This window comes from Yersinia massiliensis (genome assembly GCF_003048255.1).
In the GTDB taxonomy this organism is placed as follows: Bacteria; Pseudomonadota; Gammaproteobacteria; order Enterobacterales; family Enterobacteriaceae; genus Yersinia; species Yersinia massiliensis_A.
The window spans coordinates 2,824,892-2,879,915 of sequence record NZ_CP028487.1 but is presented as its reverse complement, the minus strand read 5'-3'; the positions used below and the strand labels follow the sequence as shown (position 1 = coordinate 2,879,915).

The window sequence follows — 55,024 nt, the reverse complement described above, 5'->3', positions numbered from 1 at the left end:
AACCGGGCTAAAGTGGGCGGGATCATGATCTCCGCAGCGCTGACCTCGTTCCTGACAGGTATCACCGAGCCAATCGAATTCTCCTTCATGTTCGTGGCGCCGATTTTGTATGTTATTCATGCCATTCTGGCGGGTCTGGCTTTCCCAATCTGTATCCTGCTTGGGATGCGTGATGGGACCAGTTTCTCCCACGGTTTGATTGACTTCGTGGTATTGAGTGGCAACAGCAGCCGTATCTGGTTGTTCCCTCTGGTCGGTATTTGCTACGGTCTGGTGTACTACACCATCTTCCGTGTGCTGATTGCCAAACTGGATCTGAAAACACCGGGTCGTGAAGACTCTTCTACTGAACAAACGGTACAGGGCGGCACAGAAATGTCAGCGGCACTGGTGACTGCGTTTGGCGGTAAAGAAAACATCACTAACTTGGACGCTTGCATTACCCGTCTGCGTGTCAGCGTGGCGGATATTTCCAAGGTTGACCAAGCAGGTCTGAAGAAACTGGGTGCTGCGGGCGTTGTCGTCGCCGGCTCAGGCGTTCAGGCTATCTTTGGGACCAAATCTGATAACCTGAAAACTGATATGGACGAATATATTCGTAACCATTAATTCAGGTTTGGGGAGTGCAAAGGGGAGGCGAAAGCCTCCCTTTTTTTATGGTTTTCGCAAAGCTGCTTTTACTCCGGCTCTAACCACGTGGTTTGGAAATCGAACCAGCCGAGGTTATTCAGATGCGCTCCTTGTGCGTGTTCAGGGGCTTTTAGCCGCATCCAGTGATGAAATAGAGGCTGTAACCAACCGCTGTTTGTTACCGCTCTAACTAACTGCTCGCTACTGAGCGTTCGGTTACGCCATTCATTTTGGTATGTCTGTAGACATCCCTTATCGCCACCGGTAATAGATTGGCGCAGCAGTGGGGTGCCCAATAACCATGCGCCGACACTCCACTCTTCCGGTATCGCAAAGTTAACTGTTCCAAGCCACAAATCTGCATCGGCTTCTCCTTTGGCCCAAGCGGCATAATCCAAGGCTAATAAGGACAAGCGAATACCCTGTGTCGCCAAAATTTTTGCCATTTCGGCCGTTAACATTGAGAACTCAGGGTGTTCAGTATGGTAAGCCAGTGTCAAAACCGGCCCATCCTCAGAGCCGACACCCTCAAATGCTGAATTCGGATAAAAGGGCGAGTATGCCTCCCCTGTATCAATCCCATGGAACCATGTCGGTAACACGCTACTAGCAGGAACCCAGAAAGGGCGAATCGGGGCGATTAGCCCTTGGATCAAATGATAAGGATTGAGTATTTCTCGCAGCCAACGTCGTTGTTCAATACTGCGCCAATGTGGTGAGCGGCTATCACAAAGCAAAAAGTAGCCACCACGTTCAAGGAACATCTCTTGAGTCGCATCCGAAGGGCTACCGGTTAGGCTGGCAGCAAACCCCGAGACATAATCAATGTCACTGATGCTGGAGCTTAGCCAAGTTGCGCTTTGTACATGGGAAATATTCAGTTGTTCGCAAGGGACCACCGGTGTGTCAACTGGTGGGCGTTCTTGAGTCCGTGCCAGATCAGGGAAAATCAGCACTTCAACCTCATCCAACAGTCCACGAAAACCAAAATAATGGTCAAAGGATTTCATGAGCAAATGCCAGTTATCATTTTCAGCTACCCGATAAGGGCCAGTGCCAATAGGATGAGAGGCAAAATTAGGCTGTGTAGCATGGTCTTGCGGCAAGATTAGTGCAGAGTGATGGGCTAAAAGCAAGGGAAGACGTGGGTCCGGTTGGTTCAATTCGATAACTACACTCAATGGCCCTCGCGCACTAATTTGCTGAATATGTGAAAACAGCGGCAACTGAGCGCAGCGGGTTAACGAGCTAACGACATCATGACTAGACAGTTCCCGGCCATCATGAAACTGCACGGCTGGGCGTAAATAGAAGCGCCAATGTAAAGGATCAAGCATTCGCCATTGATGGGCTAAATCAGACGCGACGTTGCCGCTCTCTTCATTTATCCGTGTTAACCCATTAAATATTTGCCGCACCAAATGCAGTTCAGATCGGCGTAATGGCGTACCGGGATATAGATTGGGCATGGTGCGGTAATAAGGAATGCGCAGCGCTTGATAGTCATCGCGGATCCGATACCCCAGTTTGGTCCGTAATAAGGGGGTAATGAGTTGTTTATCTTCCCCCAACAAGGCAATGGCTTCATTGAAATCGCCTGAGTCTAGCAACTGTTCCGCTTTTTCAATTAATAACTGATGTGTGTTCCGCAATAGTTGTAAATATGAGCGTCGACCACGACCAGCCTCAGCCTGCCATATTAACCAGCCCGCTTGTTGCATCTGGACCAGTAATGTCCGCATGTGGCGCTTAGTACAACAGAGTTTATCCGCTAATTCTTGTAGCGTAATCGATACTGACTGTGCGCCGAGCAAATTCAGTAATCGCAAATATTGTTGCTCAAGGCGTCGGCTGGTCATAAAAGAGGAACCTTTTTGATGGGAATTGAGCTGTTTTTAATCTCATCTTTTTAGCCGATAATTTTTATCACAGCAAGGCTTTGTTGCCCATCATGAGAGACATTCAGGGCAAAACGAAGATGACGATAATATTTGAGGTGGAATGATGACGCGATACTTAAACAAAGATACCAAAGTCTGTATTTCTCTGGCCGCCAGACCCAGTAACTTTGGCACCCGTTTTCATAATTTTTTGTATGACGCGCTCGATCTCGATTATCTCTATAAAGCGTTTACGACGACCGATCTCGCGGCGGCTATTGGTGGTGTCCGAGCATTAGGGTTTCGTGGTTGCGCCATTTCAATGCCATTTAAGGAAGCTGTTATTCCCATGGTCGATGAGATGGACCCATCAGCCGCAGCAATTAACTCAGTTAATACCTTGGTGAACACGAATGGCTATCTGAAAGCGTATAACACTGACTATATCGCTATCGCGAAATTGCTACAGGCTTATCAGGTGCCTAGCGACAAGGTTTTTGCGCTGCGTGGCAGCGGTGGAATGGCGAAGGCGGTGGCGTTCGCACTTAAGAATGCAGGTTTCAAACAGGGATTCATTATTGCCACAAATGAAAAAACGGGCAAACAATTAGCTGAGCAATCAGGTTATCACTACCAGCCTGATATGCAGGGAGTGCAGGCAGATATGCTGATTAATGCCACCCCAGTAGGGATGGCTGGAGGTAAAGACGCGGACAGCATGGCTTTTACTGAGCATGAAGTAAATCACGCTGAGATAGTTTTTGATGTCGTGGCGCTACCGGTCGTCACACCGCTGATCAGTTATGCTAAAACGCAAGGGAAAACTGTTATCACGGGGGCGGAAGTTTTTGCTATTCAAGCGGTTGAACAATTTGTGCTGTATACCGGCATTCGCCCTGATCAAGCTTTGTTTGAAAAAGCGGCGGCTTACGCCCGAGGGTGATGATTGAGGTTGAAATCAATAGAATTTGTCGCTCATACTACGCATTCCTCATTTTTATCATGATCAAGGAAATGTGTTATGGCCGAAGAAACGATTTTCAGCAAAATTATCCGCCGTGAAATCCCTGCCGACGTGGTCTACCAAGATGAACTGGTGACCGCGTTTCGCGATATCGCCCCACAGGCACCAACCCATATCTTAATCATTCCCAACATTCTTATTCCGACTGTGAATGATGTCACCACTGAGCATGAAGCAACATTGGGCCGCATGATCACTGTAGCTGCTAAACTTGCAGAGCAGGAAGGCATCGCTGAAGATGGTTATCGTCTGATTATCAATTGCAACCGCCATGCGGGGCAGGTGGTCTACCATATCCACATGCATTTGGTGGGCGGCCGTGATTTGGGCTCCTTGTTATCACATAAGTAAAGTTGTCACATAAGTAAAGCTGCCGCACCTGTAAAACTGTTGTGTAAGTAGCGTTATCGCATTAGTTAATTACCAGATAAGTCAGTTGCCAGATAAATAGCGATAATCATGTTGAGACTAACTGAGGTAAGCCTATGCGCCGTGTGAGGGCGTTTTTGTTACCAGCGATGGTATTTGCGAGTGTAGCGGTATTGCTGGGGTGCAGCAGTCCGAAAGGGATTGCGGTCAATAAACAGCAAACTGTGGTCATGGATTCGTCAGTACTGACGGCGGGTATTTTGGCTTCTCAACCCTCAATCTCAACCTCTTCTGGCAACAATGTCGCGCGTTCAGTCATCACCAATAGCCAGAATAAGTCAGTAAAAATCAACTATCGTTTTTATTGGTATGATGAGCAAGGCTTAGAAGTTGCACCGGTTGAAGCGCCACGCATGATACTGATTGCTCCGGACGATGATGTAGACGTTCAATCCATCAATAATAATTTTAATGCGCGCAGTGCGCGGCTTCATTTATTTTTATAACTGACTGATTTATAGAATTCAGTCACTATTGGAGTGGGACAATGAAAAGGTATTTATCTGTAGCACTCACAGCGCTCGTGTTGACGGGGTGTATTAATCCGCAACCGACTGAACAAACACCGACACCGCCAGTCACAATAGAACCCGTCACTCCGCCAGTCATCGAAACACCCCCACCGGTAGATACCGTACCGCAGCCGCCGAAAGTGCAGCAGTCGATTGATTGGGCACCCAGCGTCGAGCCGTTAGTGGCGCAAATGGTGAACAGTAACGAGGTGGCTAATGGCAGTATTTTGCTAGTCGATAGCGTAAAAAATAATACTAATGGTACGTTGCAGATGGCAAAAGCGACTGCGGCATTGCATCAGGTACTGACATCAAATAAGAAATTTGTGCTGATCTCTCCACAGCAATTAGCTGTTGCGAAACAAACGCTGGGATTATCGGAAGAGGATAGTTTAGGCTCACGAAGCAAAGCGATTGGTCTGGCCCGTTATGTCGGTGCGCAATATGTGTTGTACAGCGATGTGAGCGGTGATGTGAAATCGCCGACCATTGAAATGCAGCTGATGCAGGCTCAAACGGGTGAAATTATCTGGTCAGGTAATGGTCCAATCCAACGCTGATACTGCCCTGCAAGCGCTAATTGAAAGCATCAACCCGGCGATGAAAGTCGCCGATTATCAGATAAGCGCTGTTTCTGGCCTGACCGGTGAAAGCTGGCGAATCACAGCCCCCAATATCGATTGGCTAGCGCGGGAACAGTCGGCGCATAAAATGCAACTGGGTGTTGATCGTCGGCGAGAACGAAAACTGTTGCGGCATGTCGCTGGCCGTCAGATATCACCGTCGATTATTGGCGCGGATCAGCACTGGTTACTTGTCAAATGGCTTGATGGTGACGTTGTCACAAGTAAGCAATTCATTGAATTTGCAGATAATGGTGATCTGGCGAAAGTATTAACGCGTCTACATGGGTTAACACCCAGTGGTTATCGTCTTGATTTGCGTGCTCAGTTAATCCGTTACGGTCGTTTGTGCGATCCCACGCGTTGCTCACCCGGTTGGTTAAGGCGTCATCATGATTTTCTGCACAGGCCACAGCCACAGCCGCTAAAATTAGCCCCCTTGCATATGGATATTCATCCCGGCAATCTTTTGAGTACTTCGACTGGGTTGAAGCTAATTGATTGGGAATATGCCGCTGATGGTGATATTGCACTGGATATTGCGGCATTATTTCGTGGCAACCAGTGGTCGCAGGAACAGCAAACAAATTTTTTACAGCACTATTGCCGTGGTGAGCAGGGCTATCATGATATTGCACGCCTCTCTTGCCAGATACAGCAATGGCTGCCGTGGGTTGATTACTTGATGCTCATGTGGTTTGAAGTGCGCTGGCAGCAGACTCGGGATGCGGTATTTCTACAATGGGCTGCGCCATTGCGTCAGCGTTTTAATCTGCCTTTTTAAGGCTTAATCTAAATTGATGAGGTTGTCGTGGGTCCAGTGATGTTAGACGTTGCCAGCTATGAGCTGGACGCAGAAGAACGTGAGATTTTAAAACACCCGCTGGTGGGCGGGCTGATTTTGTTCAGCCGCAATTACCATGATGCCGAACAGTTGCGTGAGCTAGTCCGCCAAATTCGGGCGGCATCCCATGACCGGTTGGTAGTGGCGGTTGATCAGGAAGGTGGTCGGGTGCAGCGTTTTCGTGAAGGTTTTACTCGCTTACCTGCAGCCCAATCTTTTGCGGCCATCAACGATGCGGCAACCGCTGCTCAATTGGCACAAGAAGCGGGTTGGCTGATGGCAGCAGAAATGATCTCAATGGATATCGATATCAGCTTCGCGCCAGTACTGGATATTGGGCATGTCAGTGCCGCGATTGGTGAACGCTCGTTCCACAGTGACCCGCAGCAAGCATTGAAGATGGCCGAGTGCTTTATTCGCGGGATGCATAGCGCAGGGATGAAAACGACGGGTAAACATTTCCCCGGTCATGGCGCAGTCACAGCAGACTCCCACAAAGAAACACCGCGTGATAATCGAACACTGGCAGAAATCCGCACTCATGATATGGTTATATTTCGTGAACTGATTGAGCGTGGGTTATTGGACGCCATTATGCCTGCCCACGTCATTTATACTGAAGCAGATGCGCGTCCGGCAAGCGGTTCCGCTTATTGGCTTCAACAGATATTGCGGCAAGAGTTAGGCTTCGATGGCATCATCTTTTCCGATGATTTATCGATGGAAGGTGCTGCGATAATGGGCAGTTATGCCGAACGTGGTCAAGCATCGCTGGATGCGGGTTGCGATATGATTCTGGTGTGCAATAACCGTCAGGGGGCCGTCAGTGTGCTCGATAACCTGTCCCCGGTCAAAGCAGATCAACTGACGCGCTTGTATCATTCTGGGCAGTTCAGTCGTCAAGCGTTGAGGGCATCATCGCGCTGGCAGCAGGCAAATAAGGCATTAACTGAGCTCAGCGAACGTTGGGATGCACATAAGAATTCATTGGGATAGGTTTTAAGTCGCGAGGATAAATATGATCGTCTACTTACATGGTTTTGATTCCAACAGCCCCGGTAATCATGAAAAAGTTCTGCAGTTGCAGTTCATCGATCCGGATGTGCGTTTTATCAGCTATAGCACCTTGCATCCTCGCCATGATATGCAGCATTTATTGAAAGAAGTGGATAAAGCCATTCAGCAAGGTGGTGATACTCGATCATTGATTTGTGGTGTCGGGCTGGGTGGATTTTGGGCTGAGCGTATTGGTTTCCTGTGTGGGATCCGTCAAGTCGCTTTCAACCCCAATCTCTATCCGCAAGATAATATGGGTGGAAAAATAGACCGTCCTGAAGAGTATGTGGATATCGCCAGCAAATGTATCAATAACTTTCGCGAGAAGAACCGTGATCGTTGCCTCGTGGTGCTGTCTCGCCATGATGAAATGCTTGATAGTCAGCGAACCGCGGGTGATTTACATCCTTTCTATGAAATTGTTTGGGATGAGAAACAAAGCCACAAATTTAAAGATCTTTCGCCTCATCTACAGCGTATTAAGGCATTTAAAACGCTGGGCTAAGCTGGTTTATGTTAATGATGGGTTAATCGTGCCGCCCATCGCATATCGTCACTTGGCTTGAAAAGGGGTCGTCGAGCCCTTTTTTCAGGCTATTTCTATCGCAGAAAATGTCAAACTTCTTCCCCCTTGAACAACACATAGAAAATATCCAAAACGTGACGTGCACCTAACTATTTGAATCCTATTCGAGAAAAATCTCTTTGTTGCCACTTTAATCAAAAAAAGTTGATATATATCAATTTTGGTATGACCAAATGACCCTGCATGATATTCTGACTACAGATTATCGACTTAATATCAGCAAACCCTATGTTATCTAAGGATATTATTTGTTTACCCTTAGCTAACAATTGGTTCACATTCAGGGGGTCATTTTGACAACGCCGAAGAAAAAAATCGTTATTATTGGTGGTGGAGCTGGCGGTCTTGAGCTGGCAACAAGTTTGGGCCATAAGCTGGGCCGCAGCAAAAAAGCAGAGATAGTTCTGGTCGATCGCAACCACAGCCATTTGTGGAAACCGTTGTTGCATGAAGTGGCAACGGGTTCCTTGGATGATGGTGTCGATGCGCTGAGCTATTTGGCTCATGCCCGTAACCACTTTTTTAATTTCCAGTTGGGTTCTTTAACGAACATCAACCGTGAGACGAAAACGTTGAGCTTGGCTGAGATTTGCGATGAACACGGTGATATTTTGGTCACCGAGCGTGAATTAAGCTATGACATACTCGTCATGGCGCTGGGCAGTACCTCGAATGATTTCGGTACGCCGGGCGTTAAAGAGAACTGCATCTTCTTGGACAATCCACATCAAGCACATCGTTTCCATAACGAGATGCTTAACCTGTTCCTGAAATACTCAGCTCAACCGGGTGAAAAGGGCAAAGTTAACATTGCCATTGTCGGTGGTGGCGCAACGGGTGTAGAACTCTCTGCTGAATTACATAATGCGGTAAAACAGCTACACAGCTACGGTTTCGTTGGTTTGGATAACCAAGCACTGAATGTGACACTGGTCGAAGCGGGTGAGCGTATTCTGCCAGCACTTCCGCCGCGCATTTCAACGGCTGCGCATCAGGAACTGACTAAGTTGGGCGTCCGTGTATTAACCAAAACGATGGTCACTAGCGCTGATGAGAACGGCCTGAATACCAAAGACGGTGAATTTATTAATGCGGATCTCATGGTTTGGGCCGCGGGGATCAAAGCGCCGGACTTTATGAAAGATATCGCTGGGCTGGAAACCAACCGCATTAACCAGCTAGTCGTCGAGCCGACACTGCAAACGACCCGTGATCCAAATATTTTTGCTATTGGCGACTGCGCCTCTTGCCCTCAACCGAGTGGCGGTTTTGTACCACCACGTGCACAATCAGCGCATCAGATGGCCAACCGTTGCTACCGCAATATTTTAGCCTTGCTCAACGACCAACCGCTGAAGCCATACATTTATAAAGACCACGGTTCACTGGTATCCCTGTCTAAATTCAGCACCGTAGGTAGCCTGATGGGCAACCTTATGCGTGGCTCCATGATGGTTGAAGGGCGGGTAGCGCGAGTTGTTTATATCTCGTTGTATCGTATGCATCAAGTCGCATTGCATGGTTATACCAAGACTGGCTTGATGATGCTGGTGGGTGGGATTAATCGGGTTATTCGGCCACGTCTTAAGCTTCACTAATTTCCCCTTCGTCCTGAACGCCGCAGCGTTGTTAGCGGCGTTCACTTACCCGAGTCACTGACTTATGTCAGCTCATCGGGATGCGTTCCTTGCTGCCTAGCTGCAACGTCCATGACTTTGGGGAACCGGTTTTTCCTGAGCGCCGCAGCGTTGTTAGCGGCGTTCACTTACCCGAATCACTGACTTATGTCAGCTCATCGGGATGCGTTCCTTGCTGCCTAGCTGCAACGTCCATGACTTTGGGGAACCGGTTTTTTCCTGAACACCGCAGCGTTGTTAGCGGCGTTCATTTACCCGAATCACTGACTTATGTCAGCTCATCGGGATGCGCTCCTTGCTGCCTAGCTGCAACGTCCATGACTTTGGTGAACCGGTTTTTTCCTGAGCGCCGCAGCGTTTTAGCGGCGTTTATTCTCCTCAATGCAGCGCACTTATCGCTAAAATATTCCGCACATAAAGTTAAATTATCAGCATTTAATTCCACACTAACGATCATCGCCAGTCGGAATCCTCCTAAACACATTCATTCACACCTATTATCTGGACGTTTAGTCCATTTGTCTTATTGCTAGGTCAAAGCACATTGTGCAGACTCCATCTGTCTACTGAGTCAAGACGGCGAGTCACGCACGCCGTACTCCAGTAATAAGAGGGGCAATCCTCAGTACTGGACGCTGCCAGATTTCCATTTTTTACATTGGAATACTGGGGCAGAAGATGCGTGGTCACACTTTAGGAGGTTTTCCTGTGAACAAATCAATGTTAGCAGGTGTAGGTATCGGTATTGCAGCCGCTCTGGGAATTGCCGCTGTCGCCAGTATGAATGTATTTTCCGGTGCTCCGCAATATGCACAAGTTCTGACCGCGACACCGATTAAAGAGACGATTAAAACGCCTCGTAAAGAATGTCGCAATGTGACCGTCACTCACCGTAAACCCGTGCAAGACGAGAACCAAATCGCCGGTTCAGTACTTGGGGCAGTCGCGGGTGGGGTGCTCGGTCATCAGGTAGGTGGTGGACGTGGTAAAGACATTGCAACAGTCGCAGGTGCGTTGGCTGGAGGCTATGCCGGCAACCGTGTACAAAGTAATATGCAGGAAAATGATACCTATACGACCACCCAACAACGTTGCCAAACTGTTTACGATAAGTCACAGAAATTGTTGGGATATGACGTAACCTACAAAATTGGCGATCAGCAGGGAAAAATTCGTATGGATCGTGATCCAGGTACGCAGATCCCAATCGATAAAAATGGTCAACTGATGCTGAACAACCAAGCATAATACAAAATCCGTTGTCCAAGACCTTGTTCCAAGAACCCGCGATTTAGTGTTAATTCTGATCGCTTAACATCATGTGTACTCAAAAAAATGAGTACAGCGGTTAAGCGAGTGGCACTAACATTAACGCGGGTTTCTCATTGCTGAAAAACCCGCGTTAGTTTTGCTGAAAATACGAATGAATTGATTAGGCTATGCGATGCTGTTCAAACGCGGCCAGCAATTCACTGATAAATTTCAGCCGCTGTGCTCGGTCAGTCAAATCCTGCATAAACTTCAGCTTGGTTGGCCCTTCCAGGCGATATATCTTCGGTTGGCGCTGTAGCAAACCAATCAGATAAACGGGGTCGACCTTGTTCTTATCGCTAAACTCGATAAAACCACCGCGCTCATTGCCCTCAATTCGCTTAATGCCCAATTTCAGCGCTTGCTGACGCAGTTCGGCGGTTTGTAGCAGATAGCGGGCTGCGTCTGGTAACTTACCAAAGCGATCGATAAGTTCCACTTTTAACTCATCGAGTTCTGTTTCATTGCGTGCACTAGCAATGCGTTTATAGAATGAAAGCCGAACATTTACATCAGGAATGAAATCATCCGGCAGCAACACAGGCATGCGCATTTCGATTTCCGTCTGGTTGCTGGTGAGATCTTCCAGAGACGGTTCTCTGCCTTCTTTCAGCGCATCAACAGCGTTCTCCAGCAGCTCCATGTATAACGAGAAACCAATAGTGGTCAACTGGCCGCTCTGGTCTTCGCCTAGCAACTCGCCCGCACCTCGAATCTCAAGGTCATGGGTAGCTAACGCAAAGCCAGCACCAAGATCTTCCAGTGAGGCAATCGCCTCCAACCGTTTTTTGGCATCGGTTGTCATGGCTTTCGGATTCGGCGTTAACAGGTAAGCATAAGCTTGGTGATGTGAACGCCCAACGCGGCCTCGCAATTGGTGAAGTTGCGCCAGACCAAAATGATCGGCACGTTCAATGATAATGGTATTGGCACTCGGTATGTCGATACCGGTTTCTATAATCGTGGTGCAGACCAGAACGTTAAAGCGCTGATGATGGAAATCATTCATCACGCGCTCCAAATCCCTTTCACGCATCTGACCATGGCCAATTGCAATACGGGCCTCTGGCACCAACTCAGCCAGTCGCTGGGTGGCTTTCTCGATGTTTTCCACGTCGTTGTACAGGTAATAAACCTGACCGCCGCGGAGGATTTCACGCAAAATGGCTTCTCGTATCACCAGACTATCGTACTCGCGTACAAAGGTTTTCACTGCCAGACGGCGCGCCGGTGGCGTGGCAATAATTGACAAGTCGCGCATGCCACTCATGGCCATATTTAATGTGCGTGGGATTGGCGTTGCGGTTAGCGTCAAAATATCCACATCGGCACGCATCGCTTTAATACGTTCTTTATGGCGGACCCCAAAGCGATGTTCTTCATCGACAATCAATAGGCCGAGGTCATGCCAGCGCAGGTCGCTTTGCAACAACTTGTGAGTCCCGATAATGATATCGACTTTCCCTTCGGCAGCTTGCTCCAATACCAGCTGTTGCTCTTTAGCACTACGAAAGCGCGACATCATCTCAATGCGCACCGGCCAAGTAGCGAAACGGTCACGGAAATTATCGAAGTGCTGTTGAGCGAGCAGGGTGGTCGGCACCAAGACGGCAACCTGCTTATTATTGGCCACCGCAAGGAAGGCGGCCCGCATTGCCACTTCGGTTTTACCGAAACCAACATCACCACACACTAATCTATCCATGGCTAATGGTTGGCACATATCGCTGATAACGGCGTGAATAGCCTGCTCTTGATCGGGCGTGGTTTCAAAGGGGAAGCTTTGACAGAACAGCTGATATTGTTCTCGGTCGAGTTTGAATTTAAAACCTGATTTGGCTGCGCGTTGTGCATAAATATCCAGCAATTCAGCCGCGACATCGCGCACTTTTTCGGCCGCTTTTTGCCGTGCGCGGCTCCACGCATCCCCACCTAGCTTATGCAGAGGGGCATTTTCATCTGCGCCGCCAGAATAACGGCTGATCAGGTGCAAGGAGGAGACAGGCACATAGAGCTTATCTTCGCCAGCGTAGGTCAAAATCAGGTATTCGGCTTTGATGCCGCCTGCTTCAAGGGTTGTTAAGCCCAGATAGCGCCCTACACCGTGTTCCAAATGGACCACTGGCTGACCCGGACGCAACTCTGCCAGATTGCGGATCAGCGTATCGGTATTAATCGTACGGCGGTTATCTTGCCGTCGGCGGCTAACGCGTTCCCCGAGTAAATCGCTTTCACAAATCAGCGCTAACTTTTTATCTGTATCAAGGAAGCCGCGTTCAGCAGCCCCGATCATCAAATAATGCCCCGGTGCACTGGCTTGCGATAATTCAGTGATTAAGGTTGGGCTGATTTTTATCCGCGCAAGGAGGTCTTGCAACGTTTCTCGCCGCCCCTCACTTTCTACGGAGAACACAATGCTGCCGCTGAATGCTTCGATAAAGCGGCGCAGGTTATCCAACGGGGCCTTTTGCTGCGCTTGAACTGACAAATCAGGCAGTGCTTGATAATGCAGATTGGTATTGGCTGTTTTGGCAGGGACTTCATCGGTTTTAAACTGGACCCGAGGCCACTCTTTGAGCTCGCTGAACAGCGAATCCACTCGCAACCAGAGCGTTTCGGGAGCGAGCAACGGGCGCATTGGGTCAATGCGGCGGCTTTCAAATCGCTGATTCACATCCAGCCAAAAACGCTCGGCTGAACTTTCTAGCGAGCCGGTATTCACTAATAACGTATTTGCCGGTAGGTAGCTGAAAAGTGAAGGCAATGGCTGGCTAAAAAACAACGGTTGCCAATATTCAATACCAGCGGGCCAAATGCCTTTACTGACTTGCTGATAAACATGTTCTGCATCACGGCGGACATCGAACTGCTCACGCCATTGACTGCGAAACAGCTCAATAGCAGCTTTATCAATGGGGAATTCATGAGCGGGCAGTAAGTTGATTTGCTCAACTTCGGTCAATGTGCGCTGGGTATCAACATCAAATATACGCAGGCTATCAATATCATCATCAAAAAAATCAATTCGATAGGGCTCTTCGCTGCCCATCGGATAAAGATCCAATAACGCGCCTCGGGTAGCGAATTCACCGTGTTCCATGACCTGATCCACACTGCGATAACCGGCCTGCTCAAGCTGCGCACGTAATTTATCCCGCGACAGATGTTGGCCTTTTTTCATCACCAATGCGTGACCATGCAGGAACTCATGGGGGCATACCCGTTGCATCAAGGTATTAATCGGGAGAATAATAACCCCACGTTCCATGGCGGGAAGATGGTAAAGGCAGGACAGGCGGGCCGAAATAATATCCTGATGCGGTGAAAAACTGTCGTAAGGCAGTGTTTCCCAATCGGAGAGGGTATTCACCGGCCAAGACGAGAATTGTTGGATCTCATCGCGTAGCCGCAGCGCCGTTTGCATATCGGGAGTAATTAACATTACTGGGCCGTTATGGCGCTCAATGATTTCCGCACATTCGACCGCGCAGGCAGAGCCGGTCAACTGACCTAACTGACGGGTATCGCCACGTCGTTCAGGTAATGAATAACGATATTGTTGGGACATAAGCAGTTAAACAGTCTCTTTATCAGGACAAATTATCTCGGCGGCTATCCTAGCACGTGAATGCGCATAGCCACAGATTGGTGCTCTTTTTTGGAATAAAAGCCGGAGATATAGGCGGTTAATGGTTCCATAAAGCGGTAGTACCCTTTATTATCCTCGATCACTTTGCTTTAGCAACAGGATCTAAACAGATTTCATGTATCAACCTGTCGCACTATTTATCGGCCTGCGTTATATGCGCGGGCGTGCATCTGACCGATTCGGTCGGTTCGTTTCGTGGCTTTCAACCATTGGCATCACTTTGGGGGTGATGGCATTGATTACAGTATTATCTGTGATGAATGGTTTTGAGCGTGATTTGCAAAATAATATTTTGGGGCTGATGCCACAGGCGCTCATCACCACACCGCAAGGCTCACTGGATCCAAACAAAATACCGGCGTCCTCCCTGAAATCACTGACAGGGGTCACCGATATTGTACCGCTGACCACCGCTGATGTGGTGCTGCAGAGTGCGCGTAATTTGGCTGCAGGGGTGATGTTGGGTGTTGACCCCTCACAGCGCGAACCCTTAGCCGATTATTTGGTGAACGTGCACCTGAAGGATTTGCAACCCGGTAGCTACAATATGATCTTGGGTGAAAAGCTAGCGGGCCAGTTAGGGATTAAGCGAGGCGAGACTCTGCGTTTGATGGTGCCGAGTGCCAGCCAATTTACCCCAATGGGGCGTATCCCTAGCCAGCGGCTATTTAATGTCATCGGCACATTTGCCGCTGATAGTGAGGTCGATGGCTACCAAATACTGGTTAATCAGCAGGATGCATCACGTCTAATGCGCTATCCTGCCGGCAATATTACCGGGTGGCGCTTATTCCTTTCACAGCCGCTGTCGGTTGATAGCCTGAGCCAACAAACCCTGCCGGAAGGCACGGTGTGGAAAGATTGGCGTGAGCGTAAAGGTGAGCTGTTCCAAGCCGTACGGATGGAAAAAAACATGATGGGGTTGCTGCTTAGCCTGATTATCGCCGTTGCGGCCTTTAATATCATCACCTCGCTAGGCCTGCTGGTCATGGAAAAACAGGGAGAAGTGGCGATTTTGCAGACACAAGGATTAAGTCGTCGCCAAATTATGCTGATATTTATGGTGCAGGGGGCGACGGCGGGTGTCATTGGTGCTTTGCTGGGCGCAGGGCTGGGTATCTTACTGGCTAGCCAATTGAATACCATCATTCCCGTGCTCGGATTATTGATTGATGGGGCCACGTTGCCGGTGGAAATTAACCCTCTTCAAGTCACCATCATTGCCCTGTCGGCGATGGCGATTGCATTACTGTCCACGCTTTATCCTTCTTGGCGCGCTGCCGCCGCACAACCTGCTGAGGCTTTACGCTATGAGTAATCATCCTTTATTACAGTGTTTAAACTTGTGCAAACGCTATCAGGAAGGGCAACTGCATACTGACGTTCTCAGCAATGTGTCATTTACTATCGAGTCGGGCGAACTGATGGCGATTGTCGGGAGTTCCGGTTCGGGGAAAAGTACCTTGCTGCATTTGTTGGGCGGTTTGGATACCCCAACCTCTGGCGAAGTAATTTATCAGGGGCGCTCTCTAAATCAGCTATCTTCTACGGCAAAAGCAGAACTGCGTAACCGTGAATTAGGGTTTATCTATCAATTCCACCATTTATTGCCTGATTTTACTGCGCTCGAAAATGTGGCGATGCCACTGCTCATTGGCGGCGCTAAACCGGCAGAAGCGCAGGATAAAGCCCGTGAAATGTTAGTGGCCGTAGGGCTGGAAAAACGCAGCAAGCATCGCCCATCTGAATTATCTGGCGGTGAACGTCAACGTGTGGCGATTGCCCGTTCATTGGTCAATAATCCGTCGCTAGTGCTGGCGGATGAACCGACAGGGAATCTGGACCAACGTAATGCGGATAGCATCTTTAATCTGCTGGGTGAATTGAATGTTCGTCAGGGGACCGCATTTTTGGTGGTCACCCACGACCTACAGTTGGCAAAACGCATGAGCCGTCAGCTAGAAATGCGTGATGGTCAGTTACAGCAGCACTTAACGCTGGTGGGGGCTTAGTGATGGGCGCTTTGCCACTTTCACTCTTAATTGGTTTACGTTTTAGCCGTGGCCGCCGCCGTGGCGGCATGGTGTCGTTAATCTCGGTTATCTCGACGCTGGGTATCGCTTTAGGGGTTGCGGTATTGATCGTCGGCTTAAGTGCCATGAACGGCTTCGAACGTGAACTGAAAAACCGTATTTTGGCCGTCGTTCCCCACGGTGAAATTGCTTCCGTCAATCAACCCTTTGCCGAGTGGCCGCAAGCTCTCCAGCGTATTGAAAAAGTCCCCGGTATCGTGGCTGCCGCCCCATATATCAATTTCACTGGGTTGATTGAAAATGCCACGCAACTGCGCGCGGTACAGGTCAAAGGGGTTGATCCAGAAGCCGAAAAGCGTCTTAGCGCATTACCCAGCTTCGTTGCTGGTCACGCTTGGGATAATTTCAAGGCTGGGCAGCAGCAGATTATTTTGGGCAAGGGCTTAGCAGATGCTTTGGGCGTGAAACAAGGCTCTTGGCTAACAGTGATGATCCCCAATAGCGATCCTGAGTTGAAATTACTGCAACCTAAGCGGATTCGTTTACAAGTCGCTGGAGTTTTCCAACTCAGTGGCCAACTTGATCACAGCTTGGCACTGGTGCCTTTGGCTGATGCGCAGCAATATCTTGATATGGGCGACAGTGTGACAGGCATCGCCATCAAGGTTAATGATGTTTACAACGCCAATAAGCTGGTGCGCGATGCCGGTGAGGTGAGCAATGCCTATGTCTATATCAGCAGTTGGATTGGGACTTATGGCTATATGTATCGAGACATCCAGATGATCCGTACTATCATGTACTTGGCGATGGTATTGGTGATTGGTGTCGCCAGTTTCAATATCGTGTCCACGCTGGTCATGGCGGTGAAAGATAAAAGTAGCGATATCGCGGTATTACGGACATTAGGCGCTAAAGACCGCCTGATCCGTGCCATCTTTATCTGGTATGGCTTACTGGCTGGGCTTATTGGCAGTATTAGCGGGGTTGTGGCAGGCGTCATTATTTCGCTGCAATTAACCTCTATTATTCGTGGGCTAGAAACACTGATTGGGCATCAATTTTTATCGGGTGATATCTATTTCATCGATTTTCTACCATCAGAGCTCCACTGGTTTGATGTGGCCTGCGTGTTGGCAACGGCGTTGGTGCTGAGTTTGATTGCCAGTTGGTATCCGGCTCGTCGTGCCAGCCGTATTGATCCCGCGCGAGTATTGAGTGGGCAATAATACTGCCCATTATGGGACATGCCACTGTTGTGTGAGCTCAGCCTGTGGTTGACAAGTCGGTCACTAAAAAATAGCACTCGCGCCGTTGCCGCCTGCCTGCAACGTAATGATTTAGGGTATATAAGGACAACTTTATGTATTACGGTTTTGATATGGGCGGCACTAAGATTGAGTTGGGCGTTTTTGATGCCAACTTGCAACGAATCTGGCATAAGCGAGTCCCTACACCGCGTGAAGACTATCAACAACTACTCCAAGCATTGCAGAGTTTAACGCTAGAAGCAGATGCTTATTGCGGTGCTACCGGCAGTGTCGGTATTGGCATCCCTGGGTTACCCAATGCAGATGATGGCACGGTTTTTACTGCCAATGTCCCCGCAGCGATGGGGCAGTTGCTGCAAGGTGATCTGTCTAAATTGATTGGGCGCGAAGTTCGAATTGATAACGATGCCAACTGTTTTGCTTTGTCCGAAGCTTGGGATCCTGAATTTCGTGCTTACCCAACCGTTCTGGGGCTGATTCTTGGCACAGGCGTAGGGGGTGGTTTGATAGTCAATGGCAGTATCGTTAGCGGGCGCAACCATATCACCGGTGAGTTCGGTCACTTCCGTTTACCTGTCGACGCACTGGATATCTTGGGTGCGGATATTCCACGCGTGCCTTGTGGTTGCGGCCATCATGGTTGCATCGAAAACTATATTTCGGGTCGTGGTTTTGAATGGATGTATCAGCACTTTAACCAACAATCCTTGCCAGCGACTGAAATTATCATCAATTATAATGCTGGTGAACCTAAGGCTGTGGCACATGTAGAGCGTTTTATGGATGTGCTAGCCGTGTGTTTGGGTAATTTATTGACTATGCTAGACCCCCATTTGGTGGTGATCGGTGGTGGGCTGTCTAATTTTGGCAAGATATACGAGGAGTTGCCCAAGCGGTTACCACAGCACTTATTGCGAGTGGCACGGTTGCCACGTATTGAAAAAGCACGTTATGGCGATGCTGGTGGTGTGCGCGGGGCAGCTTTTTTGCATTTGAATGACCACTAGTATTTAGCTTTAGCTGGGTAATCGTCGTTTCAAACTATAACAATATCCAAACCAATTGATGTTGCAGGTCAGTGAATACGCTCCGAACGACTGACATAAATCAGTGATTCGATAGTTGGCGTCGCTGGCAATTCAGTAGTGTCAAATGGTAAGGCTATAGAAGAGGCAAGAAGTTATGCGCATTCGCCATCGGCTATGTCGGTTTCGCAAGAATAAGCATTTGCGGCATCAACGTTTTCGCTCCCGTATTTTTCATCGGGACAGCGCCGCAAACTCAGAAATGAAAAAGCCTTTCGTGGTGGTTCTGACTGGTGCAGGTATTTCGGCTGAATCCGGTATTCGTACTTTCCGTGCCGCAGATGGTTTATGGGAAGAACATCAGGTGGAAGATGTTGCCACGCCTGAGGGATATCGTCGTGATCCTGAATTGGTCCAAGCCTTTTATAATGCGCGTCGCCGCCAGTTACAACAATCCGACATTGCTCCTAATGCAGCTCACTTCGCACTGGCAGATCTAGAGGCTGCGCTCGGTGATAACTTTGTTTTAGTGACTCAAAATATCGATAACTTGCATGAAAGAGCGGGTAGTAAGCGAGTCATCCATATGCATGGCGAGTTGCTGAAAGTCCGTTGCACGCAGTCTGGGCAAGTATTGGACTGGCCGGGTGACCTTTCTGCTGATGAGCGGTGTCATTGCTGCCAATTCCCTTCTCCGCTGCGACCGCACATTGTTTGGTTCGGTGAAATGCCGATGGGGATGGATGAAATTTATCAAGCGCTCGCTGAAGCGGATTTCTTTATCTCGATCGGTACCTCAGGGCATGTCTATCCAGCGGCAGGTTTTGTTCATGAATCCAGTCTGCATGGTGCCCACACCGTGGAGTTGAATCTGGAACCTAGCCAAGTAGAAAGCCAGTTTAATGAAAAGCACTATGGATTGGCGAGTCAAGTCGTTCCAGAGTATGTGCGTGAATTTTTGACGGCCAGAGGGGATGAGCCTCAAGGCGACTAATGGTTCTTAGCAGTTGCCTGCTGAACTAAAGCCGCGCCATTCTTGGCGCGGACGCTTTACTCTTCTGCCTGTCCTCACCGTTCTAGGTCGGGTTATCGTGTTTGTCAGCAGTCTGATGTATTCACTAATCTGAATCACTCGTTGGTGTCAGTTCATTGTGGCTACAAGATGTCACCACCGGTTGATGGATGAATCAACCCGTGGTTTTTCCAGTCACCGCCTTTATTCTGGCTTAAGTTTGTCTAAAACTGACCTGACGCAATATTTGATCGTGATCACTTCCCCATAATGATAATCACTATTATGAGGGTGGGAACCATGGACAAATTACTCGACCGCTTTTTCAACTATGTTTCTTTTGATACACAAGCAAAAGCCAATGTAAAATCCGTGCCGAGCACTGAAGGGCAGCGCAAGCTTGCTCAGGCATTATTCCATGAGTTGCAAACACTTGGTTTTTCTCAGGTTAGCTTGAGCGACCATGGCTGTGTCATGGCAACTTTGCCTGCAAATGTCTCATGGCCGGTCCCCACTATTGGGTTTATTGCCCACCTTGATACTTCACCTGATTTCTCAGGTAAAAATGTCAATCCACAGATTTTAGAAAATTACCGTGGCGGTGATGTTGCCTTGGGGATCGGCGACGAAGTTTTATCACCGGTGATGTTCCCGATATTGCATCAGCTACTCGGACAGACATTGATTACCACGGATGGAAAGACCTTGTTAGGTGCGGATGATAAAGCGGGCATAGCTGAAATTATCACGGCAATGGTGCGCTTAAAAAACAGTAATGTTCCTCACGGGGATATTCGTATTGCGTTCACGCCGGATGAAGAAGTGGGCAAAGGTGCGCGATTCTTTAATGTGGCTGAATTCGGTGCTCAATGGGCTTATACCGTTGATGGTGGCGGTGTAGGGGAGTTAGAATTCGAGAACTTTAATGCCGCATCCGTGACTATCAAAATTGTTGGTAATAATGTTCATCCAGGCAGCGCGAAAGGGGTTATGGTCAATGCATTGTCGCTGGCGACCCGTTTCCATCAAGAACTACCAGCAAGTGAAACACCGGAATGCACTGAAGGTTACGAAGGTTTTTATCATCTGCAAAGTATTAAAGGCACCGTCGAGCGGGCGGAGATGCACTATATTGTACGAGATTTCAGCCGCGATGGTTTCGAAGCGCGGAAGAAGAATATGGTGGATATCGCTAAGCGGGTAGGTAAAGGCTTACATCGTGATTGCTACATCGAGATCATTATGGATGATAGCTATTACAACATGCGTGAGCATATTATCAAGTATCCGCATATTATTGAGTTAGCCCAACAAGCAATGCGCGATTGTGATATCACCCCGATTATGAAACCGATTCGCGGTGGCACAGATGGTGCTCAATTATCCTTCCTTGGGCTACCTTGCCCGAATATTTTTACCGGCGGTTATAACTATCACGGTAAGCATGAGTTTATTACTCTGGAAGGGATGGAGAAAGCCATCTCCGTTATCATGCGAATCGCTGAGTTGACGGCTAAACGGGCTAACAAGGCATAAGTTGTGCGCTGATTTATGACGTTGTGAATGAATAAAAGTATGCAATACGCGAACTAAAACGCCCCATAAAGTGGGGCGTTTTGGCGTCATAAGTTGTAAGAATTCATTGTTTCAGCGATCAATCGTTAAAGTACCAATACCCGCTGTTGACCAAGGTGCCTAGCATCGCTAAGAACGACGGGTCTTCTAGCGCATCACCGAGCTTCTCGGCATCAACACTGAAATGCTGACACAATGCATCCGCCGCCTGCAGGTGCGGTGTATCAATTAACTCGCCATTCGCATAGCAACGGTCACCAATACGCAGAACACGCAGACCGCTAAGACGCTGTAACGACTCACCTTGCTTGAGCAATTCGTAGATATCGCCGACCTGATAAGGCGGTTCTGGTGGCGCAATATCCAGTTCGTGACGAGATTGAGAAATAAATTCGCCGAGCCAGCTTTGGAAGTGTTCAGGTTGTTGAACTAAATCTAGCATCATCGTGCGCAGTTTATCGACTTCCTGTGGCAGCACTTCTGCGGGGTGCTCTCGCAATGGCAAATCAGGGTCACTGTAGCGATAGCTACCGAGTTCACGTGACAGAATATAGTCGGCAAAACCGCTAACCAGTTCTCGACCATTCGGCGCGCGGAAACCGACAGAGTAATTGAGCGCATTTTCGAGCGCATAACCTTCATGAGGGAAACCCGGTGGGATGTAGAGAATATCACCGGGTTCCATTTCTTCATCAATGATAGCTTCGAACGGGTCAACTTGCAGTAAGTCCGGATGCGGACAATGCTGCTTCATTTCCGTTTTTTCGCCAACCCGCCAGCGTCGACGGCCTGTGCCCTGAATGATAAAGACATCATATTGGTCAAAATGCGGGCCTACGCCACCACCGGGCACTGAGAAAGAGATCATGAGATCATCCATTCGCCAGTCTGAAAGTGCTCGGAAGGGCCGCATTAGTGCTGCGGCGGGTTCGTGCCAATGGTCAACAGCCTGAACCAGTAGCGACCAATTGGTTTCGCCTAAGTGATCAAAGCTCTCAAAGGGGCCGTGACCAACTTGCCAACGGCCTTCTTCATGACTTACCAAGCGGCTATCAACTTCATTTTCCATCGCAAGCCCTGCAAGCTCGTCGGGCGAGAGCGGATCGATAAAGTTTTTAAAGCCACGTTTGATGATAACGGGACGTTTCTGCCAATAGCGTTGCAGAAAATCAGGCCAATCGAGATCAAGTTGGTAATCCATGTTTATTCCAAATAGGAGGGGGCATGGCTGTGATTATAACGGATGCACGCTGTCAGTATCAGCGTTGATAGACAAATTTTATTAATCATCATGATGGTCGTTCTGTTGACCAAAAGTGACCATCATTTTCGCCCCGCCTAAGGGACTTTCAGTGATGGTGATTTCGCCTTGATATTGTTCGATAATTTCTGCGGCGACGGACAAACCCAGCCCTTGCCCAGGGCGTAGGGTATCCACCCGCTGACCCCGCTGAAAAATAAGTTGGCGCTTGTTCTCAGGGATACCAGGACCATCATCCTCGACCACAATGGTGAGATATTTTTCTGAGTGCAGGGCGGTAATCTCGACGAACTCCAAACAATATTTACAGGCGTTATCGAGGACATTGCCCATCACTTCCATAAAGTCATTTTTATCACCGATAAATGTCACTTCCGGTGAAATATCCAGTGTCAAAACGACCCCTTTGCGCTGATAAACTTTATTCAGTGCGCTACATAGGCTATCGAGTAGCGCCGGAACAGAGTGAATTTCTCTCACAACCACACTATGTTCTGAACGCATACTGGCACGGTGTAGATAATAACCAATTTGTTGAGATATCCGACTTATCTGCTCAAGCATGATGGGTTCAGCTTCCTCGATAGTCGTCTGCTTACCTGAGCGCAAAGATCGCAATGTAGTCTGTAACACCGCCAGTGGGGTCTTAAGGCTATGGGTCAGATCCGCCAATGTGGTGCGATATTTGGTATATCGTTGCCGTTCATTGTTGAGCAATATATTGAGATTACGCACTAACCCTTGCAATTCTCGCGGCGGATTTTCATCCAGTTGCTCGCGCTCACCTTTTTCAAGCTGACTAATCTGGCTAACCAAGGCTTTAATAGGCCGTAAACTCCAGTAGGCGGCGAGCCACAACAAAGGAATAACCAAAAGTAAATTGGCCAACAAGACATAGCTGAACCAGTCCCAAACCAAATCAGATCGCTGTAATTCCTGCGGGATAGTATCGACGACCACAATAGTAAGCTGTGGCAAGCGAGTCGTCGCAGGATAAGTATTGACTGAGATTGAGTGAGTAAGGGCAGTGCTGTCGTTATCGTCGTATTTTTTGAGCTGGTCTTGGGCTTTTGGATTATCACCCAACATCATGCTACTGATGTGCGTCCCCGTATCCAATTCGTAAAACCCTGGTTTTTGTAACCAGCTTTTTTCGATATGGGATTCAAGTTCAGGAACGTGGCGCTGGCGCCACAATATATTGCCATCTTTATCGTAAATTAAAATCAGCGTCGGGATATTCAGCTCAAGTTCAGGGGGCACTGAAATGCTGAGTTTATTATCATGCCACTGTGCCAAGCTGAAAAATAAGTTACTTTCACCGCGATGGGCTCTGAACGTATTCTTATCAAAACTGACAATATAGCCTACGACAGCAACCATGCCATAAGATAGCGATAGCGCAAGGATGACCCCCGCTGTTGCCATAAGAAAACGAGCACGAAGAGAGAATGGTTTGCTATTTTTCCGGAACATAGTATCTAGTTGGCGTCAAAACGATATCCCTGACCACGAATGGTCGTAATCACTTCACCTTCATGTTCCGCTAACAGTTTTTTACGTAATCGCCCCATTAATACATCAATAGTATGGCTCTCACGTAACTCTGCATCAGGATACAATTGCAGCATTAGCGTCTCTTTGCTGACAACTTTACCGGAATTACGAATCAGGGTTTCGATGATGGTGTATTCGAAGGCGGTCAGTTTAATCTGTTGCTGATTTACGCACAACTCTCGACGCGAAAGGTCAATTTGAAACGGTGGGAATTCTATGATCTGAGATGCTAGGCCAATATTACGACGCATCAAGGCCTGCATTCGCGCGATGACTTCTTCCAGATGGAAAGGTTTAGTCACATAATCATCAGCACCGGCTTCTAATACCGCGACTTTATCTTGCCAACTTTCACGTGCCGTCAATACCAAGATAGGCAAGTTAGTTTGATGGCTGCGCCAACGGCGAATGATACTTAACCCGTCCTCACCAGGCAGCCCAAGATCTATAATAGCGATATCAGGGGCATGCTCTTGCAAGAAATAGTCTGCCTCTTTGGCATCTTCTGCGGCATCAACCTGATGGCCCATATCCCGCATTTGCACCGTAAGATGGTGGCGCAATAAAGCATTATCTTCCACAACCAGAACCCGCATACCACGTCCCTCAATAAGTAAGTAACCGGATAACCAATATTACCCGGTAAGTTTTTCATTAGAAGTTATAACGCAAACCTACTTGCATTGCTTGGTCACTCACTTTCCAATTATGGTAAGTGTATCCCACTTCGCCCGCGAGGCTTTGTGTGAACGCGTAACTTGTCATAATGCGAGCTTCATGGAAGGCACGATGGTCATAGTTTGCCATTCGATAGGCGACATCCATACCGACATTCTGTGAAAGTTTGCTTTTAATACCAATCTCGCCCGTAGCACTATTGTAAGTGTTGGTTTTTTTACCGTCTTTGCTGGCATCAAATACCATTGCGCGGCGGCTAGCGCCCACTAAACTATAAAAGTCGATATTAGGGGAGAATGCAAAGTGATACCCAACCCCGAGAACAGCTTCTGCAAGACCTCGGTCATTATTGGCAATGCTATTTAGGCGACCATCAATAAACACGTTATTATCAAAGCCATAACCACCGTTGATATAGAGACCACCCATATCGCGGTTGCCGACATGAGCGTAGTTGTTTTGACTAAATTGTTTGTCAAAGCTCGCATTATTATTGATTGCGCCGTATTGAAGTCCACCAGCGACGTATGTGTAGTCACTCGCCATTGAGGTGGCACAAGTTCCCATCAGGGTGAGTGCGAGTAGGGTTGGTTTCAACATTTGATAATAACTCCTGCGTGTAAGAAATCCTTTTTGATATTGATATTATTATCAATCACAACGGCTAAACAGGGTATAAACAGGGCAGGAGCGTGGAGGGATAAAAATGATTAGACGCTAATGAGCCCCATCCTTGAGGCTCAAATAGTGGTGATATATTATTTTAATTCATCAACCATGGTGACAGCCCGACCAATATAGTTAGCGGGTGTCATGGCTTTCAAGCGGGTTTTCTCTTCATCCGGTAAGGCAAGGCCATCAATGAATGCTTGCATACCTGCGGCATCAACACGCTTACCACGAGTCAATTCTTTAAGTTTCTCATAGGGTTTTTCAATACCATAACGGCGCATGACCGTTTGGATTGGTTCCGCTAACACTTCCCAGTTATGATCCAGTTCTTCTAGCAAGTGCGCTTCGTTGACCTCTAATTTACTGATCCCTTTCAATGTTGCTTGATAGGCGATCAACGCGTAGCCCAGACCGACACCCAGATTACGCAGGACAGTGGAGTCTGTGAGGTCACGCTGCCAGCGAGAAACCGGCAATTTACTGGCTAAGTGGCCCAATACTGCGTTAGATAGCCCCAAATTGCCTTCTGAATTTTCAAAGTCAATCGGGTTCACTTTATGCGGCATGGTACTGGAGCCAATTTCACCCGCGATCGTTTTTTGCTTAAAGTGATTTAGAGCAACATAACCCCAAATATCGCGGTCAAAATCGATCAAGATGGTATTGAAACGGGCAACACAGTCAAAAAGCTCAGCAATATAATCATGAGGTTCGATTTGGGTGGTGTACGGGTTCCAAGTGATGCCCAGCGAAGTGACAAATTCTTCGCTGAACTGATGCCAATCAACCTCAGGGTAAGCCACAATGTGCGCATTATAGTTACCAACAGCACCGTTGATTTTACCTAGGATCTCCACTTGCGACAGTTGGCGGAATTGGCGCTCCATTCGGTATGCGACGTTCGCAAATTCCTTACCGATAGTTGACGGTGTGGCAGGTTGCCCATGAGTACGGGACAGTAATGGCAAGTCACGATACTGGTATGCTAACGCTTTAATCGAATCAATCATCTGTCGCCACATCGGTAAGACAACGTCCTGACGAGCAGTGTGCAACATTAAGGCGTGGGATAGGTTATTGATATCTTCTGAGGTACATGCGAAGTGAATAAATTCTGAGACTGCATGCAAAGCAGGAATACTTTCTACTTTTTCTTTCAAGAAATACTCAACGGCTTTTACATCATGATTGGTGGTGCGTTCAATGACTTTGATGCGCTGTGCGTCCTGTTCATTGAACTCTTGCACGATCTTATCAAGGTAAGCGTTTGCGTCGGCATCAAAAGCCGGAACTTCTTTGATTTCTGCACAGGCGGCCAGTTTTTGCAGCCAACGTACTTCGACCTGCACACGAAATTTCAGCAACCCGAATTCGCTGAAGATTGGGCGCAGTGCGCTGACTTTATCGCCGTAGCGTCCATCAATTGGTGAAACGGCGGTCAGTGAGGATAATTCCATCAGTGGCGACTCCTGAGATCAGATTTCAATTATGAGCAAGAATACTCTGTGCCTGTTTAAACAGACGATTTCGAGAAAACATTAACTGCAAGCGGCTTCCGCCAACTTGTTGCCAAAGCACGGCTGAGCGGATACCCGCGAGGAGGGTGGCGCGAATCTTTGCCTGCACCAGCGTGCTTTGTAAAATAGCAGGTGAACCAATGACCTGAATGCGTGGGCCTAGCGGACTAATGACATCCGTATAAATAGATGCCAGTGAGCTCATCATGGTTTCAGATTCAAGGTCAAAGTGTGCCAGTTGGCGATCAAGCTGATTGATTCGATCACCTAAAGTATTCATGGCTGACTTATTCGCATTGAGCTTACGTTCTAACACCATCAGACTCAGGGTATAGCGAGTCAATTCCGCTGCAGGCCCTTGACGATTAGCGTTTAGAACGCTTTGCAGTGTTTCCAGCCCCATTTTCAGGGATTGTTCATTGCCGCCATACACGGCCAACGTTGAAGAAGGGTTAGTTTGCAGCAACCCACCCATCACTGTGTTTAATGCGTCATTATCGCACTGGCCTTCATGGGCCAACTGTTGAACCAAGCGAGCTGACTGACATATTCCTGCCAATGCCAACGTAATATCATAATAATTCTTCGCCACGGTCACTCCTGTAAACGTTCTGGTTCATAACTCACTCGATGCACTCTGGAATTAATTGGCCATTGAGTCAGTGAGTGGATAACGCGCTTCAATAATACCACCACCGAGGCAGACTTCACCTTGATAGAAGACGGCAGACTGGCCTGGCGTTACCGCAGCAACTGGCTCATCAAACCGAACCTCAACACGTTCATCATCCAACGGTGTCACGGTGCAGGGAATATCTTGTTGGCGATAACGCGTTTTCACCACGCAGCGGAAAGCCGCGGTGACAGGTTCACGATCGACCCAATGTAGCTGTTGAGCAATGAGGCCCACGGACATTAAACGTGGGTGTTCGTGGCCTTGTGCGACCAACAAGATATTGTTAGCAACATCTTTATCCACCACATACCAAGGGTCATCGCCACCGTCTTTGGTACCACCAATGCCTAAACCTTTACGTTGCCCCAGCGTGTGATACATCAAACCCTGATGTTCGCCCACATGCTGACCATCAACGGTCATGATAGGGCCTGGCTGCGCAGGTAAATAGCGGCCGAGGAAATCACGGAATTTACGTTCACCGATGAAGCATATGCCAGTCGAGTCTTTTTTCTTGGCAGTAATAAGATCCAGTTGCTCTGCGATGCGACGAACCTCAGGTTTTTCTAACTCACCAACAGGGAATAGACTTTGAGCAAGTTGTTCGTGACTCAGCGTATAAAGGAAATAGCTTTGGTCTTTATTGCCATCCAATCCACGCAGTAAGCGGCTTTTACCGTCAATGTCCTGACGGCGGACATAATGGCCGGTAGCAATATAGTCAGCGCCGAGATCTTCGGCAGCGAACTCAAGGAAGGCTTTAAATTTGATTTCTTTATTGCAGAGAATATCAGGATTAGGGGTACGCCCCGCTTTGTATTCTTCTAGGAATAGTTCGAAAACGTTATCCCAATATTCTGCGGCGAAATTGACGGTGTGTAACTCCATGCCCAGTTTGTCACATACCGCTTGTGCATCGGCCAGATCGGTCGCTGCTGAGCAATACTCTTCGCCATCATCCTCTTCCCAATTTTTCATGAAAAGACCCGCCACTTGGTAGCCTTGTTGCTGGAGCAAGTACGCGGAAACGGAGGAGTCGACACCGCCGGACATACCGACGATTACTTTTTTCTGGCTATTATCTGACATGGGAGTCTCACTAACGTAAATACCTCAGGCCCGGCAGCGTGATGGTGGATAGACTATCCAAACGATAGATTCACCCCAAACAATAGACTCGCGCGGGAAGGCATTATAAAAACAAGCGCCGGATTTTATCACGTTGATCGCGTCACTGCATTGCACAATCGCAGTCTGAATGAAATTACCCGCGTCAATCACATCTGCCTTTTAGCGTGGCCAATTAAAGCTGCCGACCAAATCAAGCGAATAGCGCTCCGGTTGTTGGTAACAACGAATGCTCTCAGCCACCAACGGTGAGCGTAAATTGGTCGATTGCAGTATCTCATCGGCTGTGAGCCACAGGCAGCAGTCGATATCGCTGTCGTGAGGTTCGGTCGATAACGGGGCTGGCAGTTCAATCACGAATGCGAAACGTAAAAACGGAGTTCGGTCTGGCGCGATCCATTGATGCATCCGTAAAAATGATTGGGGTGTGGCACGGATGCCCGTTTCTTCCCAGAGTTCCCTTTCTGCGGCTTGCAATAGGGTTTCATCGGCTTCTAAATGACCCGCAGGTTGATTCCATAGTTTCTTACCGTTGATGGTCTCTTCAACAACTAAAAATCTTCCTTGCGCATGAACGATACAAGCAACAGTCACATGGGGCTTAAACATGCTTTATCTCCTTCCATTCGCCTGGCTGTAAGTCACCAAGGCTCAAATTTCCCATACTGAAACGTATCAGACGTAGGGTTGGGAAGCCAACATGGGCAGTCATTCTACGCACTTGCCGGTTGCGGCCTTCGAATAGCGTGATCTTAAGCCAACTAGTCGGAATAGATTTACGCTCTCTGATTGGCGGGTTACGAGGCCAAAGCCATTCGGGTTCGCTCACTAATTCAGCACCAGCTGGCAAGGTTGGGCCATCTTTTAGTGTCACACCTCGTTGGAGCATCGTGAGTGCGTCTTCTCCAGGTACACCTTCTACTTGAACGAAATAGACTTTACCTGTTTTTTTGGCCGGTTGCGTCAGTTTGGCTTGTAACTTGCCATCGTTGGTTAATACCAGCAGACCTTCACTGTCCCGATCGAGTCGACCCGCAGCATATACATCATTAAAAGGGATAAATTCCTTTAATGTTCTGCGTCCAGACTCATCCGTAAACTGTGGTAACACATCAAAAGGCTTGTTGAATAACAGCACTCGACGTGGGGACACTGGCGTGTCTGATTTAGCCTGTGACTTAGTGCTGAATCGGTTAACTTTGTGATTTTTAACAGAGAATTTATTCATGATTATTGCGATTTCGAATGATTAGCGCATTATACCTCAATCCGTTTCGGATTGGCGTGGAACGAATATTCAAGTAGTATTGACACGAATCTTACAAGGCATTAACAAAATTGCGCTGAAGGAGAGGTTGATGGAAAGCAAAGTAGTAGTTCCGGCAGAAGGTAAGAAAATTACTGTCGATGCTCAGGGTAAACTGGTTGTTCCGCTTAATCCGATCATTCCATTTATTGAAGGTGACGGTATTGGCGTTGATGTGACGCCAGCCATGATTAACGTAGTCGATGCTGCGGTTAAGAAAGCCTACAAGGGTGAGCGTAAAATCTCTTGGATGGAAATCTATACCGGTGAAAAATCAACGCATGTCTACGGGAAAGACGTTTGGTTGCCAGAAGAAACGTTGGATCTCATTCGTGACTACCGTGTTGCGATTAAAGGTCCATTAACCACGCCAGTTGGCGGTGGGATTCGCTCTTTAAACGTTGCTTTACGTCAACAACTCGATTTGTACGTGTGTCTGCGCCCAGTACGTTATTACGAAGGCACGCCAAGCCCAGTTAAACATCCTGAATTGACTAACATGGTGATTTTCCGCGAAAACGCAGAAGACATCTATGCGGGTATCGAATGGAAAGCCGGTTCACCAGAAGCCGAAAAAGTCATCAAATTCCTGCGTGAAGAAATGGGCGTCAAAAAAATCCGCTTCCCCGAACAATGTGGTATCGGTGTAAAACCCTGTTCAGAAGAAGGAACCAAGCGTTTGGTTCGTGCAGCGATCGAGTATGCAATTACCAATGATCGTGAATCTGTGACGCTGGTTCATAAAGGCAACATTATGAAATTCACTGAAGGCGCATTTAAGGACTGGGGTTACCAGTTGGCGCGTGAGGAATTTGGTGGTGAGCTAATCGATGGCGGCCCTTGGGTTAAAATCAAGAACCCAAATAACGGCAAAGATATCATCGTAAAAGATGTGATTGCAGATGCTTTCCTGCAACAAATTCTGCTGCGTCCTGCGGAATATGATGTTATCGCGTGTATGAACTTGAACGGCGATTATATTTCTGATGCATTGGCAGCGCAGGTTGGCGGTATTGGTATTGCTCCAGGTGCGAACATCGGTGATGAGTGCGCGTTGTTCGAAGCGACACACGGCACAGCGCCAAAATATGCTGGTCAAGATAAAGTGAACCCTGGTTCTATCATTCTGTCAGCTGAAATGATGTTGCGTCATATGGGCTGGTTCGAAGCGGCTGATTTGATTATCAAAGGCACCGAAGGCGCTATTCAGGCCAAGACAGTGACTTACGATTTCGAACGTCTGATGGACGGCGCTAAACTGTTGAAATGCAGTGAATTTGGCGACGCCATTATTCAACATATGTGATTCTGACACATCTATAAAACTTCACAGGGGCCTTTGCTTCTGTGGAGTTTATAACCTCACTGTATTTCTTCTGCAAAACTCCTGCAAAACCCTTCTGCAAAACTGCATATAAAATGAGCTGATTTATACAGCTAAAACTAGCCATTCCTTGCCTCGGTCATCATTATATTTGTCGGTCATCGCTTGGTTTTTATGACCAAGTAATGTCTTAGTATCTACCCCTTGTTCGCGGTATAGCCTCTCAGATAATGATCGCTGTTCGTGAAATGTAGGTGGGGTACCGTCTTTCCAATCCAAATTGCTTTTATCCCTTGCTGATGAGAAGCCCGTAGTGATCGCATTACTTGATACTTGCCCCCCGCGCTTAGCCATTGATGTTGTATGGTGATAGTGAAGCATGTATGGACTGACTATCATGTCACGACATCGTGCGATAACATCTTGCAGCGTATAACCAACAGACTCACACTTCAGGCTTATTGGTATTGCTATTCTGGTGCCAGTTTTTCCTTGCACGATATGGAGGTGATTATCCCAAACATCGCTAAATTTCATGTCAGCGATATCCCCTAAACGCTGACCAGTAACCAAAGCAAGGAGCATTGCATTTTGGATATAGCCTTGCATATTAGCGGCGGCATTAAAAATTGATTCCCATTCATCAAAATTCAAACGAACACGGGTAACTTTGTTTGCTGGTTGCTTGGTGGCCAACGCCGGATTGTAACCAGGTGGAACCTCCCCAGCATGTTGAGCCTCTTTATACACATCGATCAGAACCATTCGAACAACTTGCGCCATCCGTTTTTGTCCCTTGTCTTTATATTCTTCAATCACAGAAGCTATATCTCTAGCCCCAACATCAGGAAGGGTCAACATTCCGCAATGACGCCTGAATGCCTCAACAGGCGCACTTTTTTGCTTAAGTGTGTTGAGTTTTATTTCCTCACTATCGTAACGTTCTTGTTGGATTGCGAGATAACGATCCAACCAAGTTGTTACCGTTATGGCCTTACCGGTTTTGAGACTGATTTCATCTCGCGCCTTTAGTAATTGCCCCATTTGCTGACTAGCAAAGCGACTATTAGCTTCAATAGCGATAGCCTTTGCCGCCGCCTCATCATCACCTAAACCATGAAATTTCCCTGATACAGGATGCTTATAACGCCAGTAGACCTTTTTGGTTCTGGCGTCTGTATAGCATGATAGACCTGGTACATTTATGTTGTACTTACGAGGTCTGGCCATCTTCCATTATCCTCTTCAACCGTGGATCATCATCTTTTCTCACTACCGGCTTGACGGTCACACCGACGAATCGGGCATTCTTGTCAACCCGCCAGCACTTGCCAGCCTTAAAAGGTGGCGGAGATATCATGCCATGTTGCGCATATTTTAGTAACGTTGGATAACTGGGGATTGGTTCGTCGAACTCATCAGCGGCCCAAGCCTTTAGTGTCTGTGTTCTAGCCATCTGATGTCTCCTTGTTAGATGGGTAAAACATTGGTGAACACTCGCTTGAGTAACCCGCCTTCCGGATCGCTATAGAGCACATAGCAATGGCAGCGTTGAAATGGTTCGCGGCGTTCAGAGCCTCACCCTCCAGCTCGGTGATATCAATTAGGGGAGGGAGGGTAACTGGTACCGATCGGCCAACATTCCAGATTGTCCAAAAATCATCACAAACTTGATGTAGATAACCTTCGCCGGTTTGCATCCGCATGAAAAAGTTTGAGCAGAACTGATTTGCTAGTCCGACTCGTTTCATTTCACTTTCAAACTTCTGACGATTTTTCATCGGCGCATCCCTCCACGAAACAATAATAGCGACCGCCGTTATACAATTTATCAATCTCGCCATCCTTCAGGCCTTGCTTCATGGCTCGGCCTGCATAGATGTATGAGGCTGATGTGGGATTAGTCGATGGTTCATCACGGTACGCTTCAACAGCGCAGGCGACATGCCATCGGGAAAATCCGTATGTGACAGTCATTAAACTTTTGAGCTGTAGCATCGTTGGATTATTGGTTTTAATCATTCCCATTTTCACACCGCCCCTATCGCTTTCTGGACTACCTTATAACCCCGTTTCCGGGGCTGTTTAATTGGCTCTATTGTCACTGGTGCTACCTTTGGTCTGGCTGGTGGTGCTTCATTTATCCCGTTCCGAATGCGGTACTTTTCCCGCACCTTCCAGTTCAACCATTTTGTCCAGTCGCGACCATCATCTATCCGCACCGTAGCCCGTACTTGGGTGTCGTTGATATCGGCTTGCTTACCCATTGGTACCCACCTTGCGATATCCGGCGTCATATAGCATTTCAAGGTACTGCCGAACGCTGGTGGTATCAGGCGCATTGACATACATGACGTGCATTTCATCGACCGCTATATCTCTTTCGGTAGCTTCCTGTGCTGCAATGCTGTCATTCAGACGGTAACCGGCTGCCAATACTGCTTTGGCAATGCTGGCTGGCTGAGTGTTCTCCCAGTGATATTCCTCAACCACCTGGTTAAGTTCGAACTGAAGCACCTGATCTAATGTTTCCGGCCAAAGGTCTGAGCGAATTAATCCAATGCAGTGATTAGAAATGATCCTGAGTGACAACTCGGTAATCTCATCAGCGTTGCGCTCCGGTTTCCGGTAGTGGGCGGCCCAGATAGCGGTTGTGATATCACCTGGATCACTGCCGGCTGATTTGATGATGTTCGCCAGTTGGAAAATGCTATCGCTCATTGCGCACCTCCGGCCACCGTAGAACCCATGTCGGAACCCATGTTTTCCCATATCTCACGGCCGCATTGCGTCAGGTTGTTGCCATCCATGCATTTAGTCAGTAATTCGGTTGCGACTTTTTCCCATCGTGAGTAATTCAGCTTTAAGGCCTCTAGGAAGTAGGCGTCAACCACCCCGCGAACCCCTGACACTCCACCTGCAATTTCAATCCGAAGGGGAAACTCACCAGCATCCACCATGAAGAAATCACTGCCGTTCTGTTGCTTCACATGGTCATAAATTGCTGCTGAATACTGGTTAGCCAGCGCATTCAATCGGAAGTTTTTAGTGATAATCTTCATCGCGCAGCCTCCCGAACAACAAGTTTATAAGCCCTGAGCACCGCCGTAGAGCGACCGGAAAGCACGGTTTTCATGAAGAATGAGCCGGTTCGGTGTGGGCTTACATCTACCAGAAGCAACACCTTATCAACCACACGGTTATGCTTACGAAACTCAAATATCGTGCTGGTGATTGTGATACTGGCCACTACGCCCTTGTCTTCATATTTAAATTTCATCGAGTACCCCCTGACAAAGTTCAAAGGCGTTATCGCGCAGCGGCATAATCACCAGGAAGGGGTTTCCATACAGGTGGTTGGTGACCGGATCGAGCAGCAACTGACACGGTGCTCCTTTTCCGTAAGGTTTGAACTTTACGGGGCCAAAGCCACTACCAAACATCAGATGAGGCAAGGCCAGCAGTTGAGAGGTAAACATGGGAAATTCTTCACACGGCCCTGGATCTGGTGGCAGCACCTTACTGAAATCTGGATATTGGCAATCGAGTAGTTCCAGCATGTTTGAACAAGTTGGCTTCTCGTTTTCATCGTAATGGACTGCATACCAGTTGTTGCCGTCAGCGATAATCGCAGTTATTTCGGCCTCGGCGGCCTCTTCAGGAATGTCGCTATCAAAGATAAACACACCATCAATATCGTTGCCGACGCTACAGCCATGCTCCATCATCACCAGCGCACGACCATCAGTAGCCTTGATATGGGTTGGGGTGATGTATACCCCTTTCAGGTATTCGCGAGTTTCTTTCTCTCCAGCGACACAGAGCAGGGCGGCGCGAAGAATATCTGTTGGAATAAACATTATTTTACCTCCGGGGTATAAACCGCTTTGTCATGACTAAAATCGCCGTTCCATGTCTGCTTCATTGGCAATTCACCTTTCAGGTAGAACGCATAAATTCGGTGACAGCCTTTTTCCAGTAGCACAGGAGTCTTTTTGCGGAACGGCTCTTTGCCGTGAGGTTTAATCTCGGTTTCTTCTTCGGTGAGATATTTATCACGGGCATAAGAGGCTACCCGCCAACGAGGGTCTTTCTCTGGGTCGCGTTGTTCGTTGAAAATCCAATCACGCTCGAATGCCCACCACATCACCTTGCTGGTATTCACACCATTCAGGCATTTGCAGAACGAGGGAATTGTCATGCCTTTGGCAAAGTGCTTTTCCAGACTATCGACGGCAATAGCCAACTCTTGGTTGTGCAGCCCCAGGGCTTCTATTTTTTCCTCAGCCTCCAGTACCATCAGTGCTAATTGCTTACGACTAACGGATGATTGATCTACTGGTGCAGGCAAAGCATCACGTCGAGTAAAGTAAAACTCGGTGAGGTCGTTGTAGTATTCCCATGCCCGATCTGTTTCCAGCATTTTTGCGTGATTGGCAGCACCGCGCTCAGTCCACAGCATTAAAGACCGTGTTTTTGGCGAGATTTGCAGGTAACCAAAAGATACCCGCAAATTTGTAAGCTCATCTCCAGTCACCTTGAAGAAGTGCTTGCCCTCAATGAAGCGATCGGCATTCCGTGAAAAATTCATTTTGATGTTTGCTACATCAGTGCCATACCCAGCCGCCAGTTGCTCGGTGGTTGCCACACGCTGACCGCGATATTCGATAATTTGCAGGTCTTTGGCCTCAATGAGTGCCAGTTCAGTTTTTTTGCTCATTACCTATTCCTCAGTGAACCACTGGCATATCTGGGATGCCTTCGGTTTCGATCATCTCGATAAATTCATCGTGCAGTATTTCCAGACCTTCGCGGCCCATTGCCGATAACTTGAAACCTTGCTTTTGGCATACCTCCACCATGTCCTGATACATCCTTAGAGCCAGCGCCATACCTTCCTGAGTGCCGTATTTTTCGATAGCGCATCCCTCAACGTGATTTGCCAAGCAAAGGCGCAGGGGGGCGGGGTAAATGCTTATGCCGCCATTCTTTCCGATGTAGATAACGGCAAGGTCAGCTCCGCCTTCGTCGTTCTGGATTTCAGCTGTGCCGTTTTTTTTCCGTTCCTCATTGATGAAAACGGTCACGACGAGCCATCGCCAAATAATGACTTCTTTTTCAAGGCTCAAACTCAGCCAGCCGTTAACTTTCGCGTCTTGAATGCAGGCTAAAGTCTTCAAACCTTGAGAGATTTTTTTGTCGTAATACCCACTATCAAGCTGACGGATTGCAGCGGAGTACCCAATGACACGGTTCCCCGTTTTAATGCCGTCAGGCGTCGATTCTGGATTCAGTTCAGTACTCATCAGTTACACCCCTAATTCTTTGTTGTATCGCTGGTGGCTCATGGCCTCCCAGTGCTGCCCGCCGTCTTTCGATAACAACCGCCAGCGGTGGGTAATGCGTAAAGACAGATAGCCGTGTTGATAGGTGCGGCGAGGGTGAACAGCGCCACGACGGTACCGGTTTAAAATCTGAGTGGCCCCGATGTAGATACGAAGCGGAATGCGGTTTCCTGATAGCGTCACTTTGTCTTTCCTTTTGCCTTAGCCATTTCGGCAATATTTTTAACAATGGCATTCATGAAATCCTTTCCCACTTCGGTAAGGTGATCGCCACTTTTAGATAAAAAACTGTCATAGGCATTAATGATGTGTTCCGCAGCTTCGAGCCGTTTGTATTCCCCATGAACTTCTGTTTCGAAATCTATTAAGGCTTCAATCAGGACTCTCTCGGATAATTCCACGGTATACATGCCGCCATCTTTCAAACTGACAATGACGCAATGGCTATTTGTTTTGCGCATCATGGATTCGAGCTTTGCGTCAACAATGTGCTTGCGTCTCTTATTAATTAATTCAATGTTGTTCATATTCGAATGCCCTTATTTCCGGCCTTTAGGTATGGGGAGTCCTAACCCGAAGGCCATAGTTAATATTCTGTTTAGCGAGTACTTAATTAATAAGGTTTGGTTTTCATCAGCTCAATATATTGATTTGACCATTTTTTATATTTCTTTTGCCATTTAAGTATTTCGCGTTGCTTGGCTAATAAGCGGCGAATACGACGCATACAGCGCGAGTGGGCAATAATATAATCTATAGTATGCTCACCGCGATTATGTGCAATCCTGCCATCTTCAAGTGTTGTGTAGGTTTCGCCTACGCGAGAAAGAATACCCGCTCGTTTAAATACTTTATCGGTCATATAGAAAGCCATATACCGAATAGCAGTATCGCGGCTAAAACATTTCTTACGGCGACCATGACGCATAACAAAATAAACAGGCTCTGGTCTTAATTGGAATGCAACCTAAATTCCACCATCATCAATCATGAAAATTTCATATTCGGTAAAGCGGGATTGGTCTATTTTATCGAGTTTCATTTTTAGTGGCTCCTGATTTCTTGGCTGTAAATAACGCGGCCTATAATCATAAGTTCGATGAGACTATCACTTGCAATCTCGAAACTTTGATAGAACCGATTAGACGGTAGAACCCAAACATTATTACGGATGAATTGGAGCCGCTTAATCATGAAAATACCGTCAAGAAAGAAAGCAAATATTCCATCTTCAAAATAACGCATTGGTGTTGTATCTATAATGACTTTATCGCGACACTCAATTTCACCCGTCATTGTGTCGTCGGGCATAACTACCATGAATCTGTTTTGCTCGATTGGAGTAAACAGGTTCAGGTTATATGCTTTGCCAAATTTACTAACTGGAGCATTAAAATTGCACAAAGAGGCTACGGGTAAATTATTCATTTTCCACCACTCTTGTATTTCTCATAATCGTAATCGGCTAGCTTACTATTAGCTGCCATCATCACTTCTGGAACGCCGTCTAATAACGTTATGATTGCGCCGATCTTGTCAGATACATCGTTCTTGTTGCTAGTGGCAAGTTCAAGCCACATTGCCAAGACCGCTTGCGCTTGCTTTACCTGATGGGTGACATCTTCCAATTGATTAGATTTCATGGTCAGTTCCTTCCAGCGCAGCACGTCCAGCCATCGTTTTAGCGTAATCAGCACAGTAGCTAATGATGCAATCTGCCAGTTGAACGCCTTGCCCGGGGTCTTGAGTGAGCCTTTGCGCCGCTTCCAGATACACCGCGATATCACTCAGCACATCAGTCAATGCTTGGTCGGTGCATGGATTATCTACCTTATTCACGATTAGCTGCCCTCTGTGCCATTTCTTCCCGTAACCACCCGCCAACATGACCCGTTAGTTTTGCTAATAGGCTTGCAATGGCTGCTACGTCACCATCCTCATATGTGTCAGGGTATGACTCAATCAAGCGACAAATAAATTCGGCCTGATGTGTCATTTCTGCCGCTTTCTCTAATGTAATTTCATGCGCCATGATTCACCTCACGAACTGGAACTTTACCCGCAAAAGAAATAACGTAATCGCCTATCAATTGTTGCCGAGCTTCTTTATAGCTACTGGCAGTTACACGTTTCATGACTGGCTTAGCTTTAACGTCAGAGCGCTTAATGGTTGCAAAGATAAATACTGTTAAGCTAGAATCCACTTCAACCTTATTAAAATCGTCGTGGTTATTATTTAAGGCTAGGCTCTGGTTTTGTTGGCACGGTTCCAGAGCCGAACTAACACGATTAGATAAGTTATTCATGTTTTAGCCTCGGCAGTATTAAGTAACTCAGCAAGGTGTGCGTGAAGTTCAATAATTTGGGTGAATGCTAAGTAATAAAGTACATCACCATCATCTTCGCTATCAGGCTCAAGAGCAGCCCTTAATAAAACCTCTGAATTCCTAGCCATTACTTTTGCTTTGTCTATTTCACTAATTAAATTACTCATGATTTAGCCTTACCATTTTCATCATTTAATAAATGATACAATGATGAATTTAAACCACCTGCTAACTTGATAATTGCTGATACAGCAAAGGCGATATCAGTTACTTCTTTATCGCCATCGAGAGCTTCCTTCACCATAGTGACGAGAACGAATATCTCAGCAGCGCTTTCACTGGCATCTTCAACTTTATGTTTCGGAATGGTTAATGAAATCATATCTACCTCATTAAATATGTTATTAGTAAGGTTCACGTTTGCTTGTGATAAAAGATACAATTACAATTGTATTATGACAACAATTAAATTTGTTATATTTTAATTTAAAACATAACTAATTGTATTTAATGGGAATGTTTTTTGTATTTTCACAGAAAAAAACCCGCCGAAGCGGGTTATTGGTTGAGTGTGTGCCCGTGCATTTATCGTTTTCTACGATAAATTCTATGTTCAACCATGGTGCCAAGAATCCTTAATGTTCTATCAGTTGATCTCATTACAGGATAATCAGAGTTTAAAGGAACTAATTCATAAATTTCATTGCGATGGTGGTCATATCCTGTGGGTCTGTATTTCTTAAAGGTCGCTGCATCTCCTCCATTCATAGCAACAACAAACTCCCCAGGAGCCGGCTGGATTTCTGGATCGATGACAATTACGTCCCCAGGACTAAATTCAGGTTCCATTGAGTCACCTTCAATTTTTAGGGCGAAGGCATTTTCTGACCAGTCCATATCTGTCAATACGTACTCAAAGTCGCCATCATAGGCTTCAATTGGGCAATTCTGCGCTAGTGCTCCCGCTTGAACGTAACTTATTAATGGGATTTTTCGAGTATTTATTTCTGTTATTTTTTTGAACGCTCCCCCATTTTGAAGCCACATAGGATCACAATCCAGCGCTTTTGCGAGATCCAATAAGTTGCGAGGTCTCTTGGTTAAGCCGTTTTCAATTGAAACGATTGATTGTTGAGTTGCCCCAACGATTTCTGCCAGCCGAGCTTGAGTCATACCTAACTCAGTTCGTCGTTCTCTCACTCTATCTGCTAGTGCCATGGTTTCTCTCCAATAGTATTGGACTGATAATACAATGCTTATTGTAATTGACAAACAATTATATTTGTTTTTAAATACATTTAAATTTGTATTTAGGGGGTGGCTATGTCATCTACAGCAGAGCGAGTTAAGCGACTACGGACAGAGTTGGGGTTAACTCAGTCTGGATTGGCAATAAAGGCCGGCATAAGACAGCAAACAATCCAAAGGATTGAAGCTGGGGTTACAGAGAGGCCACGTTATCTATTGGAAATAGCTACAGCCCTTAACTGTGAGCCTAAATGGTTAATTTATGGTTCCGATGGCATTTCCCCTTAATCAGCAGGTGCCACTTCTGCTCAAGACTAACCCACAACAGGAGGCAGTAATGAATAATCAACTGATGATATTTAATTCTGCTGATCTCGGTATTTCGCTGAGCGGCATGTTGTACCAAGGTAAGCCGGTATTTTTTGCTGTTGAATTAGCTGAATCATTAGGTTACGCACAACCAGCAAAGGCAGCTAATGACCACTGTAAGTCATTGATTAAACTTAATTGTGCTGAAACAGCGGAGTTAGGTTTAGGATTCAGACCTAAAGGTATCATTTTGGCATTAGAGTCTGATGCGTACCGTCTGATCATGCGCAGCCAGCTTCCTTCTGCCGAACGTGTGCAAGATTGGATTTGTGAGGTGGTGTTGCCATCCATTCGCACCACTGGTTCATATAGCCTCGTGCCAAACAGCCTCCCTGATTTTGACGATCCGATAGCGGCAGCCGAGGCATGGATCGAGGTGAAGAAAGCCGAGCGGCTTGCTATTGGCTACGTTCACCGTCAGGCGCAATACATCAACCATTTGGAAAACCTTTTTCAGCACGGCATGACACCCGTTCAGTTCTGTAAGCAGCTTAATGGCGTCAACACCCGCCAGATTAACGCCTTTTTGGAAGAGCGTAACTGGCTGTTTGATGATCGCCCAAACGCCAAACATCCACGGTGGCGCGTAGGCCATTATGCCCGCGATCAATACCTCACCGAACATCCCGGTCAGGTCGAGCAAGAAGACGGGAATATGCGCGATATCTTCAAGCTGATCTTGCTCAGTAAGGGTGCTGTTTGGTTGTACCGCCATTATCTCAAAGGCAGCTTGCCGATGAAAAAGAACTGGAACGGTCAATTCACCCATGACAAAGAACTGGCAGGTGCCGCATGACTCCTGAAGCGTTCATCCATAAACACATTGTCGCCACGCTGGTGGCTGATGGCGTCCCTGACGTGGTTGCTAGAGGGGGGGCGATGTGGGCGTTGAGCACTATCACAAACTCGCTCAGGCAACCAAAAAGGGGCATTGCTTCGACGATTGTTTACGGGAAGCGCGTCTGTGGGTTCAGTTCAATTGTTCGAAAGCAGAGCGAAAGGTCAGTAAACGGCGCGGTAAAGAGTCACCTCAATTGGGGCTGATTTAGCGGGGTGCAGTCATGACGTATGAGCAGTTTGTGCAGGTAATCATGCCATCTGCATTTTGCCCCGAGGATGGCAAGTGGATTCAGGAGCAATTGCAGTTGTTACCGCCCTCACTGCGCCGAAAGGTTGCTGTGAAGTATGCCGAGGTTTATCAGGTCGCGTTTGACTGTGAACCAGTCTCATACCGACAGGATAACAGGGCGAGGCATGAGGCCAATAAACGGCTGAGATTGTTTGTAAAAAGCCATGGCAAGGCACTACAGGGTTACACGGTCAGTCCGCCGTTGGTAGCGAAGTTATAACAGCCCTGAAATTTTCGGGGGAGTGGGTAAGTGCGGCACGCTGACTTGAAGGTGTCAGGTGTTAGCAGGTTGAGATTCTCAGTTCGTCTTTTTCCGTATCGGTGTACTTGTTAGCTAGTACATGAATAAGGGAGAAGGAGGAGGGGGTTTGGGGGGAGGTGGATGAGGGATTGGAATAGGCCTTTTCCAACAGACAACTCCATAGGTTAGGTAGGTCTCTATCTAGGGGTTAGCCCTCAAAAATGCGATGTACTAGCTAGATGATACACATGCAAGCATAGACCCAAAGAAAGGTTTTCCTTGGAATAGTTAATTGGCGGGAGGTTACACAATGCTAAATATCACACCGAACTTCGCACAGGAACGCGCCCTGAACATGCTGCGCAGTGACTGGAAGTCATTCGGCTCTTTCATGGTCTATGCACCGACAGGCAGCGGCAAAACCGGCTTAGCGGCATTTATCGCTGATGGGTTTGTTAGTCGCGGTATGCGTGTGCTCTTCATTGCCCCGTACACAATTTTAATTAACCAGACTGCGCAGCGCTTTATCGAATACGGACTCCCTGAAGACGAGATTAGTTTCATCTGGCAGAAACATCCGAGCTATGACCCAGCGTTAAAAATTCAGATTGCCAGTGCCGCCACGCTGATCCGCCGTCAGTTCCCGGACAATATTGATCTACTGATCGTTGACGAGGCTCACCTCCGGCAGAAACAAATTCTGATTGAGATTGAGCGCCTGACACGTGAAACACAGGTGAAAGTGATTGGTTTATCCGGTACGCCTTTTTCACCGTTCTTGGGTAATTACTACCAGCAACTGGTTAAGCCGACCACCATCGGGGAGTTAATCCAGCGTGGCGACCTGAGCGGTTACGAGTTCTATGCGCCGAGCAATCCAGACCTGAAAGGCGTGAAAACAACCAACACCATTGATTGCGGACGAGACTACAACGAAAACCAACTCGCAGAAATCATGTGTGGTGCTGACCTTGTTGGCGACATCGTTGATAACTGGCTACAGAACGGGCGGGATCTGCCCACCGTGGCATTCTGCGTAAATGTAGATCACGCCAATTACGTCACCATCCAATTCAACAAGATGGGGATTAACGCTGAGGTGATGATAGCGGAAACACCTCATGAAGAGCGTCAACTCATAATTCATCGCTTTGAAACGGGCGCAACGAAAATCATCGTTAGTGTGGGCGTACTGGTAGCGGGTTTTGACAGTGATGTTCGCTGCGTTATCTATGCCCGACCAACAAAAAGTGAAATCCGTTGGTTACAGGCGCTAGGTCGTGGCTTGCGTACCGCTCCGGGCAAGGAGTCTTGTCTTGTTTTCGATCACAGCGGCACTGTTCACCGCTTGGGCTTCCCTGACGCCATCGAGTACAACGAACTGCCCTCCAAAAGCGACGGAATGAAAGACAGCGCCAGTCGTGAGACTGAGGAACGCACTGAAAAACTCCCCAAAGAATGCACTGAGTGTCATTTCATGAAGCCTGCGGGTGTATACGCTTGCCCGAAATGTGGATTTAAGCCACTGGCAGGGCAGGACGTGGAGACCGACACCCAGCGCGGATTGAAAAAGTTAGGTAAGGGTAAGCGGGTGTTCACCCAATCTGACAAGCAAGCGTGGTGGAGTCAGATCAAGTTCTATCAGCGTCAGCGTACATCAATGGGTAAGCCTGTCAGCGATGGCTGGTGCTCACACACCTTCCACGACAAGTTTAGCGAATGGCCTAATGGCTTGAGTGATTTCCCGATGGAGATAACCCCCGAGGTCAGCAACTTCATTAAACATAAGCGCATCGCTTTTGCTAAAGGCAGAGAGAAATCTCAGCCACCCCCTCAACAGCGTCATGACGTCAATGCCGACACCACCATGTCGTTGATTAATGCCAAAAATCAGCTTGAAGATATACGTCAAAGTTTAAGGAAAGCAGTATGAAAACAACAGAAGCGTCAAGAGGCCGGTGGGCTGAAATTTTTGAGTATTTTGGCTTACCACCCATCACAGGCAAAAACCATTTTAAGGGAGAGTGTCCGGTATGCGGTGCTCGTGGCAAGTTCCGCATTGATGACCGCGACGGGGTGGGAACATGGATTTGTATCTGTGACAGTGGCGACGGTATGAAGCTGCTTAACCTAACGCAGGGTAAATCATTTTCAGCACTGTGTGCCGAAGTGGATCAGTTGATTGGCAATAACTACCGTCATGTCAGCATCCCCGTCACCAGTTCAGCAGCCAAACAGCGGCAGCGAGTCATTAGTAAGTTTTCAAAGCTGGTGGGCTTGCGTGGTACGACGGCAGCGGATTATCTGCGTCAGCGGGGTATTAATCGGCTTCCGGTAGAGGCTGTCCGATTCTGTGACCGGCAGCGGCACGCAGGGCGGGTATATCAGGCGCTTTACTCTTTAGCAACCGATGATAAGGGTGAACTTTGTTACCTGCATCAGACCCTGCTTGATGGGGATAAGAAAGCGAATATCGGTGACAGTGCCAAGCGACTTAAATCACTACAGGAACAGAACTACCTCGATCACACCCGTTCAGTAGCGATACGCATGTTTCCAGTCGCTTCCACATTAGGGATTGCAGAAGGGATAGAAACGGCTCTGTCTTGCTATCAAGTTTACGGGGTCAATACATGGTCAGTCATTAATGCCGGATTTATGGAGAAATTCAGGGTACCGGCAGGCGTCAAACACCTGATTATTTTTGCTGATATGGATAAACATTCTGCCACAGGACAAGCGGCGGCGTTTAATTGTGCGATGGGTAACCTACGAGCAAAGAATGACCTGATATCTGTCAGCGTACGCTGGCCCGATAATGATGATTTCAATGACATGCTAATGAATGGCGATCAAGTTCGTGAGCAGATCTACACAAAGAGGGCAGCATAGTGAAACTAGAATCAGCAATGAAACAGTTCAGCGCCAAGAGCCAGATGATTACGGATTCTTCCCGCGCGACCTCTTCCGATTCGCTCAAGGGACCGGATTTAGCCGCCGCAATGGGAATGGTTGAGGCTCGAGCCAGTTTCGGCATGGCTGCATATCTTGGCAAGGTGGGTATCAGCAAAGAGGACAAGGTAAGAACCGTTGAGCAGCTTACACAGTTCGCCATGAAGAATGCCCCGAAACATGTCGGTAAAGCATCGGGCCGCCGAATGGCTCAATGCATGGTCATTCTGGCTAAATTTGCCTATGAGGAATACAGCAGTTCAGCAGCGACCACCACCACATGTAAACACTGCAAGGGGAAGCGGCTGATTTACAGCATTCAAAAGGTGATTAAACACCCCGGATGCGGTGAGAAAACAGAGGCATGGATAGAGGAGGAGCTGGTGGGTGAATTGTGTAACCCCTGCAACGGAAAGGGCAAAATCTCCCATCGTTGCCGCTGCAATGGAACGGGGAAAGTGCGTGACCTTGAGAAATCCAAACGGCTTGGCGTGCCAGTTGAAAAAGAGTGTGAACGCTGCTCAGGAATTGGGTACAAACGGACACCCTCAACAACAGCATACAGAGCGATTACAGCGTTGCTTCCAGAACTCAATGAAAGGACATGGCGGCGTAATTGGAAGCCATTCTATGAGTCGCTGGTGGCTAAATGCGACATTGAAGAGAGCTATGCCGAAGATGAGTTCCAACGAATTACACGATAGCGGCATGATTGGTATTATTAGCAACAAAGTTTGATTATTAACTTGCATTTTGTCCGAACTTGGCGTAATTTCTCTAAATCATGGGCGTTTCTGTAGATGAGCGCCAAGGAAAATTATCAAGACCTCGCTTCGGCGGGGTTTTTTGTTTCAGTCTTCCCCGCTAATTGGGTATACTAATTGCGAGGTATGCTCAGGTTGATTCCCATTTATCAATGCTTAAGCGGTAGTTGAGTGTGCCTTATCGATATAAATACTGACAGCCGGGAAAGACCGGCAACTATTCAAGCCCTTTAGTTAATAGCTCAGGGGCTTTTTTACATGTGTGATTATCCCTTATGTAGAATTAGCGAGTCAGTAATACTGCCGCACTAAATTATAAGCCTCGGTTAATCGCTGGGGCTTTTTGCATTCTACATTCGCATGGGTACTGGATTGGTTAATCTAATCGTTGTGAAACAGTATCCAGCCGAATATGGTGAATGCGTAGGCTGATACGCTAACTCGCGTGGGCAATGGCAACAACTTATACGGATAGAAGCACACACGCCACGGGGAACCGTAACGCCGGGATACTCAGCCCCGGCCACCACACACCAACTTTTAAGGCTCACTTCGGTGGGCCTTTTTTTATTTCCACTACACACCCAGCCCATATGGGGAGGGGGAGATATGAAAATGCATAACAACCCTGACCTCATGGACATCATCACCCGATGGATAGCCGCACATCGTCTCGAATTTGGCTATGGCGGTATCGCTGGGATTATTGCTTGGTTACGTGGGCGGTATAACGAGAAGCCATTTCGACGCTGTTTTTTAGATGCGCTGATGTGTGCCGCTATAGCGTTTGCGGTGCGGGACGTTCTTGATTTTTTCGGGTTATCGACAGACCTCGCCTATATATCGAGCGTCATCATTGGTTATCTCGGTACGGATTACTTATCCAGCTTATTTAAATGGAAGGTAACAGGCAGGCCGATTGAAGAAGGGAAGGACAATGACAAGTAATTTCAGGTTCAGTCAGCGCAGTGAGAATAACCTCAAAGGCATTAACCCAGACCTATTAAAGGTAGTTCGCCGTGCGTTAGAGATTTCAACCGTCGATTTCAGCGTGATTGAGGGGCTACGCACAACAGAAAGGCAAAAGGAGCTGGTGGCCACTGGCAAGAGTCAGACCATGAACAGCCGCCATATCTCTGGCAATGCTGTAGACCTATTCCCCGTAGGTGGTGACTGGAATAACTATAAGTGCTGGTTGCCTGTATTGGATGCCATGCACCGCGCCGGTAAAGAGTTCGGCGTTAAGCTGCGTTTTGGTATCACGTGGACTGATAACCCAAATGACAAGCCTGCTAAGTTTCTGGATGCGCCTCATATTGAGATACCCGCATGAAAGAAACCTTATTGGGATTGATAGCCGTCACACTGACGGTTTCAGTTTTAGTCGGTGGCGGGTACTGGTGGGGCAGCGATAGCAAAGATACGGAGTGGTCCCTTAAATGGACTAAGCGGGATAAGTTAGACCTAGAGTCACAGCTAGCCGCCAAAAAGAGCGCTGAAGAGAAAGAGGCTCAACTTCAAGCCGCACAATCAGCCGGATTAAAAGCATATCAACAAGGGGTAGCAGATGCTGAGAACAAAGCAAAAGGCACTATTGCTGCTTATCGCGCTGGCAATATCAGGCTGCAAAAGCGTTTCGAGTGTCTCTCCGCTTCAGTTGGGGATATGTCCGTTACTCCCGCCAGTGGACAGCTCACTGATGCAGCCAGAGACTGCGGATTTTCAGACGCAGATGTCGGGTTTCTTATTTCAATCGCTGAACGAGCCGACAAGTTAGTCGAGAAGGTCACCGCACTACAAAAGGTTGTCACTGACGACCGGTTAATCATCAACAGCACCCCACATCAATAGCACTGGGATTGGGTGGAGGCAGAGCGCCGGGAGAAAGCTATGAATAAATTATGGTATTGGCTATTAAGAAAGAAAAAAGGAACAGTCACCGTCAAAGCTACTGTTCCTGCTACTCAATTAAGCTCTACAGTATTAAATCAGATGCAGCGTGAGTTGCTGGGCAAATTAATGTAATAGCTTACGTATCTGCTCCATTTGTTCATCGCCACTTTTACCTGATGTTTCGATGCCTGCAGCAATCTGGTTGAGAACCATTGCAATGATTTCTTTGTTTTTCACATTATCACCTATGAGATCAGCGGTTGCCTTGAATGACTTTGCTACAACTTCTTTATCCATGTTGGCTAATTCAGAGAAAAGCCTAGCAAGATGAACCATGGCTGTACACTGCCCCATATGCATAGCGATCAGTATTTCCATTTGTTCTTTTGTCATTAGATGCTCCTTGTAATTGATATTTAACAACCATACCCATTAGGGCTATTAAACATTACAGGTGGCATTCATTGAGTGCCATCAATAATGCACAACCTAAGCCACTAGCCTAATAAGCCGGTGGCTTTTCTATTTAGGGATAGGTCATGGCAAATCTTAAAGATTTATCCAATCAGTTGCAGTCGATAAAAAAGCAGCTCCCTTTTGCAGCAGCTCAGGCTCTAACCAGTGTTGCCCGCCAGATTGCCGCCGCTCAGAAGGTGGGTATGCAGCGCAATCTAGATAATCCGACCCCTTTCACCGTGAGTTCCGTCGGCTCGTTTGGTGCTCGTAAAGACCGATTACAGGCCAAAGTGTTTGTACGTGATATCGCTGCCAGTTATCTCGAACCGTTCGAGTTCGGCGGTCAGCACAAGCTCAATGGTCAAGCATTGCTTAATCCCAAAAACATAAAGCTGAATAAGTTCGGCAACTTAGCCCGTAATAAAACGCAGCAGCTCAAGGCTAAAGAAAATGTCTTTGTAGGAGAGGTGAATGGCGTTAATGGTTTCTTCCAACGTAAGAAAGGCAAGAAGAGCAAAAAGGCTAAGAAGCGTCAGAAGCGTTCGCCTAATGGGGTGCATAGAGCTAGGCAAAAGCAGAGAGCGCCTAAGCTACTGATTCAGTTTGGTGATGCACTGGCCGTTAAGCCAACGCTTGGATACTTTGACCGGGCAAACGTAATGGCACAGGCTTTAATGCCCGGTGCATTAAGCCTAGCAATCGAACAGGCACTGAAGACGGCTAAATAACAAACCACTCAACCATTGTATAGCTAACGCGCCTCGCCTATGCGGGGCTTTTTATTGCCTAAATTACAGGTGATACATGAAAGAGTTAACTCAGGAAAGGCTGAAAGAGCTACTTCACTACGAACCTGATACCGGTGTATTTACGTGGCTGGTCTATCGTAGCTTTAGGGCTGTAGCTGGCTCAGTGGCTGGGCGCACCAATATGACAACGGGCTACATAGAAATACAGATTGATGGTCGTCGCTACAAGGGACATCGCCTTGCATGGCTCTACATGACAGGTGAGCAAGCCAGCGGTCATATTGATCATGTGAATGAGGTCAAGGTAGACAACCGTATTGGTAATCTTCGTGTTGCTACTCGAGCTGAAAACAAAAGGAATGTTGGCATCACTAAAGCTAATACATCAGGCGCAAAGGGTGTCTATAAACAAGGTAATCGCTGGATTGCTCAGGCGCAGATGGATGGGAAGAAATACCGATTAGGTAGCTTTATGTGCGTTGATGATGCAGCCAAGGCATACGACTCGTTCTGCCAACAGTCTTATGGGGAGTTTTATCACCATGGTTCGGCACGTTCATTTGATAATCAGTCTCAATAAAAAAATGGGTCCTTCCCAGCGATATTTATTACACGGGTCATTGCGCGCCGTGCAGTTTTACCAGCTATAAATTTTTCATTTTGTGTCCCATGTCCCACGTGCATAGTTATGCAACTGTGACCGTCCGCCCTTACGCCGCGCGGCTGTAGCCGTTTTTCTGCGTGGGACATTTTAGATGGGACACAAAAAAATGTCCCACGCAAATGTCCCACGGCAATGTCCCATGTCCCACTGAGGCGATTTTCACCATGAGCACGATGACGCAGATTGATTACGCCAAACATGCTGGCGTTGATCGGAAGACGGTGAGCCGCTGGATTAAGGCCGGAAAATATATTGTTCTTGATGGTGACTTGGTCAACGTTGAGGAAAGTGATAAAGCGGTGGCCACTTTGCGCGACAGCAAAGATCCCCGCACTAAAAACGCCAGCAAAAAGCGGCCCGTCAAAGTTACCGGCGCTGACATTGACGACAGTACCGACGAAACCATCAAAGAGATCATGCTCGCTAATGGGGTTGAATGGACGCGCGAAGAATCCAGTAGAGTAAAAGAGAATTACCTAGCGTTACTGACCAAGTTGGAGTTTGAGAAAGAAGACGGGCAACTGGTGGAGCTAACGGTCGCAGAGGGTATTTTGTTTGATGCTTTTCGTGCTCAGCGAGATGCTTGGATGAACTGGCCGTCAAGGGTGGCTCCTTTGATGGCGGCTGACTTGGATGTTCCCGCCGACAGAATGACCGAGGTGTTATTAGAATATGTCCATAAACACATCTCTGGCCTCGGCGAACCTGAGTTTAACGCAGAGCAAACATGACCGACTTCTCCGCAGCGTTCGTAAGGGCTGGACTCCGCCACCCCGTATTAGCGTGCCTGATTGGGCCGACGAATTCCGAAAACTGGCAAAAGAGGCTGGTAGCACATCAGGTGACTGGGACACCTCAACGGTAGAGATTGCCCGTGGCCCGATGTTGGCGGCGACGGAATCCGGGGTGCATATCATCACCGTGATGTGCTGTACCCAGTTGATGAAAACGGCATTGCTGGAAAACCTGTTTGGTTACTTCGCCCATCTGGATCCTTGCCCGATGCTGTTATTGCAACCTAAAGAGGATGCGGCGGAGCAGTTTTCCAAAGAACGCATTACCCCCTTGATCAGGGTCACACCCGCTCTTCGCCAGTTGGTGGGGGGCAACAAGCAGAAAAATTCGAAAGAGACATTACTGTACAAATCCTTTACGGGGGGCTTTTTAGCACTGGCGGGGGCGGGTAGTCCAGACAACCTTGCTCGTCGTCCGATCCGTGTGCTGCTGGCGGATGAGGTGGATAAATACCCCATCACCCGTGAAGGTGACCCGATCACGCTGGCGGAAGAGCGCACGGCGACTTTTGGCCTCAACTGGTTATCGGTTCGCGCCTGCTCTCCGACCGTTGAAGATGAGAGCCGCATTGCGGCCAGCTACGAAGAGTCCGATCAGCGCCGGGCATCGATGGCCTGTCCCCATTGTGGCCACCGTCAATTTCCTGATTTCTTCAAGCATGTTCACTGGCCATCAGATGGAGACAAACACCATACAAAACTCGCCATGATCCACTGTGAAAGCTGTGGTTCTGGCTGGTCAGAGGGTGACCGGCTAAGAGCGCTACGCACCATTCAATGGCACCAGACCAAGCCGTTTGAATGTTGTGGCCAGCGCCATGTTCCGCTGAATCATTATGAACAAGCATGGCACGTTGATGATCAGACCGCCGTCGGTGTTGTGTGGCGCTGGTCTGAATCTGAGCGTCACGCGGTGCATCGGGCTATTTGCCCTGACTGTGGGGCGCTGGGAGTCGAGAATATCCACGCGGGATTTCAGGCATCCAAATTATTCAGCCCGTGGCAAAAAGATAAACCGTCTGATATCGCTGCTAAATACCTTAAAGCCAAGGGTGATCCAGATAAAGAGTTGGCTTGGTGGAATACCCAAATGGGCCTACCTCACCGACCCAACTACGGTAAGCGCCTACCTGTCGATGAACTGCTATCACGAAGAGAAGTATTTAATGCTGAAGTTCCTGATGGCGTTGCAGTCCTGACGGCGGGAATTGACACTCAGGCCGACCGATTGGAAATAGAAGTGGTGGGCTGGGGGATGGATGAGGAGAGCTGGTCTGTGGCGTTTGACGTGATTGAGGGTGACCTCGAAACAGCAGAGCCTTGGCTTCGACTTGATGCTTACCTTAAACAAATCTGGCGGCGGGCAGATGGCCGTGGTTTTACCATCATGGCCGCCTGTCATGACTCCGGCGGCAACCATACACAAAAGGTCTATGAGTTTGCCAAGGAACGGCTGGGGCGTCGGATATGGGCCATCAAAGGGGAATCCGCCACTGGCGGTAAACGCTCCCCTATCTGGCCTAACAAGCGGCCTAACTCAAAGAATCGGTCGCAGTTCCGCCCGGTCATTATAGGGGTTAACTCAGCAAAAGATTCTATTCGCGCCCGTCTTCATCTTGATAAACCCGGACCCGGTTATATGCATTTTTCAACCGATCGGGATATGGGGTATTTCAGCCAGTTAACCGCTGAGCGACTGATCATGAAAGAGGCCGCTGGTCAGCGTTACAGTGTTTGGGATTTGCCTCATGGCAAGGCTAACGAAGCGCTGGACTGTCGAGTTTATGCTTATGCTGCCCTTGCTGGCCTGTTTCATATGGGGCTGAAACTAAATACCCGCGCACTGTTGATCGAATCCGAACCCGACAAAGTTCTGCATCCTGCTCGTTCTGAGCCGGAGGATAAAACCAGCTTGCGACTGCCGGGAGCCATTATTCAGGAATCTGAACCCACCATAACAAAAAGCATCGCCAGACGGCTGGCTTAAGGATTTCTATGTTCAACGCAAACACCAGCCTGTTGGCCGGTGCGATGACTCGCGCCCAATTAGAAGAGGCATTAAACCGAGCGCAACAAGCCTATGTCGAATTATCAGTAGGTTCGAAAGGGGTGTCGTTTTCATATGCTCAAGGAGATGGCACCCGCTCAGTGGCGTATCAGCAGACTGATATTGGTCAGCTTATGGGGTTAATTCAACTCCTTCAGGCTCAGTTGGGTATTGTTCCACGTCCTCGCAGGGCGTTAAGGCCACGTTACTGATGAAAAACCCAGTAAGGATTTTAGGTCCTGACGGTAGCCCCTTGCCGCCATCCCAATCAAGGGCATCAATGCTGAGTGGCTCCAGAGGGGTTCCCTATGATGCTGCTGACCAATTCAGTGACACCATGGCAAACTGGCAACCGTCATTGTGGTCGCCGGATAACGAAATTAATACCTCCCGCGATCAGGTGGTTGCCCGCGTTCGCGACATGGTTCGTAACGATGGTTGGGCCTCGGGCAGTGTGACCCGCATTTTGGATAATGCCGTGGGGGCGTCTTTCCGCCCGCTGGCCAAAGTTGATTATCGGACGCTGGCACTAATGACCGGGAATCCTCAATTTGACGCGAAATGGGCTGATGAATATGGGCGGGCCATTGAATCAGGCTGGCGAATTTGGGCGAATGATCCAAACCGTTATTGTGATGTGGAAAGAAAGAAAACCGTCGCTCAACTGTTACGCCTTGGATTCCGCCACAAACTGACTGACGGTGATGCGCTCTGCGTCATGCAATATCGCCCTGACCGCCTTGGCTACGGTCGTGCGCAGTACGCCACGACCATGCAGATCATCGACCCGGATAGATTAAGCAACCCTCAGCAAAATTTCGACATGCTGAATATTCGCGGTGGGGTAGAGATTGATGAGGATGGGGTGCCCATTGCTTACCACATTCGCAAAGCGCACATAGGCGACTGGTGGAGCGGTAAAGAGACAATGACGTGGGAGCGTATCCGGCGAGAAACTGACTGGGGTCGCCCCATTGTCATTCATGACTTTGACAGTGACCGGGCCTCTCAGCATCGGGGGATCAGTATTTTCACTCCCATCGTTCAGCGGCTGAAGATGCTGATTAAGTACGATGAGGTTGAGTTGCAGTCGTCAATCCTGAACTCAATTTTTGCCGCCTTTATCACATCACCTTATGACCCAAGTTTAGTAGCGGATGCCCTTGATACGGGTGAGGAAGTTAACCGATATCAAGACATGCGTCGGGAATATCACGACGAAAAACGCCTGTCATTACAAGGGGGCGCTCGAATTCCGATTCTGGCACCCGGTGAAAGCATGACAGCATTAAATGCCGTTCGACCAACCAGTAATTTTGTCGCTTTTGAAAGCGCGGCGTTACGGAATGTCGCGGCATCATTGGGGATTTCCACCCAACAACTGACACAGGATTGGTCAGATGTTAACTACAGCTCAGCCCGTTCAGCCATGTTGGAAGCTTGGAAAACCCTGACCCGCCGCCGCGATGATTTTGCAACAGGCTTTGCCCAGCCCATTTTGTCGTGTTTTATCGAAGAATTGCATGATTTAGGTGAGGTTCCCTTGCCGGATGGCGCACCTGATTTTCTCGCGGCTAAAGCGGCCTATTGTCGAGCGCAGTGGATGGGGCCTGGGCGTGGTTGGGTTGACCCTGTGGCAGAGAAGAAAGGGGCCATTCTTGGGATGGAGGCTGGATTGTCTACTCTCGAAATGGAAGCCGCTGAAAACGTGGGCGAAGACTGGGAAGAACTACTGGATCAGCGCCAGCGAGAACGTGAGGCATACATTGAGCGTGGGTTGCCTATCCCTACATGGCTGCAAGCTGACACCTTTGCACCTGATCAACAACAAAAACCGGAGGCACAGTGAATCTTCCACATTTAGCCCAGCGGCTATTTAACACCCCGCTGGCACTTCACCCGCACAAGGCTGAAGTGGTTATGGCGGCACTGACTGATCGGTTCGGCTTGACGCGCATTCAGTCTAATGGCGATTGGGATGATGAAGGGGATGATTTCTTTTCACGCAAAGGTCGTGATTGTGGTTATGACGTCATCGAGGGTATAGCAGTTATTCCGATTCAGGGCACGTTGGTGCAAAAGTTAGGCACCCTGCGACCTTATAGCGGCATGACAGGCTATGACGGCATTCGGGCCAGCTTTCTGACCGCAATGAATGATGATGCGGTTAAGGGCATTTGTTTTGACATTGACTCACCGGGCGGTGAAGTCGCCGGCTGTTTTGATTTGGCCGATGAAATCTATGCTGCCCGAGGCGCTAAACCCATCTGGTCAATCCTGTCCGAAAATGCTTATTCAGCTGCTTATGCACTGGCCAGTTCGGCGGATAAGATTATCGTCCCGCGAACGGGCGGCGTCGGTTCTATCGGTGTCATCGTGATGCATGTTGACTGGTCGCAGCGCATCAAAAGTGATGGGGTGCAGGTCACGATAATCACTTTTGGCAGCAGAAAAGCTGAGTCAAACCCTTGGGAACCTTTAAGCGAAGAGGCGAAAAAAGCCATTCAGTCAGATGTTGACGAGATGGGCCGCCTGTTCGTGAGTACCGTTTCCCGCAATCGCGGGATAGCAGAGAGAACCATCAGGGATACCGAGGCGGCCTGTTTCTTAGCTGCTGATGGCGTGCAACTGGGGCTAGCTGATCAAGTTGCCTCACCTGATGTCGCATTCCGCGATTTATTAACATTGGTTGGAGAAAAGTAATGGCGAAAATTAAAGGATTTTCACACCTGTTTGGCCGTGGGGCCAAAGCATCAGAAGAGACCGAAGACGATAAGGAAAAGTCCAAAAAGGCCAAAGGTCGTCAGGCTGAAGAGGATGAAAAAGATCC

General features: G+C 48.0%; 68 protein-coding genes (2 of these 68 cut by a window edge). 35 read left to right on the top strand and 33 right to left on the bottom strand.

Annotation, left to right across the window (positions count from 1 at the left end; all coding sequences use genetic code 11):
* Window positions 1-609, top strand: partial view of a PTS glucose transporter subunit IIBC gene (ptsG, locus tag DA391_RS13485; protein WP_019209615.1) — the 3' portion only. 825 nt of this gene lie to the left of the window's left edge; only the last 609 of its 1,434 coding nucleotides appear in the window; its start codon lies off the left edge, out of view; its stop codon occupies window positions 607-609.
* A gap of 68 nt (window positions 610-677) precedes the next feature.
* Here the strand turns inward: ptsG and DA391_RS13480 are convergent, their stop codons facing one another.
* Window positions 678-2,489, bottom strand: coding sequence for an SgrR family transcriptional regulator (locus DA391_RS13480; protein WP_108087847.1), 1,812 nt, complete (start codon window positions 2,487-2,489; stop codon window positions 678-680).
* Between the two features lie 145 nt (window positions 2,490-2,634).
* Here DA391_RS13480 and DA391_RS13475 point away from each other — a divergent pair, with 145 nt between their 5' ends.
* The 9 genes from DA391_RS13475 (at window position 2,635) to DA391_RS13430 (ending at window position 10,469) form a co-directional block, all read left to right on the top strand.
* Window positions 2,635-3,453, top strand: a complete 819-nt coding sequence (locus DA391_RS13475) for a shikimate 5-dehydrogenase (RefSeq protein ID WP_050286014.1) — start codon at window positions 2,635-2,637, stop codon at window positions 3,451-3,453.
* 78 nt (window positions 3,454-3,531) lie between these two features.
* Complete coding sequence (gene hinT / locus DA391_RS13470; RefSeq protein ID WP_050081629.1) at window positions 3,532-3,885, top strand: purine nucleoside phosphoramidase; 354 nt, start codon at window positions 3,532-3,534, stop codon at window positions 3,883-3,885.
* A 134-nt stretch (window positions 3,886-4,019) separates the two neighbouring features.
* Window positions 4,020-4,409 carry a YcfL family protein gene (locus tag DA391_RS13465; protein WP_050081626.1) on the top strand — a complete coding sequence of 130 codons (390 nt, stop codon included), beginning with the start codon at window positions 4,020-4,022 and terminating at the stop codon, window positions 4,407-4,409.
* Window positions 4,410-4,450: 41 nt separating this feature from the next.
* Window positions 4,451-5,035, top strand: a complete 585-nt coding sequence (lpoB, locus tag DA391_RS13460) for a penicillin-binding protein activator LpoB (RefSeq protein WP_050081624.1) — start codon at window positions 4,451-4,453, stop codon at window positions 5,033-5,035.
* Window positions 5,036-5,075: 40 nt separating this feature from the next.
* Window positions 5,076-5,882, top strand: coding sequence for a thiamine kinase (gene thiK / locus DA391_RS13455; RefSeq protein ID WP_050081850.1), 807 nt, complete (start codon window positions 5,076-5,078; stop codon window positions 5,880-5,882).
* A gap of 39 nt (window positions 5,883-5,921) precedes the next feature.
* Entirely contained in the window at window positions 5,922-6,938 is a 1,017-nt protein-coding gene (gene nagZ / locus DA391_RS13450; RefSeq protein ID WP_172440361.1) for a beta-N-acetylhexosaminidase, read from the top strand.
* A gap of 22 nt (window positions 6,939-6,960) precedes the next feature.
* On the top strand, window positions 6,961-7,503 hold the full coding sequence (gene ycfP / locus DA391_RS13445) for an alpha/beta hydrolase YcfP (protein WP_019209624.1): 543 nt from the start codon (window positions 6,961-6,963) through the stop codon (window positions 7,501-7,503).
* 374 nt (window positions 7,504-7,877) lie between these two features.
* Window positions 7,878-9,182 carry an NAD(P)/FAD-dependent oxidoreductase gene (locus tag DA391_RS13440; protein ID WP_050081621.1) on the top strand — a complete coding sequence of 435 codons (1,305 nt, stop codon included), beginning with the start codon at window positions 7,878-7,880 and terminating at the stop codon, window positions 9,180-9,182.
* Between the two features lie 747 nt (window positions 9,183-9,929).
* A complete protein-coding gene (locus DA391_RS13430; protein WP_050081849.1) occupies window positions 9,930-10,469 on the top strand; it encodes a glycine zipper 2TM domain-containing protein in 540 nt (179 codons plus the stop codon).
* A 184-nt stretch (window positions 10,470-10,653) separates the two neighbouring features.
* On the opposite strand, the gene mfd is transcribed toward DA391_RS13430, so the two are convergent.
* Window positions 10,654-14,100 carry a transcription-repair coupling factor gene (gene mfd, locus DA391_RS13425; protein ID WP_050081617.1) on the bottom strand — a complete coding sequence of 1,149 codons (3,447 nt, stop codon included), beginning with the start codon at window positions 14,098-14,100 and terminating at the stop codon, window positions 10,654-10,656.
* A gap of 196 nt (window positions 14,101-14,296) precedes the next feature.
* Here mfd and lolC point away from each other — a divergent pair, with 196 nt between their 5' ends.
* The 6 genes from lolC to pepT all read left to right on the top strand — a co-directional run bounded on the left by lolC (window position 14,297) and on the right by pepT (window position 21,058).
* Entirely contained in the window at window positions 14,297-15,499 is a 1,203-nt protein-coding gene (gene lolC, locus DA391_RS13420) for a lipoprotein-releasing ABC transporter permease subunit LolC (RefSeq protein ID WP_098904420.1), read from the top strand.
* A complete protein-coding gene (gene lolD, locus DA391_RS13415) occupies window positions 15,492-16,193 on the top strand; it encodes a lipoprotein-releasing ABC transporter ATP-binding protein LolD (RefSeq protein ID WP_019209629.1) in 702 nt (233 codons plus the stop codon). The genes lolC and lolD overlap by 8 nt, the downstream gene beginning before the upstream one ends.
* A 2-nt stretch (window positions 16,194-16,195) precedes the next feature.
* A complete protein-coding gene (lolE, locus tag DA391_RS13410; RefSeq protein ID WP_108087845.1) occupies window positions 16,196-17,443 on the top strand; it encodes a lipoprotein-releasing ABC transporter permease subunit LolE in 1,248 nt (415 codons plus the stop codon).
* Window positions 17,444-17,577: 134 nt separating this feature from the next.
* Window positions 17,578-18,492 carry an N-acetylglucosamine kinase gene (nagK, locus tag DA391_RS13405; RefSeq protein WP_050081610.1) on the top strand — a complete coding sequence of 305 codons (915 nt, stop codon included), beginning with the start codon at window positions 17,578-17,580 and terminating at the stop codon, window positions 18,490-18,492.
* Window positions 18,493-18,667: 175 nt separating this feature from the next.
* Window positions 18,668-19,504, top strand: coding sequence for a Sir2 family NAD+-dependent deacetylase (cobB, locus tag DA391_RS13400; protein WP_050081608.1), 837 nt, complete (start codon window positions 18,668-18,670; stop codon window positions 19,502-19,504).
* 318 nt (window positions 19,505-19,822) lie between these two features.
* The gene (gene pepT / locus DA391_RS13395) at window positions 19,823-21,058 is read left to right on the top strand and encodes a peptidase T (RefSeq protein WP_050081606.1); all 1,236 of its coding nucleotides are present in this window, start codon (window positions 19,823-19,825) and stop codon (window positions 21,056-21,058) included.
* A gap of 118 nt (window positions 21,059-21,176) precedes the next feature.
* On the opposite strand, the gene DA391_RS13390 is transcribed toward pepT, so the two are convergent.
* From DA391_RS13390 to rluE, 9 genes are all read right to left on the bottom strand, one after another.
* Window positions 21,177-22,298 (bottom strand): cupin domain-containing protein, encoded by a 1,122-nt coding sequence (locus tag DA391_RS13390; protein ID WP_050081600.1) that lies wholly within the window; start codon window positions 22,296-22,298, stop codon window positions 21,177-21,179.
* Window positions 22,299-22,379: 81 nt separating this feature from the next.
* Window positions 22,380-23,834 (bottom strand): two-component system sensor histidine kinase PhoQ, encoded by a 1,455-nt coding sequence (gene phoQ, locus DA391_RS13385; protein ID WP_050081596.1) that lies wholly within the window; start codon window positions 23,832-23,834, stop codon window positions 22,380-22,382.
* A 5-nt stretch (window positions 23,835-23,839) separates the two neighbouring features.
* Entirely contained in the window at window positions 23,840-24,511 is a 672-nt protein-coding gene (phoP, locus tag DA391_RS13380; protein WP_050081594.1) for a two-component system response regulator PhoP, read from the bottom strand.
* 58 nt (window positions 24,512-24,569) lie between these two features.
* Window positions 24,570-25,193, bottom strand: a complete 624-nt coding sequence (locus DA391_RS13375) for a YPO1635 family putative outer membrane beta-barrel protein (protein WP_050081593.1) — start codon at window positions 25,191-25,193, stop codon at window positions 24,570-24,572.
* A gap of 158 nt (window positions 25,194-25,351) precedes the next feature.
* Entirely contained in the window at window positions 25,352-26,722 is a 1,371-nt protein-coding gene (gene purB, locus DA391_RS13370) for an adenylosuccinate lyase (RefSeq protein ID WP_050081592.1), read from the bottom strand.
* Window positions 26,723-26,747: 25 nt separating this feature from the next.
* Window positions 26,748-27,374 (bottom strand): high frequency lysogenization protein HflD, encoded by a 627-nt coding sequence (gene hflD / locus DA391_RS13365; RefSeq protein ID WP_050081590.1) that lies wholly within the window; start codon window positions 27,372-27,374, stop codon window positions 26,748-26,750.
* 51 nt (window positions 27,375-27,425) lie between these two features.
* Entirely contained in the window at window positions 27,426-28,547 is a 1,122-nt protein-coding gene (gene mnmA, locus DA391_RS13360) for a tRNA 2-thiouridine(34) synthase MnmA (protein WP_098904423.1), read from the bottom strand.
* Window positions 28,548-28,748: 201 nt separating this feature from the next.
* Window positions 28,749-29,195, bottom strand: coding sequence for an NUDIX hydrolase (locus tag DA391_RS13355; protein ID WP_108087844.1), 447 nt, complete (start codon window positions 29,193-29,195; stop codon window positions 28,749-28,751).
* Window positions 29,188-29,814 carry a 23S rRNA pseudouridine(2457) synthase RluE gene (gene rluE, locus DA391_RS13350; RefSeq protein WP_108087843.1) on the bottom strand — a complete coding sequence of 209 codons (627 nt, stop codon included), beginning with the start codon at window positions 29,812-29,814 and terminating at the stop codon, window positions 29,188-29,190. The genes DA391_RS13355 and rluE overlap by 8 nt, the downstream gene beginning before the upstream one ends.
* Before the next feature lie 130 nt (window positions 29,815-29,944).
* On the opposite strand from rluE, the gene icd reads away from it, so the two are divergent.
* Entirely contained in the window at window positions 29,945-31,198 is a 1,254-nt protein-coding gene (gene icd, locus DA391_RS13345) for an NADP-dependent isocitrate dehydrogenase (protein ID WP_108087842.1), read from the top strand.
* A 123-nt stretch (window positions 31,199-31,321) separates the two neighbouring features.
* Here icd and DA391_RS13340 read toward each other — a convergent pair whose 3' ends face one another.
* The 21 genes from DA391_RS13340 to DA391_RS13235 form a co-directional block, all read right to left on the bottom strand.
* Complete coding sequence (locus DA391_RS13340) at window positions 31,322-32,446, bottom strand: phage integrase Arm DNA-binding domain-containing protein (RefSeq protein ID WP_108087841.1); 1,125 nt, start codon at window positions 32,444-32,446, stop codon at window positions 31,322-31,324.
* Window positions 32,430-32,672 (bottom strand): excisionase, encoded by a 243-nt coding sequence (locus DA391_RS13335; protein ID WP_108087840.1) that lies wholly within the window; start codon window positions 32,670-32,672, stop codon window positions 32,430-32,432. The genes DA391_RS13340 and DA391_RS13335 overlap by 17 nt, the downstream gene beginning before the upstream one ends.
* Window positions 32,665-32,997 carry a hypothetical protein gene (locus tag DA391_RS13330; protein ID WP_108087839.1) on the bottom strand — a complete coding sequence of 111 codons (333 nt, stop codon included), beginning with the start codon at window positions 32,995-32,997 and terminating at the stop codon, window positions 32,665-32,667. Before DA391_RS13330 ends, DA391_RS13335 begins: the two co-directional genes overlap by 8 nt.
* The gene (locus tag DA391_RS13325) at window positions 32,975-33,244 is read right to left on the bottom strand and encodes a hypothetical protein (RefSeq protein ID WP_108087838.1); all 270 of its coding nucleotides are present in this window, start codon (window positions 33,242-33,244) and stop codon (window positions 32,975-32,977) included. The genes DA391_RS13330 and DA391_RS13325 overlap by 23 nt, the downstream gene beginning before the upstream one ends.
* 231 nt (window positions 33,245-33,475) lie before the next feature.
* A complete protein-coding gene (locus DA391_RS13315) occupies window positions 33,476-33,937 on the bottom strand; it encodes a hypothetical protein (RefSeq protein ID WP_108087836.1) in 462 nt (153 codons plus the stop codon).
* Complete coding sequence (locus DA391_RS13310) at window positions 33,934-34,272, bottom strand: hypothetical protein (protein WP_108088280.1); 339 nt, start codon at window positions 34,270-34,272, stop codon at window positions 33,934-33,936. Before DA391_RS13310 ends, DA391_RS13315 begins: the two co-directional genes overlap by 4 nt.
* A gap of 2 nt (window positions 34,273-34,274) precedes the next feature.
* Entirely contained in the window at window positions 34,275-34,496 is a 222-nt protein-coding gene (locus tag DA391_RS13305) for a hypothetical protein (protein WP_049611548.1), read from the bottom strand.
* A complete protein-coding gene (locus tag DA391_RS13300) occupies window positions 34,486-35,076 on the bottom strand; it encodes a hypothetical protein (RefSeq protein ID WP_108087835.1) in 591 nt (196 codons plus the stop codon). The genes DA391_RS13305 and DA391_RS13300 overlap by 11 nt, the downstream gene beginning before the upstream one ends.
* Window positions 35,076-35,936: an ORF6N domain-containing protein gene (locus DA391_RS13295; protein ID WP_108087834.1), complete on the bottom strand. Its 861-nt coding sequence runs from the start codon at window positions 35,934-35,936 to the stop codon at window positions 35,076-35,078. The genes DA391_RS13300 and DA391_RS13295 overlap by 1 nt, the downstream gene beginning before the upstream one ends.
* A 10-nt stretch (window positions 35,937-35,946) precedes the next feature.
* A complete protein-coding gene (locus tag DA391_RS13290) occupies window positions 35,947-36,522 on the bottom strand; it encodes a hypothetical protein (protein ID WP_108087833.1) in 576 nt (191 codons plus the stop codon).
* A 3-nt stretch (window positions 36,523-36,525) separates the two neighbouring features.
* A complete protein-coding gene (locus tag DA391_RS13285; RefSeq protein ID WP_050144523.1) occupies window positions 36,526-36,744 on the bottom strand; it encodes a hypothetical protein in 219 nt (72 codons plus the stop codon).
* Window positions 36,741-37,088, bottom strand: a complete 348-nt coding sequence (locus DA391_RS13280; RefSeq protein WP_108087832.1) for a hypothetical protein — start codon at window positions 37,086-37,088, stop codon at window positions 36,741-36,743. Before DA391_RS13280 ends, DA391_RS13285 begins: the two co-directional genes overlap by 4 nt.
* A gap of 86 nt (window positions 37,089-37,174) precedes the next feature.
* Window positions 37,175-37,423, bottom strand: coding sequence for a hypothetical protein (locus DA391_RS13275; protein ID WP_108087831.1), 249 nt, complete (start codon window positions 37,421-37,423; stop codon window positions 37,175-37,177).
* A 182-nt stretch (window positions 37,424-37,605) separates the two neighbouring features.
* The gene (locus tag DA391_RS13270) at window positions 37,606-37,989 is read right to left on the bottom strand and encodes a S24 family peptidase (protein ID WP_108087830.1); all 384 of its coding nucleotides are present in this window, start codon (window positions 37,987-37,989) and stop codon (window positions 37,606-37,608) included.
* Entirely contained in the window at window positions 37,986-38,204 is a 219-nt protein-coding gene (locus DA391_RS13265) for a hypothetical protein (protein ID WP_108087829.1), read from the bottom strand. Before DA391_RS13265 ends, DA391_RS13270 begins: the two co-directional genes overlap by 4 nt.
* The gene (locus tag DA391_RS13260) at window positions 38,194-38,400 is read right to left on the bottom strand and encodes a hypothetical protein (protein ID WP_050075097.1); all 207 of its coding nucleotides are present in this window, start codon (window positions 38,398-38,400) and stop codon (window positions 38,194-38,196) included. The genes DA391_RS13265 and DA391_RS13260 overlap by 11 nt, the downstream gene beginning before the upstream one ends.
* Window positions 38,393-38,593, bottom strand: a complete 201-nt coding sequence (locus tag DA391_RS13255; protein ID WP_108087828.1) for a hypothetical protein — start codon at window positions 38,591-38,593, stop codon at window positions 38,393-38,395. Before DA391_RS13255 ends, DA391_RS13260 begins: the two co-directional genes overlap by 8 nt.
* A complete protein-coding gene (locus DA391_RS13250; protein WP_108087827.1) occupies window positions 38,583-38,867 on the bottom strand; it encodes a host cell division inhibitor Icd-like protein in 285 nt (94 codons plus the stop codon). Before DA391_RS13250 ends, DA391_RS13255 begins: the two co-directional genes overlap by 11 nt.
* Window positions 38,864-39,055, bottom strand: coding sequence for a hypothetical protein (locus tag DA391_RS13245; RefSeq protein ID WP_108087826.1), 192 nt, complete (start codon window positions 39,053-39,055; stop codon window positions 38,864-38,866). The genes DA391_RS13250 and DA391_RS13245 overlap by 4 nt, the downstream gene beginning before the upstream one ends.
* Complete coding sequence (locus tag DA391_RS13240) at window positions 39,052-39,270, bottom strand: hypothetical protein (protein ID WP_108087825.1); 219 nt, start codon at window positions 39,268-39,270, stop codon at window positions 39,052-39,054. The genes DA391_RS13245 and DA391_RS13240 overlap by 4 nt, the downstream gene beginning before the upstream one ends.
* A 203-nt stretch (window positions 39,271-39,473) precedes the next feature.
* Entirely contained in the window at window positions 39,474-40,106 is a 633-nt protein-coding gene (locus DA391_RS13235; RefSeq protein ID WP_108087824.1) for a LexA family protein, read from the bottom strand.
* Window positions 40,107-40,211: 105 nt separating this feature from the next.
* On the opposite strand from DA391_RS13235, the gene DA391_RS13230 reads away from it, so the two are divergent.
* The 10 genes from DA391_RS13230 to DA391_RS24605 all read left to right on the top strand — a co-directional run bounded on the left by DA391_RS13230 (window position 40,212) and on the right by DA391_RS24605 (window position 47,616).
* Window positions 40,212-40,424 carry a helix-turn-helix domain-containing protein gene (locus tag DA391_RS13230; RefSeq protein ID WP_108087823.1) on the top strand — a complete coding sequence of 71 codons (213 nt, stop codon included), beginning with the start codon at window positions 40,212-40,214 and terminating at the stop codon, window positions 40,422-40,424.
* A 49-nt stretch (window positions 40,425-40,473) separates the two neighbouring features.
* A complete protein-coding gene (locus DA391_RS13225; RefSeq protein ID WP_108087822.1) occupies window positions 40,474-41,301 on the top strand; it encodes a BRO-N domain-containing protein in 828 nt (275 codons plus the stop codon).
* Between the two features lie 265 nt (window positions 41,302-41,566).
* Window positions 41,567-41,854, top strand: a complete 288-nt coding sequence (locus DA391_RS24500; protein ID WP_108087821.1) for a hypothetical protein — start codon at window positions 41,567-41,569, stop codon at window positions 41,852-41,854.
* A 331-nt stretch (window positions 41,855-42,185) separates the two neighbouring features.
* On the top strand, window positions 42,186-43,808 hold the full coding sequence (locus DA391_RS13215; RefSeq protein ID WP_108087820.1) for a DEAD/DEAH box helicase: 1,623 nt from the start codon (window positions 42,186-42,188) through the stop codon (window positions 43,806-43,808).
* Window positions 43,805-44,767, top strand: a complete 963-nt coding sequence (locus DA391_RS13210; RefSeq protein ID WP_108087819.1) for a DUF7146 domain-containing protein — start codon at window positions 43,805-43,807, stop codon at window positions 44,765-44,767. Before DA391_RS13215 ends, DA391_RS13210 begins: the two co-directional genes overlap by 4 nt.
* Window positions 44,767-45,531 (top strand): antitermination protein, encoded by a 765-nt coding sequence (locus DA391_RS13205; RefSeq protein ID WP_108087818.1) that lies wholly within the window; start codon window positions 44,767-44,769, stop codon window positions 45,529-45,531. Before DA391_RS13210 ends, DA391_RS13205 begins: the two co-directional genes overlap by 1 nt.
* A gap of 669 nt (window positions 45,532-46,200) precedes the next feature.
* Window positions 46,201-46,539 carry a phage holin, lambda family gene (locus tag DA391_RS13200; protein ID WP_108087817.1) on the top strand — a complete coding sequence of 113 codons (339 nt, stop codon included), beginning with the start codon at window positions 46,201-46,203 and terminating at the stop codon, window positions 46,537-46,539.
* Window positions 46,529-46,924, top strand: coding sequence for a M15 family metallopeptidase (locus DA391_RS13195; protein ID WP_108087816.1), 396 nt, complete (start codon window positions 46,529-46,531; stop codon window positions 46,922-46,924). The genes DA391_RS13200 and DA391_RS13195 overlap by 11 nt, the downstream gene beginning before the upstream one ends.
* The gene (locus tag DA391_RS13190; RefSeq protein WP_240624734.1) at window positions 46,921-47,442 is read left to right on the top strand and encodes a DUF2514 family protein; all 522 of its coding nucleotides are present in this window, start codon (window positions 46,921-46,923) and stop codon (window positions 47,440-47,442) included. Before DA391_RS13195 ends, DA391_RS13190 begins: the two co-directional genes overlap by 4 nt.
* Window positions 47,443-47,481: 39 nt before the next feature.
* Window positions 47,482-47,616, top strand: a complete 135-nt coding sequence (locus DA391_RS24605) for a hypothetical protein (protein ID WP_276308703.1) — start codon at window positions 47,482-47,484, stop codon at window positions 47,614-47,616.
* Here the strand turns inward: DA391_RS24605 and DA391_RS13185 are convergent.
* Window positions 47,608-47,877 (bottom strand): hypothetical protein, encoded by a 270-nt coding sequence (locus tag DA391_RS13185; RefSeq protein WP_108087815.1) that lies wholly within the window; start codon window positions 47,875-47,877, stop codon window positions 47,608-47,610. The two genes, DA391_RS24605 and DA391_RS13185, sit on opposite strands and share 9 nt — an antisense overlap.
* Before the next feature lie 146 nt (window positions 47,878-48,023).
* Here DA391_RS13185 and DA391_RS13180 point away from each other — a divergent pair, with 146 nt between their 5' ends.
* The 8 genes from DA391_RS13180 to DA391_RS13145 all read left to right on the top strand — a co-directional run.
* On the top strand, window positions 48,024-48,668 hold the full coding sequence (locus DA391_RS13180) for a hypothetical protein (RefSeq protein ID WP_108087814.1): 645 nt from the start codon (window positions 48,024-48,026) through the stop codon (window positions 48,666-48,668).
* A 76-nt stretch (window positions 48,669-48,744) separates the two neighbouring features.
* On the top strand, window positions 48,745-49,269 hold the full coding sequence (locus DA391_RS13175; RefSeq protein ID WP_108087813.1) for an HNH endonuclease: 525 nt from the start codon (window positions 48,745-48,747) through the stop codon (window positions 49,267-49,269).
* Window positions 49,270-49,517: 248 nt separating this feature from the next.
* Complete coding sequence (locus DA391_RS13170) at window positions 49,518-50,084, top strand: hypothetical protein (RefSeq protein WP_108087812.1); 567 nt, start codon at window positions 49,518-49,520, stop codon at window positions 50,082-50,084.
* Window positions 50,026-52,134 (top strand): phage terminase large subunit family protein, encoded by a 2,109-nt coding sequence (locus tag DA391_RS13165; protein ID WP_108087811.1) that lies wholly within the window; start codon window positions 50,026-50,028, stop codon window positions 52,132-52,134. Before DA391_RS13170 ends, DA391_RS13165 begins: the two co-directional genes overlap by 59 nt.
* 8 nt (window positions 52,135-52,142) lie before the next feature.
* The gene (gene gpW, locus DA391_RS13160; RefSeq protein ID WP_050944301.1) at window positions 52,143-52,406 is read left to right on the top strand and encodes a gpW family head-tail joining protein; all 264 of its coding nucleotides are present in this window, start codon (window positions 52,143-52,145) and stop codon (window positions 52,404-52,406) included.
* A complete protein-coding gene (locus tag DA391_RS13155; RefSeq protein WP_240624732.1) occupies window positions 52,406-54,043 on the top strand; it encodes a phage portal protein in 1,638 nt (545 codons plus the stop codon). The genes gpW and DA391_RS13155 overlap by 1 nt, the downstream gene beginning before the upstream one ends.
* Window positions 54,040-54,897, top strand: coding sequence for a S49 family peptidase (locus DA391_RS13150; protein ID WP_108087809.1), 858 nt, complete (start codon window positions 54,040-54,042; stop codon window positions 54,895-54,897). Before DA391_RS13155 ends, DA391_RS13150 begins: the two co-directional genes overlap by 4 nt.
* On the top strand, window positions 54,897-55,024 hold the 5' end (the start) of the coding sequence (locus tag DA391_RS13145; protein WP_108087808.1) for a DNA primase. The gene runs 457 nt beyond the window's last position; only the first 128 of its 585 coding nucleotides appear in the window; its start codon is at window positions 54,897-54,899; its stop codon lies off the right edge, out of view. The genes DA391_RS13150 and DA391_RS13145 overlap by 1 nt, the downstream gene beginning before the upstream one ends.

What these genes read in the sequence shown, in the direction of transcription:
- DA391_RS13480 (WP_108087847.1), bottom strand. Translation starts at nt 2,489, where the DNA reads ATGACCAGCCGACGCCTTGAGCAACAATATTTGCGATTACTGAATTTG.
- DA391_RS13475 (WP_050286014.1), top strand. Translation starts at nt 2,635, where the DNA reads ATGACGCGATACTTAAACAAAGATACCAAAGTCTGTATTTCTCTGGCC.
- hinT (WP_050081629.1), top strand. Translation starts at nt 3,532, where the DNA reads ATGGCCGAAGAAACGATTTTCAGCAAAATTATCCGCCGTGAAATCCCT.
- DA391_RS13465 (WP_050081626.1), top strand. Translation starts at nt 4,020, where the DNA reads ATGCGCCGTGTGAGGGCGTTTTTGTTACCAGCGATGGTATTTGCGAGT.
- lpoB (WP_050081624.1), top strand. Translation starts at nt 4,451, where the DNA reads ATGAAAAGGTATTTATCTGTAGCACTCACAGCGCTCGTGTTGACGGGG.
- thiK (WP_050081850.1), top strand. Translation starts at nt 5,076, where the DNA reads ATGAAAGTCGCCGATTATCAGATAAGCGCTGTTTCTGGCCTGACCGGT.
- nagZ (WP_172440361.1), top strand. Translation starts at nt 5,922, where the DNA reads ATGTTAGACGTTGCCAGCTATGAGCTGGACGCAGAAGAACGTGAGATT.
- ycfP (WP_019209624.1), top strand. Translation starts at nt 6,961, where the DNA reads ATGATCGTCTACTTACATGGTTTTGATTCCAACAGCCCCGGTAATCAT.
- mfd (WP_050081617.1), bottom strand. Translation starts at nt 14,100, where the DNA reads ATGTCCCAACAATATCGTTATTCATTACCTGAACGACGTGGCGATACC.
- lolC (WP_098904420.1), top strand. Translation starts at nt 14,297, where the DNA reads ATGTATCAACCTGTCGCACTATTTATCGGCCTGCGTTATATGCGCGGG.
- lolD (WP_019209629.1), top strand. Translation starts at nt 15,492, where the DNA reads ATGAGTAATCATCCTTTATTACAGTGTTTAAACTTGTGCAAACGCTAT.
- lolE (WP_108087845.1), top strand. Translation starts at nt 16,196, where the DNA reads ATGGGCGCTTTGCCACTTTCACTCTTAATTGGTTTACGTTTTAGCCGT.
- nagK (WP_050081610.1), top strand. Translation starts at nt 17,578, where the DNA reads ATGTATTACGGTTTTGATATGGGCGGCACTAAGATTGAGTTGGGCGTT.
- cobB (WP_050081608.1), top strand. Translation starts at nt 18,668, where the DNA reads ATGCGCATTCGCCATCGGCTATGTCGGTTTCGCAAGAATAAGCATTTG.
- pepT (WP_050081606.1), top strand. Translation starts at nt 19,823, where the DNA reads ATGGACAAATTACTCGACCGCTTTTTCAACTATGTTTCTTTTGATACA.
- DA391_RS13390 (WP_050081600.1), bottom strand. Translation starts at nt 22,298, where the DNA reads ATGGATTACCAACTTGATCTCGATTGGCCTGATTTTCTGCAACGCTAT.
- phoQ (WP_050081596.1), bottom strand. Translation starts at nt 23,834, where the DNA reads ATGTTCCGGAAAAATAGCAAACCATTCTCTCTTCGTGCTCGTTTTCTT.
- phoP (WP_050081594.1), bottom strand. Translation starts at nt 24,511, where the DNA reads ATGCGGGTTCTGGTTGTGGAAGATAATGCTTTATTGCGCCACCATCTT.
- DA391_RS13375 (WP_050081593.1), bottom strand. Translation starts at nt 25,193, where the DNA reads ATGTTGAAACCAACCCTACTCGCACTCACCCTGATGGGAACTTGTGCC.
- purB (WP_050081592.1), bottom strand. Translation starts at nt 26,722, where the DNA reads ATGGAATTATCCTCACTGACCGCCGTTTCACCAATTGATGGACGCTAC.
- mnmA (WP_098904423.1), bottom strand. Translation starts at nt 28,547, where the DNA reads ATGTCAGATAATAGCCAGAAAAAAGTAATCGTCGGTATGTCCGGCGGT.
- DA391_RS13355 (WP_108087844.1), bottom strand. Translation starts at nt 29,195, where the DNA reads ATGTTTAAGCCCCATGTGACTGTTGCTTGTATCGTTCATGCGCAAGGA.
- rluE (WP_108087843.1), bottom strand. Translation starts at nt 29,814, where the DNA reads ATGAATAAATTCTCTGTTAAAAATCACAAAGTTAACCGATTCAGCACT.
- icd (WP_108087842.1), top strand. Translation starts at nt 29,945, where the DNA reads ATGGAAAGCAAAGTAGTAGTTCCGGCAGAAGGTAAGAAAATTACTGTC.
- DA391_RS13340 (WP_108087841.1), bottom strand. Translation starts at nt 32,446, where the DNA reads ATGGCCAGACCTCGTAAGTACAACATAAATGTACCAGGTCTATCATGC.
- DA391_RS13335 (WP_108087840.1), bottom strand. Translation starts at nt 32,672, where the DNA reads ATGGCTAGAACACAGACACTAAAGGCTTGGGCCGCTGATGAGTTCGAC.
- DA391_RS13330 (WP_108087839.1), bottom strand. Translation starts at nt 32,997, where the DNA reads ATGAAAAATCGTCAGAAGTTTGAAAGTGAAATGAAACGAGTCGGACTA.
- DA391_RS13325 (WP_108087838.1), bottom strand. Translation starts at nt 33,244, where the DNA reads ATGGGAATGATTAAAACCAATAATCCAACGATGCTACAGCTCAAAAGT.
- DA391_RS13315 (WP_108087836.1), bottom strand. Translation starts at nt 33,937, where the DNA reads ATGAGCGATAGCATTTTCCAACTGGCGAACATCATCAAATCAGCCGGC.
- DA391_RS13305 (WP_049611548.1), bottom strand. Translation starts at nt 34,496, where the DNA reads ATGAAATTTAAATATGAAGACAAGGGCGTAGTGGCCAGTATCACAATC.
- DA391_RS13300 (WP_108087835.1), bottom strand. Translation starts at nt 35,076, where the DNA reads ATGTTTATTCCAACAGATATTCTTCGCGCCGCCCTGCTCTGTGTCGCT.
- DA391_RS13295 (WP_108087834.1), bottom strand. Translation starts at nt 35,936, where the DNA reads ATGAGCAAAAAAACTGAACTGGCACTCATTGAGGCCAAAGACCTGCAA.
- DA391_RS13290 (WP_108087833.1), bottom strand. Translation starts at nt 36,522, where the DNA reads ATGAGTACTGAACTGAATCCAGAATCGACGCCTGACGGCATTAAAACG.
- DA391_RS13280 (WP_108087832.1), bottom strand. Translation starts at nt 37,088, where the DNA reads ATGAACAACATTGAATTAATTAATAAGAGACGCAAGCACATTGTTGAC.
- DA391_RS13275 (WP_108087831.1), bottom strand. Translation starts at nt 37,423, where the DNA reads ATGACCGATAAAGTATTTAAACGAGCGGGTATTCTTTCTCGCGTAGGC.
- DA391_RS13270 (WP_108087830.1), bottom strand. Translation starts at nt 37,989, where the DNA reads ATGAATAATTTACCCGTAGCCTCTTTGTGCAATTTTAATGCTCCAGTT.
- DA391_RS13265 (WP_108087829.1), bottom strand. Translation starts at nt 38,204, where the DNA reads ATGAAATCTAATCAATTGGAAGATGTCACCCATCAGGTAAAGCAAGCG.
- DA391_RS13255 (WP_108087828.1), bottom strand. Translation starts at nt 38,593, where the DNA reads ATGGCGCATGAAATTACATTAGAGAAAGCGGCAGAAATGACACATCAG.
- DA391_RS13250 (WP_108087827.1), bottom strand. Translation starts at nt 38,867, where the DNA reads ATGAATAACTTATCTAATCGTGTTAGTTCGGCTCTGGAACCGTGCCAA.
- DA391_RS13245 (WP_108087826.1), bottom strand. Translation starts at nt 39,055, where the DNA reads ATGAGTAATTTAATTAGTGAAATAGACAAAGCAAAAGTAATGGCTAGG.
- DA391_RS13240 (WP_108087825.1), bottom strand. Translation starts at nt 39,270, where the DNA reads ATGATTTCATTAACCATTCCGAAACATAAAGTTGAAGATGCCAGTGAA.
- DA391_RS13235 (WP_108087824.1), bottom strand. Translation starts at nt 40,106, where the DNA reads ATGGCACTAGCAGATAGAGTGAGAGAACGACGAACTGAGTTAGGTATG.
- DA391_RS13230 (WP_108087823.1), top strand. Translation starts at nt 40,212, where the DNA reads ATGTCATCTACAGCAGAGCGAGTTAAGCGACTACGGACAGAGTTGGGG.
- DA391_RS13225 (WP_108087822.1), top strand. Translation starts at nt 40,474, where the DNA reads ATGAATAATCAACTGATGATATTTAATTCTGCTGATCTCGGTATTTCG.
- DA391_RS24500 (WP_108087821.1), top strand. Translation starts at nt 41,567, where the DNA reads ATGACGTATGAGCAGTTTGTGCAGGTAATCATGCCATCTGCATTTTGC.
- DA391_RS13215 (WP_108087820.1), top strand. Translation starts at nt 42,186, where the DNA reads ATGCTAAATATCACACCGAACTTCGCACAGGAACGCGCCCTGAACATG.
- DA391_RS13210 (WP_108087819.1), top strand. Translation starts at nt 43,805, where the DNA reads ATGAAAACAACAGAAGCGTCAAGAGGCCGGTGGGCTGAAATTTTTGAG.
- DA391_RS13200 (WP_108087817.1), top strand. Translation starts at nt 46,201, where the DNA reads ATGAAAATGCATAACAACCCTGACCTCATGGACATCATCACCCGATGG.
- DA391_RS13195 (WP_108087816.1), top strand. Translation starts at nt 46,529, where the DNA reads ATGACAAGTAATTTCAGGTTCAGTCAGCGCAGTGAGAATAACCTCAAA.
- DA391_RS13190 (WP_240624734.1), top strand. Translation starts at nt 46,921, where the DNA reads ATGAAAGAAACCTTATTGGGATTGATAGCCGTCACACTGACGGTTTCA.
- DA391_RS24605 (WP_276308703.1), top strand. Translation starts at nt 47,482, where the DNA reads ATGAATAAATTATGGTATTGGCTATTAAGAAAGAAAAAAGGAACAGTC.
- DA391_RS13185 (WP_108087815.1), bottom strand. Translation starts at nt 47,877, where the DNA reads ATGACAAAAGAACAAATGGAAATACTGATCGCTATGCATATGGGGCAG.
- DA391_RS13180 (WP_108087814.1), top strand. Translation starts at nt 48,024, where the DNA reads ATGGCAAATCTTAAAGATTTATCCAATCAGTTGCAGTCGATAAAAAAG.
- DA391_RS13175 (WP_108087813.1), top strand. Translation starts at nt 48,745, where the DNA reads ATGAAAGAGTTAACTCAGGAAAGGCTGAAAGAGCTACTTCACTACGAA.
- DA391_RS13170 (WP_108087812.1), top strand. Translation starts at nt 49,518, where the DNA reads ATGAGCACGATGACGCAGATTGATTACGCCAAACATGCTGGCGTTGAT.
- DA391_RS13165 (WP_108087811.1), top strand. Translation starts at nt 50,026, where the DNA reads ATGTCCATAAACACATCTCTGGCCTCGGCGAACCTGAGTTTAACGCAG.
- gpW (WP_050944301.1), top strand. Translation starts at nt 52,143, where the DNA reads ATGTTCAACGCAAACACCAGCCTGTTGGCCGGTGCGATGACTCGCGCC.
- DA391_RS13155 (WP_240624732.1), top strand. Translation starts at nt 52,406, where the DNA reads ATGAAAAACCCAGTAAGGATTTTAGGTCCTGACGGTAGCCCCTTGCCG.